This is a genomic window from Mesorhizobium sp. M1252 (genome assembly GCF_040318265.1).
Classification (GTDB): domain Bacteria; phylum Pseudomonadota; class Alphaproteobacteria; order Rhizobiales; family Rhizobiaceae; genus Mesorhizobium.
Window position 1 is genome coordinate 1 of record NZ_JAMYLX010000028.1, and the last position, 41284, is coordinate 41284.

Consider the following 41284-nt stretch of genomic DNA (forward strand, 5'->3'; position numbering starts at 1 on the left):
GCGCGACCTACGGCTACAACGCCCAGACCGGCGAGTATGGCGACATGATCGCCATGGGCATCGTCGACCCGGTCAAGGTCGTTCGCACCGCTCTCCAGGACGCGGCTTCGGTCGCCGGCCTGCTCGTCACCACCGAAGCCATGATCGCGGAGGCTCCCAAGAAGGAGTCGGCCGGCGGCGGCATGCCTGGTGGTATGCCCGGCGGTGGCATGGGCGGCATGGGCGGGATGGGCGGTATGGATTTTTAATCCAGGCCCTATCAACTTACAGCGGACAGGTCGGCAGCAATGCCGCCCTGTCCTTGTGTGCCGAACATGATCGACACCTGGGAGGTGCAGTCCCAGAGGATCTCGTTCGAACCTTACGCACCAACGCAATAGGAGGAAAAACGCTCGGCCGATTTGGAGTTGAAGGATTTCGCTCAGCAGCGGAACAGTTGGGTAGGAACCAGGACAAGAGGTGGCCTCGACCTACAAATTTGCTGGCCTTCAGCGGTATGGATGTCTCTGAGGCGTCATCTGAGGAGGACGAGAAACGAGGCGATCCCTGCCGATACCATGCTCGACCACGCGGCCCTTTCAGGCCAATAGCGGTCATGCAGCGTCAGCCATAGCAGCGCCAGGCCAGTCTCCGATCTTGCCCTCGCGATAGTCGAGTCAAGATTTTGGCGCCCACGCCGCCGCAAATCCTGCGGCCGAGTGCCGATTGTGACGCAACCCAGCACCACAGGATGGGCGGCTCGTTCTCTCGGGCAAAAGATACTCCCTGTGTTAGCTCCCGCGTTGTGTGCTTGCCCTCACTTGGGGGGGTATACATCAGGCCCTGTTTATCGAGAAAGCATCGAATGCGGCAGCGACAGCGCGAATCCCAAAGCGATGCTCCCGCCGTACGCGGACAGAACCGTTTTCGCAGTCCACAATTCCGTCCTCGGCCAGCATCGCCAAGCGCTCAGCTGAATCGAGAAGACGGATCGGATCAGATCCGTGGGCGGCACAGATTGCCGGCACGTCAGCCTCGAAATGGCACATTAATCGCTCGATGATTGCGGCTCGCACGCGGTCGTCGTCTGTGAGGCGATGGCCCTTCGATGTCGCCAGTCGGCCAGCTGCGATGTGCTGGATGTAGAAATCCCGTGTAACTTCGTTTTGGACGTACCCTTCGCCCATGCGGCCGATCGCGGACGCGCCGAACCCCATCAGAGTTCTGCAGGTGTCGGCCGAGTAGCCCAACGAGTTACGTCGCAGGCGACCTGTTTCCTGTGCCAGCGCGAGCTCGTCCTGCGGCAAGGCGAAATGGTCGAGCCCAATCTCTCGGTAGCCGGCGGCAATCAGCGTCACGGCGACAGCCGCATACTGTTCAGCGCGGGCAGCGCTGTCGGGAAGAAATTCCGCATCGATGAGGCGCTGATTCTTTATTTGTGATGGGATGTGCGAGTAGCCGAACAAGGCAAGCCGGTCGGGGCGCATGGCGACCGCCGCTCTCGCCGTCTCGACGCACGACTCCACCGTTTGACGCGGCAGGCCGTAGATGAGGTCAAAGTTGATCCGGTTTACTCCATGCCGGCGCAGCATTTCCACGGCAGCCGATGTCTGGGCCTCGCTCTGGATTCGGTTGACCGCTTTTTGAACAATGGGATCGAAGCTCTGTACGCCCAGGCTCGCGCGGTTCACGCCGGCCGCTCCCAAGGCTTCCGCCATCTCGGGCGTGAGCGTGCGTGGATCGATCTCGATGGCGACCGTAGCTGTTTTCGAGATGGCGAAGCGGCGTCGCAGGAACTCCATCAAAGCGAGGAACTCGGCGGGTCCGATGAGAGACGGCGTTCCGCCGCCGAAATGTATGTCGCTCACGGGCAGCCTCTGCGGCACTCGCTCCGAAACCAGACGGATCTCGTCACGCAGCGCCGCCAGATAGTTGAGGATGGGCGCATCATGGCGGGTGATGGTTGTGGGGAAGCCGCAATACCAGCACGCTGATCGGCAGAACGGAACGTGCAGATAGAGTGACACCGGATCATCAGCCGGCAAGTTCCCGAGCCATTCCTGATAAGCCTCGGCCCCGACCGCCGCAGAGAACTCCGACACAGTGGGATAGATAGTGTACCAAGGCAGCCGGGCCTCTCGATATTTCGTGGTCTGCAAAGGCACAATCCCATACTGATAACAACCAACCCTACCCACCGCGCCCGCCTGGGTCCTTGCGCTATGTCAGTCCGTTCCGTTTGGGCTCGAATCTAGATCTTTTTAGCAATGGGCGCCGTTCAGTCTTAGGCTGGACAGCGATGGTCTGAGCACCTGGTCACCAACTGATGATGGTGATCCGTCAGACCCTCACACGCCCCTTTTGTTCGACTATCCCATCCCTTCCCTTCACCTGCGCCTCGGAGATTCTGCTGAGCGCAGCTGCCGCAATGGGCGAGACATACGGGCTTGGGACCAGATTTTGCTCGCCAGATAGTGCCGGCCCCCTTAGTGAACTCTGCCATGTCGATGAGCTCGTCGTTTGAATTGCTGGCAAGATGCATTAGCTGTGGCGCGCCGCTTTCAGGACGAGAACCTGCTCGGCGCGACAGTCCTGTCCGCCGCAATGGCAAGGCAGCGCCCTACTGGCTTTGGTGCAAGGCTGCAGCGCGTAGTTGTTGACCATCAGCTCGCCAAAATGAGGGCGTGGTGCCGAGCGGTGCCGCCGCATGATGCCTCATCGTCGGGCTCACCACAAACAATGCTGTCCCATGAACGAAACTGTCGCGAAGCGAACAGTCGAACTGTAGCCGAAACGTTTGCCGTTCGTGCTTGGGTGGATCCGCAAGGCAAAAACAAGGAAGTGCGAACCAAGGTCCGCCCGCACAATTGAGCTTCAAGCCGCAGCTGGTCGTCAGGCTGGCACGTCATTTGCGGTCGGATGCAGGACCCTTTGTGACGCCTACCTCTACCAGCTGAGTTGACTGTGATGATTGTACAAAATTTGGCATACCTCCATTACGGCCGCAATTATGTTATCGGCAGCTAAAACAAATATTCGACAACAATGACCAGATTACATTCTTGGCCTTCCTTCAGGGCTTAGCTGACGGCGCAGCAAAACTGCGCGCGTTTCAAAGTTGTTCACAGAACCACTCTCGTCCATCACTTTATTATAAAGCGGAGATCGACAATGACCATTAGGAGCCTCCTCCTCGGCTCAACTGCGGCACTGATTGCCGTTTCCAACGCTCGCGCCGTCACCACCGCCGCCGAGCCTGACCCGACTGAGTACGTCAAGATCTGCAACGTCTACGGCTCGGGCTACGTCTACATTTCAGGCACCGAGACCTGCCTGCGAATCGGCGGCTCTGTCCGTTACAACGTCGGATTGTTTGACCACTCAAGAACCTCGGATGTGAGGACTGGTGAGCATCTGAGCGCGTGGCAAAACAACACACGCTTCACATTGAAAACCTGGACCGGCCAGGAGACCGAACGCGGGACGTTGAAGACCTACACCGAAACCCGCGTGAACTTCGGCAGCCACCAGACATCGGTTTCGGACAGTTCTCGGTCCTATGCCTTGAACGGAGGCAGCAGCCTGACTGTCGCCTGGATTCAGCTTGGTGGCCTGCGAGTTGGTAAGGACCGGTCGGCTTTCGACATGTTTATTGGCTGCGCGGGTGATGTACTGAACCAGACGCCGGCTCCGTACGGCGCTTTCGATGCCAATGTGGTTCAGTACTACTTGGACGCAGGGAACGGCTTTTCGGCCGTGGTTTCGCTGGAACAAGGCTCGGACGTGGTCGGCACAATCGACAGCTACGCTCCCCACATGGTAGGCGGCTTGAAATACGCACATGGCTGGGGAGCGATCACCGGCGTTGCAGCTTATGATAGCAACTACGAATCGGTGGCCGCCAAGGTCCGTGTCGACATCAATGTCACCAACGAACTGTTGCTATCTGGAATGTTCGGCTACGGTTCCCATGGCCAGCTCAACTACGGCTCGACGAATTCGGTAGACGCTCATGGTCGCGGTTTCTATAAACCTTGGGGCGGGAACTGGGCTTTCTGGGCTGGCGCCGCTTACGAGCTCACCGAGTCAGCTTCGTTCAACCTTCAGCTCTCGGGTGATCAGCTCAAGAACTATGGTGTCGCTGCGAACGTCGCCTATGCGTTCCTTCCAGATTTCACAGTTACGGCTGAACTCGACTATGACCGCTACGGAGGCTCCGCCGTCGGAAAGGTGAAAGCTTCCGAAGTGAACTGGCCCAATGCCAACAAGAAGAGCAGTGTCGGCGGTATCCTGCGTTTCGAACGCTCATTCTAATGCGATGAAGCGTTGAGCTCCGAGGTCCAGTTGATGCACGGACATTCCCCATACATTCCGTTGATTGTGGATGCACGGCTCGGACGGCCGTCGTACGCGGCGACCGTCATGGAGCTCGGGTTTGACGCCGTGCTCCTGAACACGGCGGTCCCGAGGGCGGCCGATCCGGTCGGCGTGGCGCGTGCGTTCGGCAAAGCGGTCGATGCCGGCCGTGAGGCTTTCAGCTCGGGAATGCTCGAACCGCGCTACCCACCGACGATCGGCAGGGCCGTCTTCTCATGAAGTCGTGGACGTGCGGGCTGGATTGACCGGCTGGTGCCGCTCGGCGTCAGTCTGGTGCAGCTCCGGATAAAGGATATGGACGAGAAAGGACTGCAGACGGAAATCCGCCGCGCGAACGACGCCTGCGCGGTCCATGGTTGCCAAGTGAGCGTTAACGACATTGGCGCACGGCAATCGAGGAAGGCAGCGACTTCGTCCATCTTGGTCAAAGGGATTTGGCTGCCGCCGATGCTGACGATGAAATACGTCGGATTGAAGCTCGGCCTGTCGATCCACGATCGCACCGAACTGGAAACGGCGCCAGTGGCCGAGCCGGAGTAAGTGGCGCTCGGCCCAGGCTATCCAACTAGCCTCAAGAAGATGAATGGGCGTCGCAAGGACTCGAGCGCATCAGCGAGTGGAAGCACCAGGTCGCGCCGATCCCATTGGTCTCCATCGGCGGCATCAACCTGACCGTCTCGAAGGCGTTTTCGAGGCTGGCGCGGAAAGCGCAGCCGTGGTCACCGACTTTGCGCTGAACGACGCCCCAGAAGCGCGCACGCGAGAATGGATCGAAAGACAGAGCAGTGGCGCTGAGGCGAGAACCGCATGTGCTCGTTGCTGTCGGGTCAGACTCCAGCGGTGGGGCTGGAATTGCCCGCGAGATCGAGACGATCGCTTCCAGTGGCGTGCGCACCTGCCTTGCTGTCAGCGCGCTGACGGTGCAAACCCATGAACACGCCTGGAAATCCAAGTTACGCAACCCCGTCCGGTGGCGGATCAGATGCGCGCTACGCTTCAGCCTAACAGAGTGGCCGCCACCAAGATCGGCATGCTCGCAACGGCTGAGATCCGATCGTCGCTGCGGTTGCCGCTGTGCTGCGCGATATCCGCGCATACCGACAATCCAGATCCGGTGCTGGCTTCCACGTCAGGCCGAGCGGTTCTTGAAGCAAGCGCCATCCCGCATCATGAAGTAGCATCTGATGCCGCTTTGCCGAGTCGACACCCAATGTCATTGACCTGGGCTTCTTGCCGGCTCAGTGCTACTGGTGAATGAGGCCGGCGCGGTTCAACAAGGACCACAAGCCATCCCGTCTGCTGGACTCCTCCAAATTCGAAACACGGATGGTTCCTATCCAGACAATTGATTTTATCAATCTGCGACAATACCGCATAGCGGCGCCGGCGGAATGTTCACCGGTAGCAAGACGAGCTGCTTTCGGTGGCCTGTAGGACGCGCACCGCGACCGAGGTACAAGCCAGCCCGTCTGCGGCCATGTTCGGATCGGCTGCATCGTGCGCCGAATGAGATTGCCGGCGGAACGTTCTATTTGTGCAGCCGTGACGGCAGTCATCTCACCGGCGCCATCCTGCCGATGGATGGCCGGCAGTCGGTGCAGCATGGGCTGACACTGTTCGGAATGAAGCCGCTCGCGCTTCGGACGGTTGAAATGGAGGACATTAGCTTGGAACCGATCAGTCTCGACGAGCTTCTGGCCAGCGTCGGCAAGGAAGTCGGCGTGTCGCCGTGGCGGGTGGTCTCGCAGCGGATGATCGACCAGTTCGCCGAGGCCACCGATGACCACCAGTTCATCCACTGCGATCCGGAGCGCGCCAAGCGCGAGACGCCGTTCGGCGGCACCATCGCACATGGCTTCCTGTCGCTTTCGCTTTTGTCGGCGATGACTTTCGAGACCATGCGGCCGCTCGAAAACTGCAAGATGGGTGTCAACTATGGCTTCGAATCGCTGCGCTTCCTGGCGCCGGTGAAAACCGGATCTCGCATCCGCACCCGTTTCGTACTGGCCGACGTCAAGGTCAGGCCGTCGGGCTGGGTGCAGACGGCGCTGGGCGTGACGATTGAGATCGAGGGCTCGAAAAAGCCGGCGCTGACCGCGCGCTGGTTGACGCTGACGCTGATCAAACGCCAGCCGGAGGCGGCCTGAATTGCTCAACGAGCGTCAGCAGAGACGATCTTCACGTGCCGGGGCGATGTAGGCGACCAGTGCGCCCCGATCGGCAACGCGGGGCCACGGGGGTCGGCTAAATAGAGTGGCAGGAATGCCTAATCAGGGCTCCGTCTCGGAAGAGGGGTCGATGTATCGGAAGCGCTGCGGCTTTCGACGCTGCATTCCTTCTTCACGAAGGTTCATGGAGAATTCCCAACCACGGGGTCGAAAGATCGGCTTGTGATTGGAGTGGGCAGATCCTCCCGGACTGAAACTGCCAATAGGGTGTTATCGAGTCAACCGGGTCGAACTTGAGGTCGCGGGTGTCGCTGATCGGCTGCTCGTCGAGCTCGAGAGCTGCCAGCTAACGGCAGAACACGGCTATGGCAAGAGCTCCGCAGTTGATGTGGACGCCCAGAGCTGGGAGTAGTACAGACCGACAAGTTCCCGGCGGGCGAACTTGCCATTGGTAGCGCGCCAGACCAGCCGCGAGAAAGCCTCGATGAGAAGGCCCCCCGAGCCGCACGCGGGATCGACTACAGCGGCGTTTGGCGAGAGGCCTTCGAAGGCGAGATCGAGTGTAAGATGGACGAGCTCGACACGCGAATCGCAGTCCCTGCGATCGCGCCTTGTCCGCGGCGCTCGTGCGTGCGAACTGTTAGTAGGTTGAGCTGACTAGATGAACCGGGATGCTATTCAGCGGAACTGTAAAAGACGTCCCTGGCCGAACTAAGCAAGATCAATCCAGCCATCGCTAAAGGTAGGCGAACGAGACGTTCGGACTCTGTGCCGCTGAAATCCTCAAATTGAATCGGCCGGACCGTTAGAGCTATCATCACCCGCTTGGCTTCCAGAGCTACGGAGCGGGTTGATTACCTGAACGTCCTCGAAGTCCTTTTCATTGTCGGTCACTACGACACACTCGTTGACTTCGGCTACAGCGCAATGATTGTGTCTAGGGCGCTCCGCGAACGGCCTCTGGCTTTGCCGTTGGCCATCAGCCGCGCCCACACGAGGCCAGCTTTCTCGTCGAACGACAGCACGCGGCCAGCGAACAGCGCTTGCGGGCCTTCGGAGCCCTCGAACCAAGTTTCAAGGCTGCTGCGCTTTTTCCCCTTCGGCTTCTCTAGGATGCCTCGGCGAATTTCGGCGACAGTAAGCGAAGCAATGAAGAGGTCTTCGTCCTTCTGCGCGCCCATCCAGGCCAGCAACGAGCCCGAAGGCTCCGGCTTTATGACATTGCTGATGATATTGGTATCAAGAAGGTAGCGCGTCACAGGTCGATCTTGCGCCCCTCTTCGCGCGGCCGGCTGAGGTCGAGATTGGAGCCAACCAGAGGCGAGCGACGCAACGCGGCGAGAATGCTGCCCGCTTTCGGTGGCTCACCCGCCACGGCTTGCTGTATGGTCCGACGAAGCTGTCGGGCATCCGGCCCGCTCTCCGTTAATTTTCGGGCAAGAGTTCGCAGTAGATCGCGGTCTGCGTCGAAGGCCAGGATCTCGAACCGCGCGATGCCGCGCTCAGCCAGGCGAGACCGATAATTCTCGATGGCTCTCTTCTGTGCAGTGTTGCCCATCGCGTGCCTCCGTTCTCTATCCGGATATATAGCCATGGCTTCTTCGGAGCACAAGGTGCCCCGTCATCGGTCGAGCACTGGCTCCTGCGCGACGCGCGTTATTGATCACAGAGAATTTCCATCTTGTCGAAGCACTGTTACAGGCATCATTGTCGCGAAACGGAGTATTTGACGTCAGGACAGGAACGCGGTCATAGCGCGATGGAAAGTGCAACGGCCAAAAAGCTTCGTGTGGTCGCCGTGCGCGGCCCGCGAATCGGCTGTGCCTGGTCGCCGAAGCCCGGCCGACGCTTCGTCAATCTGGTCCGGCTGCTGGCGCGACAGGCCGCACGGGATTTCGTTCAAGCCGAAACGGATAGCCAAACGCGAGATCGCGTCCCGGAGTAAGGGGCCGCCTCATGAAGGTCGCGCTTGGCGCTCGCTACTCAACTGATATCCCGAGACGCCTCGATCGAGGATCAGTTGCCGCTCTGCTGCTTGCGTGCTGAAAAGCAAGGCTGGACAGTCGTCGACCGCAATACCCACCGCGCGATCTGGGCGCGTCGCTGTTGCGTCCCGGCCTTCAGGAGCTGATCAGCGATGCGATGCAGGGCAAATTCCTGATCGTGCTCGCAGAGGCGATGGATCATGACCGCTGCAAACCGGGAGCAGGCCAGGCTGGGCAAACGTTGCAACAGATCCTTCAAGGAAATTCATAGACTCTTAGCAAATCCGGCTCGGTATGAATGGTAGGCTTATCGCAACGTCTGAGGTCAGTGGTTCCAAAAGGTGGCCCCGCTTATTTTCGACTCGCCGAACTACTTGCAATTTCGGCTAAAGGCAAAAGAGCGCGCTTTGTTGTGCGACAGGGCGATATCGGCAGTCGCCACAGCCACCGAGATTTGTCCGGTCGTTGGACAACCTTCAAAAGCTGCGACTTCTGTGGAGAACGCGAATGAGAAATTCGATAGGACTTGGTCCTGACCCATGATGACACTGGTCAGTCGCCTACGCATGGCAGCGCATTCTGAGCGCCTTCGAATCCTGGGCCTTTGTGCACATGCGGACCTAACTGTCTGCGAGCTAGCCGAGATTCTGGGTCTATGCCGAGAGCGGGTTGCGCGGCACGTCCGGCTGCTCGCCAGAGCCGACTTTCTTTGCTGTAACGAACAGCCTCCGTGGCGCTCGTACCATCTCAAAGCAGGATCCAGCGACGGCGGGCTGGTTCAATTATTGATCGATCTCCTGCCCCATCGCGACGGCTTTCATAAACAGGACCTGCAGCGGCTCGAAGCGGTACGAGACACGCGGCCGAAGGGGACCGCGTGCTTGATCGTGAAATAGGTCAATCCAATTGGAGCGCGAAGCTACCATGGACAACTCCGCCGACGGCGCGATCGCACAGCCCGACACTCACGGGCGGTCTTCCTTGGCCGCGGTTGATTGCCGCGTTCACGAACTGCTTCTGAGACAGGAGCGGCAGGAGCGGACGACCCTCAAGCTCATCGCCTCAGAGAACTTTGCGTCCTCGGCCGTGCTGGAAGCGAACGGCTCGATTTTCACGAACAAGTACGCCGAGGGGTACCCCGGTGCGCGCTACTACGCTGGAAACGAGATCGTTGATGAGCTTGAGAAGCTAGCCATTGAGCGCTTGAAAACACTATTTGGCAGCGAGCATGCCAACGTCCAGCCTTATTCCGGCTCGCCGGCCAACCAGGCTGTCTATCGTGCGCTTTCGAGTCCCGGTGACAAAGTCATGGGCTTGCCCCTTCCGGAAGGGGGCCATCTGACTCATGGTTGGGCCATCAACTTTTCCGGTACTGACTATCAACGCGTCCCCTATGGGTTGGATGAAACGACACAGCAGATTGACTATGACCGCTTGCGCGAGACAGCCAAGCGGGAACGGCCGCGGCTCATCTGGGTCGGCGGAACTGCTTACCCGCGTGTCTTTGACTACGCGGCAATGGCAGAAATTGCCCTGGAAGCGAACTCCTATCTCGTAGCCGACATTGCGCACATCAGCGGCCTGATTGCCGCGGGAGCGCACCCGAATCCCGTGGGCCATTGCGACGTGGTCAGCAGCACGTCCCATAAGTCGATCCGCGGTCCCCGCGGTGGCTTCATTTTGTCAAGGAACGAAGATCGCTATTAGGCCCTGTATCATACAAAGAGCAAATACAATCTCGCCAGACGAATAGACCGGGCGGTCTTCCCTCACCTGCAAGGCGGGCCTCACATGAATGCCATCGCTGCGCTAGCGGTTGCCTTGCACGAAGCCGCGAACCCGTCCTTCCGAAGCTACGGCCAACAGACGGTCAAGAATGCCAAGGCTCTGGCAGTTGCACTGCTTGAGCGAGGTTATGACCTGGTTACCGGGGGGACGGACAATCACATGCTGATCCTTGATCTTCGCAATCGGCCACTATCGGGCAAGGCCTATGCCGAGCGACTAGCAAAGGCAGGAATCATCACCAACTTTAATATGGTGCCGGGCGACCCGCGGGATCCGGCGGTCACAAGCGGAATTCGCCTGGGGGCGCCAGCAGTGACGTCAATGGGCATGCGCGATGTGGAAATGGAGCAAATTGCTGGCTTCATTGACTCCGTCCTCCAGCGGCCAGACGACGAAGATCTCCATGCCGGTGTGCGAAGAGACGTTGCCGACTTGTGCACTGCGTTCGAGGTCCCGGGCATCTCCGACAAGTAAGGTGGGCCAAGCAAAATGCCCATACCACATACAACATCCGAAGCGAGGTATTCATGGCTAGGCAGTTCGTGTTCTCTTCCGAATCGGTTGGCGCGGGGCACCCGGATAAGTTGGCTGACAACATCTCGGATGCCATCCTCGATGCCATCCTCCGCACAGATCCCAAGGCGCGCGTCGCCTGTGAAGCGTTGGTAAAATCAGGGATAGTCGTTCTGGCTGGCGAGATTACCAGCGATGCCCAGGTCGATTATAGCCAAGTTGCGCGTGATACGATTCTCGACATTGGGTACGACGACGAGGCCGTCGGCTTTGACGGCCGGCGTTGCTCCGTCGTTCATGCCCTCACCGAGCAGTCGCCCGACATCAGCCAAGGCGTTGACGAGGGAAGAGGGCAAGACCTCCAGCAGGGAGCGGGAGATCAGGGCCTCATGTTCGGCTACGCATGCCGCGAAACCGATACCCTGATGCCTTTGCCGATCCAGCTCGCTCATCGCTTGACGAAACGGCAGGCGTATGTCCGGAAGGCACAACAGCTTGGCTGGTTGCGTCCTGACATGAAATCCCAAGTCTCAGTGCGCTATGAGGGGTTGCGCCCTGTCGCTCTGGATACCATCGTCGTGTCTACGCAACATGACGAGCAGGTCTCGCAAGAGACTGTCCGCGAGGGCGTCATTGAGGAAATCATAAAGCCTGTCCTGCCGACCCACCTGGACACCAAGGATATCAGAATTCTGGTCAATCCGACGGGGCGATTCGTAGTGGGCGGGCCGCGCGGCGACTGCGGTCTCACTGGACGCAAGATCATCGTCGATTCCTATGGCGGGATGGGTCGTCATGGCGGCGGCGCCTTCTCGGGCAAGGACCCGTCCAAGGTTGACCGCTCAGCTGCCTATGCTGCCCGCTATGTCGCAAAGAACATCGTCGCTAGCGGACTTGCAGACGTGTGCGAGGTGCAGCTTGCTTACGCAATCGGCGTGGCCAGTCCGGTTTCCGTCATGGTCAACACGTTCGGGACAGCCAGGGTTGAGGAAAGCAGGATCGAGCGCCTCATTCTTGAGTTGTTCGATCTCAGACCGAAAGGCATTATCAAGATGCTTGATCTCTTACGCCCTATATACCGCAATACAGCGACCTATGGCCATTTCGGCCGTGAAGAGCCTGATTTCACCTGGGAGAAGACAGACAGGGCGGACGAATTGCGTCGCGAGGCAGGACTCGCCGCCCCGTGAGAGCCGCCGGCGAACGGATTGGCAAGCGGAAAGCCCATTTCCACCGGGCAGACCCGCGCCTGGCAGGCGTGGCGAGAAGCCGGCTCGGATTTTTTGGCGGAGACATTGATGCCGGATTATGACGTGCTTTGCATCGGCAATGCCATTGTCGACATCATCGCCCAGTGCGACGAGGCATTCCTCGAGATCAACGGCATCATCAAGGGCGCGATGAACCTGATCGACACGCGCCGCGCCGAACTGCTCTACAGCCGCATGGGCCCGGCGATCGAGGCCTCCGGCGGCAGTGCCGGCAACACGGCGGCCGGCGTAGCCAGCTTCGGCGGCCGCGCCGCCTTCTTCGGCAAGGTCTCCAACGATGCGCTGGGCGAAATCTATGCGCACGATATCCATGCACAGGGTGTCGCCTTCGACACCAGGCCGCTCAAGGGCGAGCCGCCGACGGCGCGCTCTATGATCTTCGTCACGCCCGACGGCGAGCGCTCGATGAACACCTATCTCGGCGCCTGCGTCGAGCTTGGCCCTGAGGATGTCGAGGCCGACAAGGCATCCGGCGCCAAGGTTACCTATTTCGAGGGCTATTTGTGGGATCCGCCGCGCGCCAAGGAGGCGATCCGGCAGACGGCGAAGCTCGCACACGAGGCCGGACGCGAAGTGTCGATGACGTTGTCGGATTCGTTCTGCGTCGACCGCTACCGGGACGAGTTCCTCGAGCTGATGCGCTCGGGCACTGTCGACATCGTCTTTGCCAACAGCCACGAGATCAAGTCGCTCTACCAGACAAAATCCTTCGACGAGGCGCTGGCTCAGATCCGCAAGGACTGCAAGATTGCCGCCGTCACCCGTTCCGAAAAAGGCTCGGTGATCGTGCGCGGCGACGAGACCGTGGTCATCGAGGCGACCGCCATCAAGGAGTTGGTCGACACCACCGGCGCCGGCGACCTCTACGCCGCCGGTTTCCTGCATGGCTACACGCAGGGCCGCAACCTCAAGACCTGCGGCGACCTTGGCTCGCTGGCGGCCGGCCTGGTGATCCAGCAGATCGGCCCAAGGCCAAGGCAGAATTTGCGCCGCGAGGCGGAAGGGGCTGGGTTGCTGTAGATGCGCCGGCAACTAACCAGCCGCCCTACTGACGCGATGACCGCAGTGGCGGAACTGTGTCAAAGCTCGCTGATAGCGACAGCCATTCGCTTCGGAGAACTGACCCATGCTGCTGCCGTGAAGCTCGCTGGAGGAGCGGTGCAAGGCGTGCTTGCCATGACGGCATTCACCGTCATCCAGATCGTCACCAGCATTTTCCAGAAGCTCAGCTTGGGGAAGGCCAGTAAGGTTCCTGAGGTAACGGAGAACTCGCGGCGTCCGTCGGACTTGACTTGCGATCACGTCCCACGATGCCGAATGCGGGCAGCAGACTGAATATTTCACAATGCTAGACAAAGGCGTAAAAGCGCGATCACATAACTACATAAACATTTCGTTATGCGTCATTGACAAAAGAGCGAACTGCTGTGATTGTCTGCGTGTCGTGGTTCTCGCGTGCGGCGCTGCCGCAGCGGAGCTAAGAGGGAAGCCGGTGCGATGCCGGCGCTGCCCCCGCAACTGTTAGCGGCGAGCCAACCCCGCGAGCCAGGAGGCCTGCCACGCGAATTACGTCCACGGGCGGGGTGTCTCGGTGGCCGCTGCAACCCGGCGTTGATGCCGGCCTGCTAGCGCCTTCCTTGTCACCGACGCCCCAATCATCGGGGTATGACATGACTGTCTCTCAGCAAATTCCTGTAGCAACGCTCGGCGTGCCGCGCTTCGGTCGTCGGCGAGAACTGAAATTCGCGCTTGAAAGCTACTGGTCCGGAACATCGTCCGCTGGCGACCTTCTCACGACGTCGAAGGCGCTCCGTGCCGCTAGCTGGGAAGAGCAGCGCGATCGCGGCGTGTCGAAAATCCCGTCGAACGACTTCTCGCTTTACGACCATGTGCTCGACACCGCAGCCATGGTCGGGGCCGTTCCATCCCGTTACGGCTGGAATAGCGGCGAGGTCCCACTTGACATCTACTTCGCAATGGCGCGCGGCAACCAGGGTCAGACGGAGGATTGTGGACACGCTGGTTACCAGGAGGAGGCTCATGGACCTGGTGTAACCGCGATGGAAATGACCAAGTGGTTTGACACCAACTACCACTACATTGTGCCGGAACTCGATGATGATCAGACGTTCGCCCTCTCGTCATCGAAGCCGGTCGATTACTTCCTCGAGGCTAAAGCTCTCGGCATTCACACACGCCCAGTCATCCTTGGACCCATCACCTTCCTCAAGCTGGCGAAATCGCCTGCCGAGGGGTTCGGTCCCATCGCTCTCCTACCGCGGCTGCTGCCGGTTTACGAGCAGCTTCTGGAGAGGCTGAAGCTGTCGGGAGCCGACTGGGTGCAGATCGATGAGCCAGCGCTTGTCCTCGATCTGAACCCGAACGAACGAGCTGCGTTCGAATTCGCCTATGGCCAGCTGTCGAAAGCCGCGCCCGAGCTGAAGATCATGCTGGCTACGTATTTCGGGTCGCTGGGAGACAATCTCGAAACCGCGATTTCTCTGCCCCTGGCCGGCCTGCATATTGATCTCGTGCGCGCTCCCGAGCAGCTGGAAACGGTGGCTCGGCTCGCTCCGAAGGATCTGGTGCTCTCGCTTGGCTTGATCGATGGCCGCAACGTCTGGCGTGCGAACCTGCCCGCCATTCTCGACCGCATCAAACCGATCGTCGCCGGCTGGCCCTTGGACCGCGTCGAGATCGCGCCTTCTTGCTCGATGCTGCATGTGCCGATTGATCTGCGCATGGAGACGGAACTCGACGCGGACATCAGGTCGTGGCTCGCCTTCGCGGCCCAGAAGACCGACGAGCTGGTCTTGCTGGCCCGGGCCCTGTCCCAAGGCAGGGATGCGGTGGCAGGCGCGTTGAAAGCGTCTGCCGAGGCTGCCGCCACGCGCGTGACATCCACGAGGATCCATGACCCGCTTGTTCAGGGGCGGATCGCTAGCATTCAGGACAGCGCGAAGCGACGAGAGAGCGCTTTTGGCGAGCGCTCCAGAGTCCAGGCCGGCTCACTCGGGCTGCCGCCGTTCCCGACGACGACCATCGGGTCCTTCCCGCAGACGCCGCAGGTACGCAAGGCGCGGGCCGCTCATGCGAAGGGCCAGCTGAGCTATGTCGACTATGAGACGTTCCTGAAGAAGGAGATCGAGGCTGCAATTCGCTGGCAGGAAGAGATCGGGCTGGACGTGCTGGTGCATGGTGAGTTCGAGCGAAACGACATGGTACAGCATTTCGGCGAGCAGTTGTCCGGCTTCGCGCTCACCCAGCATGCCTGGGTACAAAGCTATGGGTCGCGCTACGTGCGTCCCCCCATCATTTTCGGCGACGTATCGAGGCGCAATCCGATGACAGTGCGCTGGTGGCAATTCGCCCAGTCGCTTACGGAAAAGCCCGTGAAGGGAATGCTCACAGGCCCAGTCACCATTCTCAACTGGTCTTTTGTTCGCGACGACGTACCCCGCTCCGAAGCCTGCCGCCAGATCGCGCTCGCCATCCGCGACGAAGTGACGGATCTCGAAAGATCCGGCGCAAGGATGGTCCAGATCGATGAGGCCGCGTTTCGCGAAGGATTGCCACTGCGCCAATCTGACTGGAAAGTCTATCTCGACTGGGCTGTCGAATGTTTCCGGATCGCTTCAACGGGTGTAAAGGACGCGACTCAAATTCATACCCACATGTGCTATTCGGAGTTCAACGAGATCATTCACGCGATCGCTGGAATGGATGCGGATGTCATTTCGATTGAGACGTCGCGCTCGAAGATGGAACTGTTGGACGCCTTCACGAGCTCCAAATATCCGAACGAAATCGGTCCTGGCGTCTATGATATTCACTCACCACGCGTCCCGGAAGTCGGCGAGATTTCGGACTTAGTCATGCTTGCCCGCGAGCGACTGTCCGACGGCCAACTGTGGATAAACCCGGACTGTGGCCTCAAAACACGCAAATGGGAGGAGGTCCGCCCTGCCCTCATTAACATGGTCGCTGCAGCACGCGCGCTCCGGCAGAAAGTGCAGGCGTGAGGCCTCTCTTCCTCACCGTGTGGGGAGTTGCCGGCTGGCGGATGTCGGCCGGGAATATGCCAAACCGATCACACTCTTGGAAATGAGCCACTCGGCGCAAATGTGCAATTTCCCTACGGCACGTGTCTTAATCCCGCAGAAATATAAATGTGGCACTACGCTATAACATCGGTTCCTTGGGGACATACAGGCCCCGCGCCTCGAACAAATCGGACTGGCGTCGTTTCTCAAAGTAGACTGCTTGGCGCGTTCGCTCAGGCAGCGACAATATATGGTGCTGCGTCTGTCCGCCCCCAGTTGATCGCGCAGACTACGGGCGAGGTGGCAGGGTTCGGGTATCGCTAGCGTCCCGCCAATTCGGAGATGGACGTCGCAATTCGTGTCGCCAAGTAAAAATCGCCAATCATTTTCGATTGCAAGTCCGCAGCCAGTTGGCCCTTATTTTCCTGAGATCTGCGTTACAGGCCGGGGCGTTGTCGCCGTTTCTGAGGGTAAGATGGGATAGGCGACGTCAGGTGCCTCTCCGGTCAGCGAGTTGAGGAAGGCAACAAGCAGGTCAACTTCTTCGTCCGCCAGTACTACGCCGAGCTGGGTGGTCCCCATAATGGCGACGGCCTGTTTCAGATCCCAAACCTTGCCCGAATGAAAGTATGGCGCGGTGAGTGCAACGTTGCGCAGCGGCGCCACGCGGAAGACATAGGAATCGTCGGCTGCATTGGTGACCTCAAATCGGCCCTTGTCTTTGTCCGGCAGGACTTCGGCGCTGGGCCGTTCCACGAGGCCGAATGGGTAATAGGCTTGCCCACCAACGTTGATGCCGGCATGGCAGGACGAGCAGCCTTTGTCCATGAAAAGCACCAGGCCCTGTTTCTGTTCGGAAGTCATGGCAACCTCATCACCATTCAGGAAGCTGTCGAACGGGGCAGGTGTGACCAGTGTCGCCTCGAAGGCTTCGATCGCCTTGGCGAAGTTGTCGAAGGTGACCCGATCGGCTTCAGCCGGAAAAGCTGCATCGAACCACTCGACATATTGCGGCATGGACTTGAGAGTGGCGATGAGTTGGCCCGGTGTATTGGCCATTTCGATCCCGGCTTGGACCGGTCCCTTCGCCTGAGCCTTCAGGTCTTCGGCACGACCATCCCAGAACTGGGCGATGTTGAAGACAGCGTTCAGTACAGTCGGCGCGTTGCGCTGTCCCTTCTGCCAACCATGGCCAATCGAGGTTTCGTGATTGTCGTCGCCGCCGGTGGCCAGGTTGTGGCATGAATTGCACGACAAGACGCCTGACGCCGAGACGCGTGGATCGAAGAACAGTGCCTTGCCGAGAGCGATCTTTTCCGGGGTGATCGGGTTGTTGGCGACTGTCGGCGTGGTGGATGGCAAAGCCGTGAAGGTGGCCAATGCCGTATCTCTGAGGTCGGTGGGGATCGAATCCGCAGCAAAGGCGGTGGGTGCCAGCAAGGTGACAGCCATCGTACTGAATAGGATTTTCATAATTGGTCTTCCTGCGTCGTCCACGCAGCCATTATGCGATCTGCGGCTCATGAACGCCCTGAGCTAGATCAGCTTGAGGGAGAGGACGGGGTCTCACACCTGTTTTCGCAGCTGAGCTGGGACCCTCTTGGAAGCGATCGCTCTTCTCGATTGGACTTCAGGGAGGAGGAGTATCCCTGGTTGGCAACCGGTTTTATGCATCAAAGCACGCCCTGAGGGCGGCTTCGTAGATTCGGTCACTGCGATCTTCCAGCCAAGGTTGAGAAAGTCACAGCATGCGCAAGACTGGTAGCGAAAAGTGAGCTTCTGAAACGTCAGGGTTCATTCGTTCCTCCTGACCTGCTGATTGCGTGGACACCCGCCGACTCCACATTGTGATGTCACCAGCGATGGCGGTTTCAATACCTAAGCAGCGACGGTCTATGCGACAGTATGGATGTCCTATCGGAATAGCCGGTCCGCCTTGTCGATCGTCACACCGACATATAGCTCCGCTTCTACGAACATCCCATCACGCGAGGAAAGACATGGCCAATACGCGCAGTATCGCCAATCTAGCCCTGGTGCCGGCGCGGCGCTTGAGCAGGTCCACCGGCTGTAACTGCCTCACACCTTGATCCACAGATCCTAGGCGATGACCACGTTGTCGTCATCATTTGACGGACGCGGGGCATTAGCCCATAAGCGAGCCACCGCAAACTGTGCGGTTGCCATTAATGATGTGAATTGGAATGATCTTCGGTTTGCGAAACACGCACGTCCGACGGAGCTTGCGTTGACAGAGGCGGCTTTACGCGCAATAGCACTTCCGCCGGCCTGTTTTTGTGGAGTTCAATTGTGGTTCGGCCAAGGGCGCTGGGCGCCGGACCGACCCCGTGTAAACCTCATCAAAGAGAGAGAGAGAGACCCTGCATGGAAGAATTCTTACCGCGCATCGCCACTGGTGTCGGCATCGGCCCGGCTCTCGCAGAGAAGGGCGTTGGGTTAATGCTGGGTTTCCTGCAAAGCCACGCGGCCGACGGTCCCGTTGCGCGCATGATCGAGGCCATTCCGGGAGCTTCGGAATTAGTAGCGAAGTATCATGGCGACGACCCAGAGGGTGGCGGCCTTATGGGGCTCGGCCAGCAATTAATGAGTGAGGGTCTCAGCATGGCAAAGATCGCCGGCCTCGCCAACGAGACGATCGCCTGCGCCAAGGAACATGCCGGCGACGAACTCGTGGACGAGGTCCTCAATTCCGTTCCTGGCCTTCCCCAGTTCGTCTGATCAGCGGCAGCCGGGGGCGCATGACCTCGTGCGCCCGTGCCGGCCCGTCTGCGCAGCAGGCATTCTCCGCCGAGCGTTCCGGACCGATCTCGCCAGACCACCGACCGCCGGGCACGCGAAGCGAGCGTTGGAGTACTTCATTCGTCTGTTCCAAAATCGACCTCAGGCGAATCGATGTGTATAATTTCCGGCGGTAAGGGTTTATCCTGAACGCTTTCGATGAAGCGCGCGAGATAAGCAAACGTATTGTATTTCTCGAGGACCAACCGCTTCGCCTCTCTTATTGCGCCGCGACGTTCCTTCCAGAGGTCCGAGTCGATGATTTCTTGAATTTTTGGGATTACGTTCTTGTCCTCTGGGTCAATCAGAACCATAGAGTCCGAAGGGAAGAACCTCGTGATTGCCGGGCTGCCGTAATAGATCGGCATTGTTTCAGCAACGAAGCAGTCCATAAGCTTCTCTGTAAAATAGTAATCGGCACGAGTATTCTCGAACGCTATACTGTAACGGTAAGGTGCGAGTGCGTTCCATTTATCTCCAATCAGCCGAAAACCTCGGCCGAACAGGTCAAAATCGAGCTCCTTTCTCAGCCGTTCCAGAAACGCCAGCCGATATCGATGTCCTTTAAGCAGGGCGATGTCACTGGTGATCCATGAGAGCCGAAGCGGCTTATCCACGACTTCGCTGACCAGAAGTTGGTCATATGTCTTGTTTACAGACCAAGACCGAGTGATAGGTGGAGACAAAACGAATCGGCGCGCTGCATTCTGCCGAGCAGCCAGCTCTGCGTCACACGTCAGGACGATAGTATTTTTCCCCTGCCCTTCATGAAACGCGCGATGAGCTTTCGTCGGCGGTTCGCCGATTGCAAAAATTGTCCTGTTTGGGCTCGCCTCGATATCAACAGGGAGCCCGAAAAGAGAAGCAGAGTTAAAGACGATATGCCAATCGGGCACGAAGGATGTCGTGCGAACAAAAGCGACATTGTTCCAGATTCCACTGCCCTTTGGAGTGAGATGGTGGATTGCATCATCCAAAACGCCCCAAGAATCTAGACATGTAGCAACAATGGGCGCCGGGCGTTCCGTCAACAATTTGGCCGACAAAGAAGTTTCACTCCCTTCACTCGTGAAGGTACTCAATCGCCATTCCGGATTGCGGTAACATTGGGCAGCATAAACCTTCCGGGACCCGCTGTCGAGGCAATTGTCGCTTTGCACTTGACTAGGTTCTTCCTCGCTTTGTGTGGTGATCAGGCCGGCTGAGTGGCAGCATGCGTGCCCTAATGAGTTCGCAGCCCGCTCTGCCCAATGGTACGTTTAATCGTCTTCAGGCGGTTGATCAGCCCTTCCGCCTGGCCGTTGCTCCACGGTAGTTCAATGGCATCGCGAACGGCGTCAGCTGGCGTAGGACCCGACCGAAACGCGTGATGGCGACGGACCCGGAGTTGACGCCACGTCGATCGAAGTGTCGAGCTTGCCCAATTCACAGGCCCCGCAAAATGCCGCGGAAGCGCATGGCAAGCCTGCGCATAGTGGCAAACTCATGTGATCCCTGCTTCAGGACGTCGACCTTTGTGGCCTGGTTGATCATCAGCACATCCCGAGCCTTCGTGCAGAGGGCCGGGGCGACTACCGGCGCGATCACACGGCCAGTCGCGGGATTCCGTATCGGGACAGCGTCGCTGGCTGGTTGATGCGCATGATTGAAGCAGGCGACGCACTGTCCTTGCCCGGCCTCTCGGTGCGGCGCCAACTTGCGAGAAGCCGCTCCAGATTCGAGAAGCTGCCTGTGTCGCCGCGCTGTTCGATATCGTGGAACAGGTGTCGTCCGCAGCGATTGCCGTCTCTCGAGGACCGGCTAAGAAACGCCCCGAAATACATTGATGTCCTTTGTTACCAGCGGCGGTTCCCAGCCCCTTGGAAGAGTGGCTCACCGGGCGATGAACTTACATTTGGCCATGGTCAATGAACGTCCATCGTCCCTGACGCCACCAGCAAGCGATCACGATCCCTGATTTCACAGTCAAAGAAGTAATACCGAGACAAAAAAACCGCGCTTAGGCTCAAGACTACTAGCAAGTTCGACGCAAAGTTACAGCCGGGACGCGCCACGCCACCTCGGCAGGGCCGCCAACAACGAGTGGCTCAGCGTCACGACGGGAAATATGGCGCATCGATGTCGCTTCTGGACGAGCATTGGCAATAACGCTGTCGAGCATTGTTGCTTTCAGCGGCAACCGGCCCTATGAAGCGACGCTTCGCTGACTATGTTTCACCGCCTGGAGAGTTTCATGACAGAAGAAGCCGGAAAAAACGTCGACACCCTCATTGAGCTTGCCGCCGATGTCGTGTCGGCCTATGTCTCCAACAATCCGATCCCGGTGGGGGATCTCCCTGCCCTCATCGGCCAAGTGCATGCGGCTCTGAGAGCGACGGCCGGAGGTGTCTCTGCGCAAGAGCCGGTTGCCCTTACGCCTGCAGTCCCGATCAGGAAATCGGTGACACCGGACTACATCATCTCCCTTGAGGACGGGAAGAAATTCAAATCGCTAAAGCGCCATCTGTCGACCCACTATGGGCTGACGCCGGATGGATATCGGGCCAAATGGGGCCTGCCAGCGGATTATCCCATGGTCGCGCCGAACTACGCCGCGGCGCGCTCGACATTGGCCAAGACGATGGGGCTCGGCCGCAAACCGAAGGCGCCGGAAGCGCCGGAGCCTGCGCCGACGAAGCGAACCCGCAAGAAGGTCGCGGCTTGATTTCGGCAATCGAGATTCGTTCTGGAGCGTTTCAGCCATCGGCTTAATCTGCGCGGTCATATAAAAAGGCGGGGCCAACCCCGCCTTCCTTTCAAACAACTTTGTTTCATGAGGAATTCGCGACGCCTGCAGCAATCTGCTGCCCTCAGTTTTTGCTCGGTCCCATCGAGCGGCCGTGAGGACCTACGTGCCTACTCTTGCCGGGACGCAGGAGAAAATTTCAACCAGCTTTGCTGAGGCTGCCAGCGGAGGACTTGCCAGTGCGGCGATCCTGCTCGATCTCATAGTTGATCTTCTGGCCGTCAGCGAGGGTCGAGAGGCCCGCGCGTTCGACAGCGGAAATGTGGACGAAAACATCCGGACCGCCATTGTCGGGCTGGATAAATCCAAACCCCTTGGTGCTGTTGAACCACTTTACCGTTCCAGTCGGCATATACTTGTTCCTTCTTTTACAATGCAACGTGGGCAGGCCATTAGGCCTGTCCGAGTCATAGCCGAGAGTTGGGCGCAGCAAAAAGCGAAAAATTGTTAAGCCCCGATCAGCTGGCGCACTCCATTGTGGGCTTAGCCGCCAGCAAGCACTGTCCTACACTACCGCTCGAGCGTGGCCGGAAGCGCCCAATTTCTTCCAACGCTCCTCAGCGCCACGTCGATGGCTCGTGTTTGGAGGCACGGGACGTAAGGCCGACCGCTGCTCGTGCCGTAGGTCAAAGGCCGGGTAGTTCACGGAACTGCCTTCGAGCATAACGGCTTGGCAAGCGCATGAAGGAGTTTCGATTTGGATTGTTTCAAGAGGGTCGAGGGGTTGATCGATGCGACCAGCGTGGAAGCGATCGATAGCGCGCGCGTTTTGCTGGACCAGTTCAAGGGCAAGTCAGAAACAATCGCCCAAGCGATTGACGACTTCCTGCTTGATTTCATGACCTTGCTGTTTGTGGTAGAAGCCACCCGCGAGCAGTTCCACAATCCGGCGAGGCGGTTAGCGCGCATCAGATTGAGCAAGGTCAGGCTGTTACTCACGCGATGCTCTTGACCTAAGCGACCACTCCGCCAGGCATGCATTTGCAGCCGAGCGCACCAGGCGGTATTTTACGCACATGAAAACAATCGCGACTGCTAATTCTCCTGTTTGGTGCCCAGGGACAACGGCAAGCGCGCACAGCTTCGGTGCTGCTGTCCTGCAGCGACAAATGTTGCCTGCATGCCCCCACGGCGAGCGCTGGAGCGACAACATCTCAATTCTGTCCGTCAGTGCAGCGGCCTTCGAAGCGCATCGTGTACCCCTCCCCGGCAGCGCGCCTCATCGTCTTCCGAAGGAAGACGATACTCTCAGCCATGCTCGCGTCGCCTTCAGCCCTGTTCGATGGCCCATAATGTCGGATGCGCAACATGTCAGACCCGACTTGTCTTCATGCCTCGAATGGTTTTCTGATCTGGCACGGTGCATGCTTGGTCGTCCGCAGACGTCGCGGACCAAGGAAAATCCGTCCAATGACCACCTCGCCAAGAACACCGCCGCAGGTCTCCTGGGTCCATCCGAAGATGAGGCTCCAGTGAGGCCTGGCCGCATGTTGGTCTGGCTCGGCGCTGCCCGCCGATCCTCCCCACGGGGAGGCGAAGACGCAACGCGTTCATCAAAATGAGGAACAAATCACTTTGCCTCGAACCTTGCCTTTCCAACCGGAGCCATCGATCGCTCCCCCTGGCTGCGCACGGCGTTCACTGCCACCGCCCTGGCCCTGGTGACGACCGCTCCGGCTCTGGCCGCCACCGACGGCGGCAAGATCGCGGATTTCCTGCTCGACTATGGCATGGAAGGATCGACATCCGCGATCACCGCGCGCCAGTCGTCACTCACATGGTACAAGGTCAGCAGCGCCGACGAGCCACCCGGCAAATCCGGACTTGCCCATTTCCTTGAGCGTCTGATCTTCAAGGCGACCACCAACCGCGCCGGCAGCGAGTTCGACCGAGCCGTCTCAGTCAGCGGCGGCTACAATAACGCCCCCAACGCTATGACTAGCTTTGGGCGACATGATTGGCTTCGAGGCCGATCGCATGTTCAACCTCATCCTCAACGACGATATCAAGACCGAGCGAAACGTGATTCTGGAGGAGCGCCGTTGGCGCAGAGAGACGAACCCGCAGGTCTGCTGGACGAGGAGGTCAACGCGACGTTGCGGCCGATCAGCCCTACCGCATTCCGGTCAACGGCTGGATGCATGAGATGGACAAGCTGAACGGAACCGACGCATTCACGATCTACAACAAATGCTGCCGACCCGAACAACGCCGTGCTGGTGGTGGCCGGCGACGCAGAGCCTGAGACGGTGAAGGCGCTGGCCGCGAAGACCTATGGCAAGGTTGCGCGCGGGCCGGTCCTGCCCCCGCGCACCTGACCGGCCGAGCCCGACTAGTAGAACCGCGAGGCATCTTCTAGCGATTTCAGGGTATTCTCCTTTCCACTTGGGTACCGTGGTCTGCTAGCTGTCTGGCCGAGGCCCTATAAGGAACTTGGCACCCGGAATAGACACCGCACTTGCCATATACCCCTGCTGCGTTTGAGGAGGAATCCGGTATTGCCCCTGTGCCTGCCGATGACCCGTCACCTGAGATCCCCTGACCTGTTTCGATCCATTGATCGCCTGCCGACACTTGGCACGCGGATTAGCGAGCGGACATTCGAGGTTCTCAACCCGTCGACCGGCGAAGTGCTGGCAGAACTACCCGACATGGGTGTCGAAGAGACATGCGCTGCGATCGACAAGGCCTATGTCGCGCAGCCTGGATGGGCAGGGTTTACCGCCCGTGAGCGCAGCGACGTTCTATGGCGATGGTATCAGTTGATCATCGACCACGCCGACGATCTCGCTGCAATTCTCACCGCGGAGATGGGCAAGCCGCTTGCAGAGGCCAAATCGGAGCTATCGCATGCTGCGGCGTATCTGCAATGGTACGCCGAGGAGGCAAATCGCGTCTATGGCGAGACGATCTCCGCACCATTGACGGACCGCCGAATGTTGGTGATCAAGCAGCCCATCGGGGTCGTCGGCACGATAACGCCATGGAATTTCCCAGCCTCGATGGTGGCGCGCAAAATCTCGCCAGCCTTGGCAGCGGGCTGCACGATCGTCCTCAAGCCCGCTGAACAGACGCCGCTCGTGGCTGGAGCAATGTTCGCCCTCGCCCATCAGGCAGGCTTCCCCGAAGGCGTCGTCAACCTGATCTATGCGTCCGAAGGTGACGCGGTCGGCCGCGAACTTTGCACAAATCCCAAGGTCCGCAAGATCAGCTTCACCGGGTCTACGGAGATCGGGCGCCTACTCATGCGCCAGTGCTCGGACCAGATCAAAAAAGTCAGCCTAGAGCTCGGCGGCAATGCACCTTTCATCGTGTTCGATGATGCGGATGTCGATGCCGCAGTTGACGGTGCGATCCAAGCGAAGTACCGCAATGCCGGCCAGACCTGCGTTTCAGCGAACCGCCTTTACGTCCAGTCGGGCGTTCACGACGAGTTCGTCGAGAAATTCGTGGAACGGGCTCGCCAACTTCAAGTTGGTGACGGTTTCGCGCCCGGAGTGGACATCGGACCCCTCATCGACAAGCAGGCTTTGGCCAAGATTGAATCCCATATTGCCGATGCCGTAACTAAAGGCGGCGCAATTCGATGCGGGGGCAAACGCCTCGGCACGAATGGCACGTTTTTCCAACCAACGGTCCTGACCGGTGTCACCAGCGAGATGACCGTCGCGCGAGAAGAGACATTCGGGCCGCTCGCACCGATTATTCGCTTCAAAGATGCGGATCAGGTCGTGCGTGATGCCAATGAAACGATCTACGGCCTCGCGGCCTATTTTTATGCCTCGAACCTGAAGCGTGTCTGGCGTGTCGCCGAGGCCTTGGAATATGGAATGGTCGGGGTAAATACCGGCCGGATGTCTTCGGAAGCGGCGCCGTTCGGTGGGATAAAACAGTCCGGCATCGGTCGTGAGGGATCCCGCCATGGCCTCGAGGACTACCTCGAAATGAAATACCTCTGCATGGGCGGCATCTGAAGCATCGGCTTGCAGGGTTCACAGACGGGTTACCTAGCGAGCGATCTCCAAACATGTGAATTGTAGAATCGCTCCTCGATTGGAACTGAGGGGCGGTCCGCACCCGAGCAAACACGCAACCCTGATGAGCCCCCTAAAATAGCTGGATGTATCTCTCGACGAGACAAGCGTCTGCATTTTCGGCGAAGACGGCGCGCATGCGACGGAGGATACGCTTGCGATTTGGCGGCCCTCGCCGACTATCCTCAGGCGACGGGCTGTCGTTGCGCGGTCTGGTTGGAAGCTTGTGCGCCCAAGCCATCGTCAACGCTGATTGAGCAATATCCGGCTTCAGGGGCAGAATTTGGACCTGCTACATTCCGATATCAGTAGCTCAGCTGTTCTTCGGCTGACTGCCGCGCCGGTACACGCTCGGACAGAATCGAAGGAACCATCACATTCGCATCCACATTGGTGATCGGCGCACGGTCCAGGGCGCGCCAGGTTGACCAAGCAGGTCGAACCGAATGACAGCCTTGACCGGCTGGAGGACGGAAATCCCGATGCCGAAGAGGTTGGTTCGGCACGAACAGCAAGGGCTGGGAAGCGATCGGCCGAGCGGTCCTTGAAGGGGCGGGCCAGGTTGTTTGACGACGCGTTGGTTCAGGTCAGCTAATCTAGTCTCTGCCATTCAGAGCGGCTTCCCTCGCCAGTGACAGCGAGTCAAGATATTTGGCATGGTCGGCTTTGATTGCCGCGCAGATCTGGTCGAGATGGGGACAGCTCACTGGTGCACCTTTGGGCTCATAGTGTTTCCTCGTCATCGAGGTGAGGATTGCCGGATTTGGCGTAGAACACCAACACGGGTCCGAGATCAAAGCGCGTCCCGGGCGCAAGGCGCTGGACGGACCGGGGCCATGTTTCGGTTGAGGCGCCATCGATGCCTCGCGCCAGCGTTCTGGCGAAGCGGGGCATCAGCGGAGCGAGTGTCGGTGCCAGGATCGCAGCGGCCGTCGTCTGAAGGGCTAGCGAAGTCCGATTGCGGGCAGGATAGAAACGTCGCGCCGCCGCAAAGTCTCGCGCCCCGCGGTAGATCACGCAATCGCGCACGAATTCGCAGACCTGAGTGGCCGCGCGCCGAACCGAGAAGCCTTCGTCCGAATAGGCGCGCTCCATCGCAGCGCGATAGATCTCTATGCGAGCAAAGAAGGCGCGGTCGACCGGGCTCCAGTCGCCTGCATCGGGTACACGGCCGGCAAAATCCTGCTTGATTTCCTGGTTCAACGCCTCAAGCCAGTTCAGCCAGATGCTTTGGAACACCTCGTTCTCGGTGCGGCGCAGCGCGTCCAGCGTGAAATCCGTCCGCTCACCTTCCGGGCGTGTCAGGCCCAAATGAAGGCGCACGACGTCGACTGTCTTTGGGCTCAGAACCTCCTTGCCCCAGACCGCATGGCGGCAGCTGGTTGAGAACTTCTTGCCGTCGAGCAGGTAGAACTCGTTGACGTGATAGCGGATGCGTGGCTTCCAGTGGGAGAAGACCTCGGCGTAAAGAGCGGGGTATAGTAGCGCGTGGTAGAACGAATTGTCGAAGCCGAAGAAATGGACAATCTGCCAGTCGTTGCCGGGCATCTCCGCCTTCCAGTTGCGACCCATCGAGCGGCCGAGCGCCTGGATGTTGTAAAGAAAACCGAAGGCCATCTCCGGCCAGACCCAGATCACTTGCCCCGGGAACCCTTCCGCCGGCAGGCCCCAGTCCGAGGGGTGGGTAATGGGCACTGAAAATTTCCCGCGTCGGCGTACGCGTGCGAAGAGATCCAAGATCCGTAGCGGGACCCCAGACGCCCTTAGATGCCGGTCGACATTGTCGAAGCATTGGTCCAGCGCAAGTTCAGCGCGGCGGACGGAGCCGACCAGCGGCGCCTCGGCAGACTGCCGTGATTGGGCTGCACGCAGGTCGTAGCAAAGGTTTGGGGCGCCGCATTCCTCGCAGATGTTGCCACCCGCGGAGCCGCCGCAATCGGGGCAGAGGCCGCTAACATCCGATTCGTAAAGATAACGGCCTGTCACGGCATCGAAAAGCGCAGGGCTCTGGCGTAGATCTATCGCCGTGCTGCTCAGAAGACTGCGGAAACAGGCGGTTTGAAACTCGCCATAACCGTCATCGCCCATCGTGGCTTGGAAGCTGTGGACCTCACAATCGAGAAGTGCAAGCGTGGCGCGAATCTCGTCGGCATAGTAGCGCGCCACGTTTGCCGGCGTCGATTGATCGGCATCAGCGCGCGCGGCGACGTAGCTTTGGAAATCATCGCTTCCGGTCAGGTGATAGGCCTCGACTCCTTTCATGCGCAGGAAACGAGTATAGACATCAGCGCCGAAATAGGGGCCGGAAAGATGCCCCAGATGCAGATCGCCATTTGGCGTCGGCGGCGTGGAGAAGACGAAAGTCGGCGCGCGGGGAGCCGTGAGCTTTGCAGCGACATGATGAGCGGCGTCGTCGTCTCGCCAGTAGACATCGACGAAATTTAGGTCTTCGTCCCCATCGTTGCGCAGCACATGCGCTTCAAAAGGGTGAAACAGAACGACATCGCCCGCCTCGACCGAGATTTCCCCCCGGTCGGTGGTGACCTTGCCCGCACCAGACAGGACCACGAAGGCCTCGATTTCGTCGTGCCGATGGGGCTCGGATGTGACGCCGGGTCCAACCTTTCCGAATGAAAACCCCGTGCGAGCGCTGCCCGTTCCAAGCGTGGCCGTGTCGATACCGAACGCCCGCGACAGCTCCGTTCGAGAAAACGTGTACTTGCGCATGACAACCAACCTAACCTGTTGAAGCAGTGGGATTTCGGCTGCCAACGCAACAGCCTCCCGTGCAATTCGTGGAGAGAAACGGCAGTCTGACCATTGGCGGCCCGGGCAGAGATAGTGCAGCTCTGGGCCGGCAAGCGGGCGACCAAGGGGGGCACTGGTCGGGCTGTAGGCGCACAGAAGACCGCCTGCGACCACCTCCGCAATCCACGTGCCAAAGCGTCGTAACGGGCTGCGGTCGATGCTCCGCGAGCCCGCAAATCAGACGGCCATACCGTCCGCGCATTTTTGAGCGGTCGATCAGTCGTGTGCATGCCTCCGCCTGGCCTGCGTGAGCTCAATCGCGATAGAAGATGCCATTTGGCGGCTTGAGATTGTCGAGATCGGCCACTTTCCCCTCGGGCGGGTTAAGGGCGCGCTTAAGCACGTTATATTCAGCGCGGGTCGGCCCGCCGGTTGAAGCCCGCTGGAACACCAAGTAGAGTGTCCGCCGAGAACGATTGCTTTTGTTCGGTCGTGAGTGGTGCGGTGCGAAATCGTCGAAGATGAAGATGTCGCCAGACTTCCATACTACGGGTTCCCAGGAGAACTTTTCGGCAACTTGAGGGTCGATCACCCCACCGGCATCCATGGGAAACACCCCCTTCTTGTGGTTGCCGGGGCTGAAGAAAAGCCGGCCATTTTCCTCGTCGGAGTCGTCGATGCCTATGGCAACCACCGCATGGACCATGCGGTCGGGGAGTTTGTGTGGAACGTGATAAATGTCCTGATGCGGGAGATAGCCGCCGCTGTCGGGGTAGTGGAAAATCAGCAACTCCTTGAGCCTGCGCGAATCTTCGCCATGCAACTCCTCGACCGCTGACTTTATGCGCTGATCTTCTAAGAGCAAACGACGCAATGGATCATGGAAGTCGAGAAAATTCTCCATCTTGGAAGTGATCTTTCGATTGTCCGTCGTTTTCTCGAACCACATGAGCCATTTATCATCGCTGACGACCCAGCGTGACATATCTTCGACAAAGGTAGAGATATCTTCCTGAGCCGCTGGATCGAAGAACCTTTCGAGCCTGACGTATCCGTCCTTCTGCCACTTTTCTCTTTGTGCATCAGTCAACATGCGAAAAGCCTCCTGTTGGAAACACTGGTTTTGGTTGGACATGCCGATTAGGGCGGTCGGGCGCTGATCAAGTTGCGGGTCCACGGAGACGGACTCACGTGACGAGGGAGGCGATGCTAAGTGCGTTCCGCTCCGGCGGATATTGTCCGCAGAAGCTCGGGCGAGACTGCCTATGTCAGGCTCAGCCGGGTCTAGGGGTTCCGTAAACTGGGCCGGATCAATCGCTTCACCCGGTTCAACCACGACACGCATCGCCAAAGGCCGGCACCATCCGCTACCTGCCGACCCAGCCATGGCCGCCAAGACCACGGCGGTCTTTCGAGTGAGCGACTTGGTACGGCCTTGGCAACCGTAGGGGAAATGCACGCCCCCAGAGTGATGCGATGCGCCGCTTGGTCGAAGGGCTTGGTCGGTCACGATCATATCGGAGAAGCCTCCGGGGTTCGCCGCAGCGCAGGCGGGCATCATTCCTAGGATGCCACCGCCGATGATCAAAAGCATACGAGTCATATTCCACTGCCCATTTCTTCGGCTGCGTGGTCGGGCCAGCTCTCGATCGAGGTATGAGTGATGAAGCCAGGATGCTCGGGGTTCGCGCATGGCGCGCGCCCAAGTAGGCTATCGAGGATGCGACGCGCGCGCCAGGCCAGCAAGCTTAGGTTCGGATCGGCCAGGCCGCGCTGCCCGAGGCTCGCATTTTGTACGAAGATGCGTCTGTCACACGGTCCGTCCCAGCTCACCGAAAAATCCTCGCGAATAGCTAATTCATTGTCGATCTGCTCCAAGCGGCCCATGATCGGTTCCAACAAGCTTGGGACCGCGTTCTCGTAACCGGTGGCCAGGATGACGATGTCAGCCGTGACTTCTTCGAGCTCGTCCATGCCATGCTGCAGGGTTAGCCTGTGACCCGGTCCGGCGTTGATGCAGTGCGAGACGGTGCAGCCCGGCCGCAGTGTGATGTCGCATCGGTTTGGCTCGAAAAATGCATGGCGGTACAGCGCCTGATAGATCGCGCGCAACGTGCTTTCTGAAATGCCGTCCGAAGCTAGCACGAAACGCCGCAGGAGCAGCTTACGCTGCGACTCGCTCATCGCCGCAAAGCGATCCGAAAAGCAGGGCATGAACAACTCGTTTGTGAACGGGCTGTTGTCCAGAGGCAGATAGTTCTCGCGCTGCGAGACCCAAGTGATCGAGGCAGGCCGCCGTTCGTTCGGCAGGCCGACAAGGTGCAACATCACCTCGGCTCCCGACTGGCCTCCGCCGACCACGCAGACATGCTTTCTCCGCACCTCAGGGTGGATGTGCAGTAAAACCGATGAGTGGAACAGGTTGCGTCCAATCCAGCCCTGAAATTGAGGCGGAATTTGCGCCTGCTTGCCAATGCCGACCACAACGTTTCTAGCGCCGAGAACCGCCTTATCCGTCCGCACCTGAAACTCGCCGTCAAAGCGGATTTCGCGCACTGTCTCGCCACCACGCACAAGTGGGTTCCTGTGGAAGACCCAGTTCAGGTATTGTTCGAACTCCATTCTGAGCACGGCTTCGAACTGTGCGTTCAGGAAGTGATACAGACGCCCGTTCTCGTGCAGGAAGTTTACGAAAGTGTAGGCTGATCGCGGATTCACCAGAGTGACCAGGTCCTTGAAGTGGCTGACCTGGAGCTCCGAGGAATCGAATGCGATGCCTGGATGCCAGCGGAAGTCGACCTGCCGATCCAGGAACACTGCCCCTTTCCCAACTTGCTCGTGCATCTGACACGCAAGGCTCAAATTGGACGGGCCAGCACCGATCCCAACGCAAGATAACTCCACCTGCTTCCTCCTATAGCACTTCCCACTAGGCGGCTTGTTCGCGGCGAATATCGGCCATAGCCATTATCCTCCCCTCACGGACTTCGAGCCCCAGTCCCGACGGGGCTTGCGAGAATTTGTCCTGCGCGTTCGGGTCTTCGCATGTAGACCCGAGCATTCCAGCGCGGTGACAATCGACGGGTCATGCCGGCGACGTGGGGCAACGACGTTTGTCCTTTCCGCCCGTCTGGATGCCCCCCTCGCCGTCACGCGAGGAGCTTTCCAGGCCCACTAAGGTGTTCGAAGCCGGCGCAATCGCCCGCCTCGACCATGACGCGCCGGCCTTTCGGCGGCTTGATGGCAGGCGAGAGCGCGGTTTTCACTGAGGCGACGGCATTTTCGGTGCGCATGATCACAGACGACGTCTCGCTGATACGTTCGCAGAGTCCCATGCATGGGCCGTGCCAGAGAAGGAAATTTTATTAAACAATGGGTTGGCGGATTTACGATCCTGTCGGAAATCCGACATTGAGGGGGGACGCCTCACGGCGGCGCCCGATTCGCACGTCGATGTCGCCCCTTTTTCCGATAGTTAATCAGGCACCTTCTGCACCAGAATACTTCCTTTGTGGAGACCAGCACGAAGTCTTCATGAACAGACAGTGCAGAACTTTGCGTCTCTGCCGGACAGAGTACCCGCATTATCGGCATCTGTTCCCGCCGACCCGCCGACCGCGTGGCAAAGATTGAGAGCGGCGAAGCTTCCGCTAACGGCCACATTTCTCCGGTATTTCAGCGATGCATTCCTCGAGACGCTTCAGGCAGCACTTCGCATGCGAAGTTCATGTCCGGCTTCAAAACGCCGATGGTGCCCCTGAGGTGTAATCGCCACGAGATCGCGCTCCAGTTCGGCAATGCGCGCACGCAACATGTCGAGCCTCTTCCTGACGCAATGCATTTATCCATCCACGCCAGCGAATCGGTCTTCCTGGCAACACCCTAATGCTATGCGGGTTATGCCACCGAGACGTAATTTCCGGCAAGCCCACGCTCTAGACATCCGCTAATGCAATCTAGAGAAAGCGTTCTTCGGGAAGAAGGCTGTCGCTGCTTGGGGGAAAGCACTAGGAACCCTCGGATCTGACGCGTCGCGTCGGCCGATCGCGGCAGCTCCAAAGCGCAGGGACAGGCCGTCAAGCGCCGGGCAGCGTGCCCTTCATCGACATTGCGAAGACATCGAGCAGGATGGCCAGCCCGACGCCGCACGCGGTCAGGATAAGGCCGGCCATGAAGATGCGGTTGGCGCGTTCGTAGATGGGTCGGCGCAACGAACTCATGTCGAGTAGCAGGGACAGCGCCCGCAACTGCAACGTGATACCGACCAGGATTGGCACAACGGCGAACAGGTCGTAGAGCCGCCATGGCATGGGGTTCGCCGCCCAATGCGTGACGAAGCCGAGCGAAAAAGCAAGCAGAATGCCGACGACGGTGATTGTGCCGTTGCGAAAAATCGTCTCGATCAGCTCTTCCTTCGGATCGTGTTCGTCCAAGCGTCCCTCCTCTCACTCAGCAGTTGCAGGCCTTTGCACGGTCGACGCAGGCTCTCGGGAAATCCCTGTACATCGCCGCCAACTAGTCAAGGGCCGAGGACCGAAGCCGCGAGGCAAACTTTTTTGGTTTGCGCGGCCCTCATCACTTCTTCAGGCGCCATCGGCCTTTGCCGCGAAGTGAACGATGGAAGCGCCGCCTGCCACGGGTGCTGCGCTCAGAGCGGCAGGGTCAAGAGCGTCATTTCAGCTGGAGTGTCTACAATGAAATAAAAAAGCTGAATGGCACTCTAGGGCCTGTTGAGATTCATCGCGTGAGTTTATGACGGCGGCAGCGAGATGGATGATTGCGTTGAAGCTCTGGTCGGTTTTGTCAGCTCGCATGGCCATACGCTTGAACTCCTTGAGTTTGCAGAAGAGTTATCGATGAGATGACGCCATTTGTAGAGTTCAGATTGAGAGGCAGCGGCAAGGCGCGCCTCGGATGCTGCGAGATGACGATCTTGGCTCGCCGCGTTCGTTCAGATCGGCAATGATGGTGTTGCTGTCGAAGGCCTTAGCGGCGATCAGCCCGCCGAAGGCGAGGACGCCCGAGGCCGCAAGCACGCAAGGGCGCGCCGTCGCCGACCAGATCCGGCCGAAGGTACCGAAGCTGGCGACAATCATGGACGACGCGAGCCCGACGTGCTTGCCTACATGATTTTCCCCTAGGAGCACCGCGCCAAGCTGCACTCGACAACCCGATCGAACGCCTCAACGGCGAGATCAAGCGGCGCACCGAGGTCATCGGCGTCTTCCCAAGGATGATGCCATCGTCCGCCTGGTCGGCGCGATCCTGCTCGAACAGAACGACGAATGGGCCGTGCAGCGCGCCAGATACATGACGCTGGAAACCATCAGCCAAATGAGCGATGATCGCTCATCAGCCTGCCAGCCGTGGGCACGCTGATCAGCCCGGCCCCATGCGGGAGAGCGCGGCGTCAGCTACACCTGTATGGGGCGATGATTGTCAAGCTTGATTCGTTTCCTCATCTCCTCGTTCGGCTGATTGGCGACCATCTGCTCGTGCCGACCTGGCTTCGAACTGGCCGCCGCCCGCAGTTACGGTCAAGGGTAGCTGCAGGCCATCGCGAAGCGACTTGTCCTTGACGGTCACGAGCACGGGCGCCGGCTTTGCCGGGTCAGGCGGAGCTCTTTCCGGTGGGGCCAAATGCCGACGACAGATTTCCGAGGCGATCTCGCCGGGGCAGGCGCGAAGGTCGCGCGGCAGACTTGTATGCGGTAGATCGCAGTGGATTTGACCATGACGCAGCATGCGCATCGGTGGCGAAGCTCCGGGGCGGTGCGTCCCATTCCTACGTCGGCGGTCCGAACTGCGAGGTCGCCACTCCAGCCTCTCGCGCGATCGCCGACACATTCGCGCCAGGCTTCAGCGTCGCCTCGATCAGCGTGCCTTCGCTTGCGCCGACCAGCGCCGCAGACGCTGCGGGCTTGCCTCCGGTTCGGAACCGCCTCAAGAACATGGAAACTTCTATCATGAGACATAGGCGCAGATATAGAAATTGACACCGCAAGCTCCACGTTCGTTCAGTGTCATCATCTCTCGCCCATCATCTGATGCCGCGCCAGATGAATGGGCTCCGCGCTTACACTAGATCGAGCAGGCGCCTATGCGACTGTTCTCGCGCAGGGTCAGCTCTTCGGAAAGGAGAATATCGATCGCTTCGAGTGCCGACAGCTCGCCATGCTCCAGGCGGCGGACAATATGGTCGAGCGCTTCAAGGGCACGTGGCATCTTCAGGCCGACAAGGTCATGGCGAATGCGGTCGATCATCGACGGCACGGAATCGAGCGCGGCGCTCATGGGCGGTTCTCCTGTGCCATAGCTCTGGCGACGGCGTCGTAGAAGGCGAGCGGCCGCTGTGTGACCCCGGTCTCCGGTTCCATGAAGAATGATCTCGTCATTGTTGACGCGCGATCGCGATTGCGGCGGTGAGCGAAGGGTTCTGTGTCCTGGTTCGACGCGGCGTCGATGGCGACCTTCCAACACCGGATGCACAGCAATCAGCGCACCGTCTTCGAAGATTCGAACTTCATTGGCCAAGGTGTGAACCTCGACGAGCCGCCTTCTGCCTCAGAACCCGGCTTTGAAGTTCGGTTCGAAACAGCTCCCGGCGAACAGGCCCAGGTGGATTTCGCCCAATTCCATGCCGGTGGCTACACTACCGTCACGACTTTCTCAGAGACGTTCGTCCGGCCATACCCACGATCCTTCAGCTCTCGCAAGAGCCGCCGACCGCTAAGGCCGGGATAGGCAGTAATCCGTTCACGCAAATAAGCGGTGAAGGGATCAACCACCGTCGCCCGTGGCTTCCTTGGTCCATAGGCAGGCGCCTCAAGGCCACGCTCGATGTATTTGCGAATTGTCTTTCGATCGGCGCCGGTCTGCCTGGCGATCGCAGACACCGACCCTCCCCGAGTTTGATCACCGCCATTCCCCTCTCGACCATCGAGAGCAGTATCGGTGATGACGCGCTGCCGGTCTTCCGGGGCGCGCCCCGGAAGACCGGCGGCAACGCTAAACTGAGGAAGATTCAAACGGCACTTCTGGGGAGTATTGATCCGGTATCGACATGGGCTACGTCAAGAGGAACGCGATCGCCGGGCGGCGGCTCGAGAGCTGGGCGGCGTTCGAGGCGCATCTGGACCGGTGGACGCGCGAGGTCGCCGACCAGCGCGAGCACGGCAGGACCGGTGTCGCGCCGGCGGAACGCTTTGCCGATGAAGCTCGAACGCTTCGCCCCCTGGCTGGGCGTGCCCCGTTCGGTCAGTTGCGGGACCTGGTCCGCAAGGTTCAGGCCGACTGCGCGATCGATCTCGACACCAACAGCTACTCGGTCCCTTGGCGCCTGATCGGCGAGAGCGTCCAGGTCGTGGTGCTGGCAGGCCGGGTGGTCATCCGTCATGCCGGCCAGGTGGTGGCCGACCATGCGCTGTGCCGAGGACGACGGCAACGAATCGTGGACCGAACGCATTTTGTCGGCGTTGCCGGCTTCGAAGGCTCGGTACGCGCCGACCCGGTCGAGATCGCGCCGGCCGCGTTGCTGCGGCCGCTTGCGGAATACGAGGCGGTTGCTGGAGGGGGTTGGTGATGACGAACGTAGATCACGACGTGCTCATCGCAACGCTCGATCGGCTGAAGCTGACGGCGATACGCGAACCAACTCGACACGCTGCTGGACGAAGCGGCCCGTTCGAATATGACGTTGCGCGAGGCCTTGGCTTTCCTGGTATCCCGCGAGATCGCACGGGCGACGAGCGGCGCATCTCTATGTCGAGCAAGATCGTGCAGTTCCCGTTCGTGCGCGAACTCGACGGCTTCGACTTCGGCGCGCAGCCATCGGTGGACCAAGGACAGATCAGGGAGCTGGCGGCCTGCCGCTGGCGACACGCTCTTGTTGCTGGGGCCTCCGGGAACGGGCAAGACTCATCTTGCCGTGAGCCTTGGTCGCGAGGCGATCCGGCAGAATTACAATGTCCAATTCGTCACGGCGGCGACGCTGGTGGCGATGCTGGCAAAAGCCCATGGCGACGGCTCGCTCGACAAGCAGTTGACGATCTTATCGCGTCCAAAATTGCTGATCATCGACGAGCTCGGCTATCTTCCCTTCGAGGCCAATGCCGCTCACCTGTTCTTCCAGCTGGTGTCGCGCCGATACGAGAAGGGATCGATCCTGATTACTTCCAATTGTTCGGTGGGCGAATGGGGGAGCGTTTTTGGAGATCCCGTTGCCGCAACCGCGATCCTGGATTGCCTGCTTCACCATTCCGCGGTGATTACTATCCGCGGCGATAGCTACCGTCTTCGCGAAAAACGCGGGTCCGGCCTTCTGCAGAAGGCCGGACCGTCGCCCGAAACCAACGAAACAGCAACCCAGTGAAGGGGGTCAGTTCCTGATGTCGCCAAAGGGGTGGTCAATTCCTCGTGTCGCTTGACACGCCGCGCTACGCCATGACCGGGTATGTAGCGCGACGATCTGGATGAGAAGCCCGTATTGCCTCGCCCAAGAGTGTTCCCAAAGAACAATGCCGTTGCCTCACTCGGAAGTTCTCGATTGCCTCACTGGTTGTTCCCGAGATTTAGCCTCTGCCGATCCCGTCTCGCTCGGGGATGATCTCACCGCACGACCTCTACAATTTCCGTCCGCGCGGCATCGGCGAATGGCCCGAACACCAACGCATTGGCTTGCGTACTGCGCCAGATTTTCATTCGACGCTGCACGGTCCGAATGAGGCCGTCAGGATACACGCCGGGATATTTGACCTGCAAGCGTTCAAGCAACTCTCGTGACGTTCGCCAAGGCTCTGCCTCGAACCATTCCTCAAGCTCGGCAGTGACGGCAAGGAGAGGATCGGGTCTGCGCCGCTCTCGCTTGACCGCCGGATTGGGGCGGGCGGTCGGGTTCACTTCCCCACCACGCCACGCAATCCGCAACCCGGACAGAAAGTCTTCGAGCGGCAATGCCTCGCCGTCGGCGGCAGCCGAACCGTCCGGCTTGTCGGCGATGTCGACCAACCTCTCTTGTGCCAGGCGTATGTCGCGCAGCAGCCGAACCGGATCGAGCGTCAGGTACATCGCCTTGAGGCGAAGGCGCACAAGCTCAGACATGACGTCCGGGGAAATGATGTCGGCAAGGAGTGCTGTCCAGAGCACTCCATCAGCAACGGCAAAGCATCCTGCTCCAAGATGAGTCTAAGCGCTTAGGCCTTAGTCGAGGCCCCGTTGACCAGGGGACTCTTCGTGGTCCGGTGGAAGCGGGGAAAGCCGCCCCCTCGACAACGCTTCTCCAAGTTTCGCCCCACAATGCCTGCCATGCGTCGAGTGGTCATCTATAAAGTTGATCAGAACATTCCTTCGATTTCGGACATCTCCTCGCTAACGGGTAACAAGGCCGCCTCTTCAAATGATCGGTCCATTCGCCTGTGCGGGGCCGACGGCAAGAAGGGCGCGCGAGGCGCCCCCTTCATTTCACATCGGCTGTCAGCAAGGCACCTTCGCCTTTCGTTGTCAGAAGCGGTAGGTGACACCTGCGCCTATCAACCACGGATCGAGCTCCGCCTTCCCCGTCAGCTTCGCGCCGTCCACCGTGACGTCGAAGTCTGGCTTCACGAAAAGCTTCTTCACGTCGAAGTTGACGCCCCAGTGCTGATCCACCATGTAGTCGAACCCGACCTGCAGCGCGGTGCCGAACGTGTTCTTAACCTTGAGAGCATCGGCGCTGCCGGCATCCTGGTTATAGAATATCGTGTAGTTAACGCCGGCGCCGACATAGGGCTTGAAAGCGCCGAGATCGGTAAAATGATACTGCAATGTGAGCGTAGGCGGCAGCAGCCAAACCTTTCCGATATTGCCCAGCCCGCCGATCGTTCCGTGGCCCTCGATGTTCGCATAGGTGGTGCCGAGTATGAGCTCGGCGGCGATGTTGTCCGTGAAGAAATAGGAGATATCGAATTCCGGCGATACCGTATCCGAATAGGAAAGACCGGAGCCGGGCACCGCATTGACGTAGCCCGAATCCTCAGTGACGACCCCCAACCCACGCAGGCGGATCTGCCATGGGCTGGGCCGTTCCGGGACCGAGGCTCCTGCCTGCGGGACGCTCGGGGCTTGCACAAGGTCGGCCGCAACGGCTTGCTGTCCCATCAGCATCAGGACGATGGCCGCTGTTACGCCCCGCCCCACGCCCATTCGCTTTCTCGCCATGATATTCTCTCCTTGCTCTTCAGAAATAATGCGGTGCACTATGAAAAAACCTGCTGGAATCGACGAAGCGCTCATGCGCAGTTTCCGCGGGACAGCGCGCACATTTTATTTTCCCTTTGCTCGCAATCATCGACCTGTACTCACTTGTGAAACGTTGCCCTTTGTCTCCGTGCACCTATCGAACGCCATCGACTTGCCAGCCGATCGCACTGCGAAGGAAATTGGTGCCCAGGGCAATGAATGCGGCCCGCTCACGATTGTTCTTGCCGGAGACGTGCCCGCCTGCGTCGGACTTGTAGAAGTAGGCGGGATAGCCAAGAGCCTGCAGCTTTGCGGCCATCTTACGCGCGTGGCCCGGGTGGACGCGGTCGTCCCGCTTCGTGGCGAAATCGGCGAATAGGGCTGTCCCGGCGTCGCGGCGTGATAGGCGGAGATTTCCTTTAGGAAAATCCATTCCTCCGGCTTGTCGGGATCGCCATATTCGTCAATCCAGCTCGCGTCCGCCAAAAGCTTGGTGTAGCGGCGCATGTCGACAAACGGCATTGTGCAGAACAGCGCGCCGAAACGCTCAGGATAGCGGGTAAGCATATTGGCGATCAGGAGGCCGCCATTTGAACCGCCCTCTGCGGCAATCCGCCTCGGCAGCGTAGTGCCCCTTTGCACGAGGTCGGCGGCAACGGCGGCGAAATCGTCATGCGCGAGACGCTTGCCCTCCCTGCGCCCGGCCTCGTGCCAACGGGTGCCGAACTCTCCGCCACCCCGGATGTTTGCCACCACGCGCGTGCCGCCGGGTTCGAGCCACAGCTTGCCGAGCGAGGAGTTGTAGTGGGGCAGGCGCGATAGGCCGAACCCGCCGTAGGCGGTGAGGTGAACCGGGGCATCCCCGTTCCCGTTCGCCGGACCGACCTGCGTATAGGGGATCATCTCACCATCAGTCGAGACTGCCTCGTGGCGCGTGATCACCAGCCCGGATGCGTCGAAATTCTCCGGGTTGCGCTTCAGGATTACTGGAGCGCCGAAAGGCGCGGCGTTGAGGTCTAATAGGAGAAGCTTCGGCGGCGTTATCGGGGCCTGAGCCGAAATGAGGACCTCTCCATTGGTCTCGTGAAGTTCCGCATCGAGCGACCGAAGGTGAACAGTGCCTTCGCCGGGCAGGGTGTCCAGCGCTCGGCGCGTCCATTCCTGGCGGTCGGGAGTGAACATCTCCAAACGCGGATCGAGGTTGACGAGGTAGGAGATAATGAGCTTCCCGTTATTCCAGAAGAATGACTGCAGGGAGCGCCTGTCGCCTGTCTCAAAGAGGATGGCAAAACTGCGCTCGCCGGCGATGAAGGAGGAAAGCGAGATGCCGATCAGCGCGTCCCCGGGATGGGTCATCCCTCCCACTGTCCATGGCTTGCGCGGCTTTACCGCCAGCCAGTCGCTGAAGCCGCTCCACGAGGCGTCTCGAGGAAGGTCGATCCGCGTCTTCGGCCCGCTCCTGTCACCGATTCGGCCGATCTTCTCAAAGAAGGTCGACTGCTCGATGAACCAGAGGCGCTCGCTCTCGGCTGTGCGGTCCAGATGGCCGGACACCCCGAGGGATTCGGAACCGGTCTCGAAGATTACCGGCGCGGTGAGCGGATCCGCGCCACGCTTCCACAACCGAACGGTGCGCGCGTAGCCGCAACGGGCGGCCATGCCATCACCAACCGCACTGGAAAGCAGAAGCGTGTCAGGGTCGAGCCAATTAACCCCGCCCTTGGCTTCCGCGAGGTTGAAACCGTCGGCGACGAAGCTAAGAGACTCCAGATCGAATTCGCGATGCACGACCGCCTCGCTGCCGCCGCGCGACAGGCGCAGAACGGCTCTTTCCCGTCTCTCCGGCTCAAGGGACGCGCCGCCCCAGATCCAGTCCTCTCCGTCGCTAGCCGTGAGGGCGTCCAGATCAAGCAGTAGCTCCCACTGGGGCTCAACTTTCATGTAGGCGGCAAGGGTGCTCCGGCGCCACAGTCCGCGCGGATTTCCGGCATCTTGCCAGAAAGTGTAGAGGTACGGGCCGCGGCGGGTGATCAAGGGAATCTTGTCAGGACGGTCGAAAATCGCTGTGAGGGCCGCGCGGTCGCGCTCGAACTGCGTTCCACCGAAGTGCCACAGTGTCCTGGCCGACTGGCTGGCGGTCCAGTCAAGTGCCCGTTCGCCTTCTATATCTTCAAGCCAAAGATAGGGATCATCGTCGGGAGCATTCAGAGTTGGACGGAAATCGAACGCGGTCATGTCCGTACAACCTGAAGAATGACAGCGCAAAGGCTTCCTTCCGCTCGGGAAAGCTCAGTGTTTGCGGCGGTGACCGCATGCTCGGCGAGCGTGATCATGGGATGAGGTCTTCTCAGTTGGTGCGGCGCGGCAGTTCGTTTGCGCATAGGACTTGCATGTGTCGTGCCAACCAGGAAATCTTTTCAGAACAATACGATCACTTTGATAGCGCTGTGTCTTATGTCCGACATCGTCGTAGTTCCGACAATGACTGCAACGGTAAAGACGGCGTTGCGGATGGGTCGGCTGGCAACCATCAAAACGCTCGCCGGCTTCGATTTCACTTTCCAGCCCTCCCTCGATCG

27 protein-coding genes, 12 pseudogenes and 1 riboswitch are annotated in these 41284 nt (G+C 59.5%); of the genes and pseudogenes, 19 read left to right on the forward strand and 20 right to left on the reverse strand.

Annotation, left to right across the window (positions count from 1 at the left end; all coding sequences use genetic code 11):
* A partial coding sequence (locus tag NKH22_RS30125) for a TCP-1/cpn60 chaperonin family protein (protein WP_352912210.1) occupies positions 1-248 on the forward strand: 248 nt, incomplete at its 5' end.
* Positions 249-815: 567 nt separating this feature from the next.
* Here NKH22_RS30125 and hemN read toward each other — a convergent pair.
* Complete coding sequence (gene hemN, locus NKH22_RS30130; RefSeq protein WP_352519486.1) at positions 816-2138, reverse strand: oxygen-independent coproporphyrinogen III oxidase; 1323 nt, start codon at positions 2136-2138, stop codon at positions 816-818.
* A 1012-nt stretch (positions 2139-3150) separates the two neighbouring features.
* On the opposite strand from hemN, the gene NKH22_RS30135 reads away from it, so the two are divergent.
* From NKH22_RS30135 to NKH22_RS31600, 3 genes and pseudogenes are all read left to right on the forward strand, one after another.
* Positions 3151-4293: a porin gene (locus NKH22_RS30135; RefSeq protein WP_352912212.1), complete on the forward strand. Its 1143-nt coding sequence runs from the start codon at positions 3151-3153 to the stop codon at positions 4291-4293.
* Positions 4294-4311: 18 nt separating this feature from the next.
* Positions 4312-4575 (forward strand): annotated as a pseudogene (locus tag NKH22_RS30140) (thiazole synthase); the annotation flags it as partial.
* Positions 4576-4608: 33 nt separating this feature from the next.
* Positions 4609-4896: a beta/alpha barrel domain-containing protein gene (locus NKH22_RS31600; protein ID WP_023822887.1), complete on the forward strand. Its 288-nt coding sequence runs from the start codon at positions 4609-4611 to the stop codon at positions 4894-4896.
* Positions 4897-4927: 31 nt separating this feature from the next.
* Here NKH22_RS31600 and NKH22_RS31605 read toward each other — a convergent pair whose 3' ends face one another.
* Positions 4928-5452, reverse strand: coding sequence for a hypothetical protein (locus NKH22_RS31605; RefSeq protein WP_280791082.1), 525 nt, complete (start codon positions 5450-5452; stop codon positions 4928-4930).
* Here NKH22_RS31605 and NKH22_RS30150 point away from each other — a divergent pair.
* Together NKH22_RS30150 and NKH22_RS30155 are read left to right on the forward strand one after the other, a co-directional pair.
* A complete protein-coding gene (locus NKH22_RS30150) occupies positions 5339-5614 on the forward strand; it encodes a hypothetical protein (protein ID WP_280803210.1) in 276 nt (91 codons plus the stop codon). The genes NKH22_RS31605 and NKH22_RS30150 overlap by 114 nt on opposite strands.
* A 394-nt stretch (positions 5615-6008) precedes the next feature.
* Positions 6009-6503: a MaoC family dehydratase gene (locus tag NKH22_RS30155; protein ID WP_031198898.1), complete on the forward strand. Its 495-nt coding sequence runs from the start codon at positions 6009-6011 to the stop codon at positions 6501-6503.
* A gap of 804 nt (positions 6504-7307) precedes the next feature.
* Here the strand turns inward: NKH22_RS30155 and NKH22_RS30160 are convergent.
* From NKH22_RS30160 to NKH22_RS30170, 3 genes and pseudogenes are all read right to left on the reverse strand, one after another.
* Positions 7308-7783 (reverse strand): annotated as a pseudogene (locus tag NKH22_RS30160) (type II toxin-antitoxin system VapC family toxin).
* Positions 7780-8082, reverse strand: coding sequence for a hypothetical protein (locus NKH22_RS30165; protein ID WP_023778360.1), 303 nt, complete (start codon positions 8080-8082; stop codon positions 7780-7782). Before NKH22_RS30165 ends, NKH22_RS30160 begins: the two are co-directional and overlap by 4 nt.
* 458 nt (positions 8083-8540) lie before the next feature.
* Positions 8541-8768, reverse strand: a complete 228-nt coding sequence (locus tag NKH22_RS30170; protein WP_352912214.1) for a hypothetical protein — start codon at positions 8766-8768, stop codon at positions 8541-8543.
* Between the two features lie 665 nt (positions 8769-9433).
* Here NKH22_RS30170 and glyA point away from each other — a divergent pair.
* The 4 genes and pseudogenes from glyA (at position 9434) to metE (ending at position 16103) form a co-directional block, all read left to right on the forward strand.
* Positions 9434-10771: pseudogene (gene glyA / locus NKH22_RS30175) on the forward strand (serine hydroxymethyltransferase).
* Positions 10772-10824: 53 nt separating this feature from the next.
* Positions 10825-12000, forward strand: coding sequence for a methionine adenosyltransferase (gene metK / locus NKH22_RS30180; RefSeq protein WP_023822894.1), 1176 nt, complete (start codon positions 10825-10827; stop codon positions 11998-12000).
* A 108-nt stretch (positions 12001-12108) separates the two neighbouring features.
* Positions 12109-13101, forward strand: a complete 993-nt coding sequence (locus NKH22_RS30185; RefSeq protein ID WP_023697198.1) for an adenosine kinase — start codon at positions 12109-12111, stop codon at positions 13099-13101.
* A gap of 408 nt (positions 13102-13509) precedes the next feature.
* Positions 13510-13657: riboswitch (cobalamin riboswitch) on the forward strand.
* A 94-nt stretch (positions 13658-13751) separates the two neighbouring features.
* Positions 13752-16103 (forward strand): 5-methyltetrahydropteroyltriglutamate--homocysteine S-methyltransferase, encoded by a 2352-nt coding sequence (gene metE, locus NKH22_RS30190; protein ID WP_352522152.1) that lies wholly within the window; start codon positions 13752-13754, stop codon positions 16101-16103.
* 438 nt (positions 16104-16541) lie between these two features.
* Here the strand turns inward: metE and NKH22_RS30195 are convergent, their stop codons facing one another.
* Positions 16542-17597, reverse strand: a complete 1056-nt coding sequence (locus tag NKH22_RS30195; protein WP_023685632.1) for a cytochrome-c peroxidase — start codon at positions 17595-17597, stop codon at positions 16542-16544.
* A 912-nt stretch (positions 17598-18509) separates the two neighbouring features.
* Between NKH22_RS30195 and NKH22_RS30200 the strand changes: the two genes are divergently transcribed.
* A complete protein-coding gene (locus NKH22_RS30200) occupies positions 18510-18863 on the forward strand; it encodes a hypothetical protein (protein ID WP_352720646.1) in 354 nt (117 codons plus the stop codon).
* 137 nt (positions 18864-19000) lie between these two features.
* Here NKH22_RS30200 and NKH22_RS30205 read toward each other — a convergent pair whose 3' ends face one another.
* The gene (locus tag NKH22_RS30205; RefSeq protein ID WP_352799131.1) at positions 19001-20005 is read right to left on the reverse strand and encodes a glycosyltransferase family 10 domain-containing protein; all 1005 of its coding nucleotides are present in this window, start codon (positions 20003-20005) and stop codon (positions 19001-19003) included.
* A gap of 82 nt (positions 20006-20087) precedes the next feature.
* Positions 20088-20743, reverse strand: a pseudogene (locus NKH22_RS30210) (transposase); the annotation flags it as partial.
* 413 nt (positions 20744-21156) lie between these two features.
* On the opposite strand from NKH22_RS30210, the gene NKH22_RS30215 reads away from it, so the two are divergent.
* The gene (locus NKH22_RS30215; RefSeq protein ID WP_023783325.1) at positions 21157-21627 is read left to right on the forward strand and encodes a Ros/MucR family transcriptional regulator; all 471 of its coding nucleotides are present in this window, start codon (positions 21157-21159) and stop codon (positions 21625-21627) included.
* A gap of 220 nt (positions 21628-21847) precedes the next feature.
* Here NKH22_RS30215 and NKH22_RS30220 read toward each other — a convergent pair whose 3' ends face one another.
* Positions 21848-22060 carry a cold-shock protein gene (locus NKH22_RS30220; protein ID WP_023679670.1) on the reverse strand — a complete coding sequence of 71 codons (213 nt, stop codon included), beginning with the start codon at positions 22058-22060 and terminating at the stop codon, positions 21848-21850.
* 372 nt (positions 22061-22432) lie between these two features.
* Between NKH22_RS30220 and NKH22_RS30225 the strand changes: the two genes are divergently transcribed.
* From NKH22_RS30225 to NKH22_RS30235, 3 genes are all read left to right on the forward strand, one after another.
* Positions 22433-22660, forward strand: a complete 228-nt coding sequence (locus NKH22_RS30225; protein WP_245260682.1) for a hypothetical protein — start codon at positions 22433-22435, stop codon at positions 22658-22660.
* A 709-nt stretch (positions 22661-23369) separates the two neighbouring features.
* On the forward strand, positions 23370-23867 hold the full coding sequence (locus tag NKH22_RS30230; protein WP_502908617.1) for an insulinase family protein: 498 nt from the start codon (positions 23370-23372) through the stop codon (positions 23865-23867).
* A gap of 357 nt (positions 23868-24224) precedes the next feature.
* Positions 24225-25682, forward strand: coding sequence for an NAD-dependent succinate-semialdehyde dehydrogenase (locus tag NKH22_RS30235; RefSeq protein WP_352912218.1), 1458 nt, complete (start codon positions 24225-24227; stop codon positions 25680-25682).
* 783 nt (positions 25683-26465) lie between these two features.
* Here the strand turns inward: NKH22_RS30235 and NKH22_RS30240 are convergent.
* From NKH22_RS30240 to NKH22_RS30255, 4 genes are all read right to left on the reverse strand, one after another.
* A complete protein-coding gene (locus NKH22_RS30240) occupies positions 26466-28469 on the reverse strand; it encodes a class I tRNA ligase family protein (RefSeq protein ID WP_352912220.1) in 2004 nt (667 codons plus the stop codon).
* 334 nt (positions 28470-28803) lie between these two features.
* Entirely contained in the window at positions 28804-29583 is a 780-nt protein-coding gene (locus NKH22_RS30245) for a phytanoyl-CoA dioxygenase family protein (RefSeq protein ID WP_352912226.1), read from the reverse strand.
* Between the two features lie 506 nt (positions 29584-30089).
* On the reverse strand, positions 30090-31334 hold the full coding sequence (locus NKH22_RS30250) for a lysine N(6)-hydroxylase/L-ornithine N(5)-oxygenase family protein (RefSeq protein WP_352912222.1): 1245 nt from the start codon (positions 31332-31334) through the stop codon (positions 30090-30092).
* A gap of 1232 nt (positions 31335-32566) precedes the next feature.
* Positions 32567-32923, reverse strand: coding sequence for a hypothetical protein (locus tag NKH22_RS30255; RefSeq protein ID WP_023736366.1), 357 nt, complete (start codon positions 32921-32923; stop codon positions 32567-32569).
* A gap of 583 nt (positions 32924-33506) precedes the next feature.
* Here NKH22_RS30255 and NKH22_RS30265 point away from each other — a divergent pair.
* Positions 33507-33859, forward strand: a pseudogene (locus tag NKH22_RS30265) (transposase); the annotation flags it as partial.
* Between the two features lie 416 nt (positions 33860-34275).
* Here the strand turns inward: NKH22_RS30265 and NKH22_RS30270 are convergent.
* From NKH22_RS30270 to NKH22_RS30280, 4 genes and pseudogenes are all read right to left on the reverse strand, one after another.
* Positions 34276-34443 carry a hypothetical protein gene (locus tag NKH22_RS30270; RefSeq protein ID WP_352676322.1) on the reverse strand — a complete coding sequence of 56 codons (168 nt, stop codon included), beginning with the start codon at positions 34441-34443 and terminating at the stop codon, positions 34276-34278.
* 146 nt (positions 34444-34589) lie between these two features.
* Positions 34590-34784 (reverse strand): annotated as a pseudogene (locus NKH22_RS30275) (AAA family ATPase); the annotation flags it as partial.
* 168 nt (positions 34785-34952) lie between these two features.
* Positions 34953-35036, reverse strand: a pseudogene (locus tag NKH22_RS31610) (hypothetical protein); the annotation flags it as partial.
* Positions 35037-35140: 104 nt separating this feature from the next.
* Positions 35141-35449: pseudogene (locus NKH22_RS30280) on the reverse strand (hypothetical protein); the annotation flags it as partial.
* 104 nt (positions 35450-35553) lie between these two features.
* Between NKH22_RS30280 and NKH22_RS30285 the strand changes: the two are divergent.
* Positions 35554-36072, forward strand: a pseudogene (locus NKH22_RS30285) (Mu transposase domain-containing protein); the annotation flags it as partial.
* Positions 36073-36180: 108 nt separating this feature from the next.
* Positions 36181-36861 (forward strand): ATP-binding protein, encoded by a 681-nt coding sequence (locus NKH22_RS30295; RefSeq protein ID WP_502908618.1) that lies wholly within the window; start codon positions 36181-36183, stop codon positions 36859-36861.
* A 236-nt stretch (positions 36862-37097) separates the two neighbouring features.
* Here NKH22_RS30295 and NKH22_RS30300 read toward each other — a convergent pair.
* From NKH22_RS30300 to NKH22_RS30310, 3 genes and pseudogenes are all read right to left on the reverse strand, one after another.
* Positions 37098-37571, reverse strand: a pseudogene (locus NKH22_RS30300) (transposase); the annotation flags it as partial.
* Between the two features lie 417 nt (positions 37572-37988).
* Positions 37989-38684 (reverse strand): OmpW/AlkL family protein, encoded by a 696-nt coding sequence (locus tag NKH22_RS30305; protein WP_502908619.1) that lies wholly within the window; start codon positions 38682-38684, stop codon positions 37989-37991.
* 175 nt (positions 38685-38859) lie between these two features.
* Positions 38860-40940 (reverse strand): annotated as a pseudogene (locus NKH22_RS30310) (prolyl oligopeptidase family serine peptidase).
* 258 nt (positions 40941-41198) lie between these two features.
* Between NKH22_RS30310 and NKH22_RS30315 the strand changes: the two are divergent.
* A pseudogene (locus NKH22_RS30315) lies at positions 41199-41284 on the forward strand (AAA family ATPase); the annotation flags it as partial.

What these genes read in the sequence shown, in the direction of transcription:
- NKH22_RS30305 (WP_502908619.1), bottom strand. Translation starts at nt 38,684, where the DNA reads ATGGCGAGAAAGCGAATGGGCGTGGGGCGGGGCGTAACAGCGGCCATC.
- NKH22_RS30185 (WP_023697198.1), top strand. Translation starts at nt 12,109, where the DNA reads ATGCCGGATTATGACGTGCTTTGCATCGGCAATGCCATTGTCGACATC.
- NKH22_RS30135 (WP_352912212.1), top strand. Translation starts at nt 3,151, where the DNA reads ATGACCATTAGGAGCCTCCTCCTCGGCTCAACTGCGGCACTGATTGCC.
- metK (WP_023822894.1), top strand. Translation starts at nt 10,825, where the DNA reads ATGGCTAGGCAGTTCGTGTTCTCTTCCGAATCGGTTGGCGCGGGGCAC.
- NKH22_RS30270 (WP_352676322.1), bottom strand. Translation starts at nt 34,443, where the DNA reads ATGTTCTTGAGGCGGTTCCGAACCGGAGGCAAGCCCGCAGCGTCTGCG.
- NKH22_RS30165 (WP_023778360.1), bottom strand. Translation starts at nt 8,082, where the DNA reads ATGGGCAACACTGCACAGAAGAGAGCCATCGAGAATTATCGGTCTCGC.
- NKH22_RS30150 (WP_280803210.1), top strand. Translation starts at nt 5,339, where the DNA reads ATGCGCGCTACGCTTCAGCCTAACAGAGTGGCCGCCACCAAGATCGGC.
- NKH22_RS30235 (WP_352912218.1), top strand. Translation starts at nt 24,225, where the DNA reads ATGACCCGTCACCTGAGATCCCCTGACCTGTTTCGATCCATTGATCGC.
- NKH22_RS30220 (WP_023679670.1), bottom strand. Translation starts at nt 22,060, where the DNA reads ATGCCGACTGGAACGGTAAAGTGGTTCAACAGCACCAAGGGGTTTGGA.
- NKH22_RS30200 (WP_352720646.1), top strand. Translation starts at nt 18,510, where the DNA reads ATGGAAGAATTCTTACCGCGCATCGCCACTGGTGTCGGCATCGGCCCG.
- NKH22_RS31605 (WP_280791082.1), bottom strand. Translation starts at nt 5,452, where the DNA reads ATGCGCGGATATCGCGCAGCACAGCGGCAACCGCAGCGACGATCGGAT.
- NKH22_RS30195 (WP_023685632.1), bottom strand. Translation starts at nt 17,597, where the DNA reads ATGAAAATCCTATTCAGTACGATGGCTGTCACCTTGCTGGCACCCACC.
- NKH22_RS30155 (WP_031198898.1), top strand. Translation starts at nt 6,009, where the DNA reads ATGGAGGACATTAGCTTGGAACCGATCAGTCTCGACGAGCTTCTGGCC.
- NKH22_RS30245 (WP_352912226.1), bottom strand. Translation starts at nt 29,583, where the DNA reads ATGTTGACTGATGCACAAAGAGAAAAGTGGCAGAAGGACGGATACGTC.
- NKH22_RS30295 (WP_502908618.1), top strand. Translation starts at nt 36,181, where the DNA reads ATGACGTTGCGCGAGGCCTTGGCTTTCCTGGTATCCCGCGAGATCGCA.
- metE (WP_352522152.1), top strand. Translation starts at nt 13,752, where the DNA reads ATGACTGTCTCTCAGCAAATTCCTGTAGCAACGCTCGGCGTGCCGCGC.
- NKH22_RS30250 (WP_352912222.1), bottom strand. Translation starts at nt 31,334, where the DNA reads ATGCACGAGCAAGTTGGGAAAGGGGCAGTGTTCCTGGATCGGCAGGTC.
- NKH22_RS30215 (WP_023783325.1), top strand. Translation starts at nt 21,157, where the DNA reads ATGACAGAAGAAGCCGGAAAAAACGTCGACACCCTCATTGAGCTTGCC.
- NKH22_RS30240 (WP_352912220.1), bottom strand. Translation starts at nt 28,469, where the DNA reads ATGCGCAAGTACACGTTTTCTCGAACGGAGCTGTCGCGGGCGTTCGGT.